The sequence below is a fragment of the Okeania sp. KiyG1 genome, assembly GCF_014132355.1.
In the GTDB taxonomy this organism is placed as follows: Bacteria; Cyanobacteriota; Cyanobacteriia; order Cyanobacteriales; family Microcoleaceae; genus Okeania.
In genome coordinates this window covers 1-57,671 of the sequence record NZ_BLZO01000066.1, presented here as the reverse complement: position 1 = coordinate 57,671, position 57,671 = coordinate 1, and the positions used below count along the sequence as shown (strand labels likewise).

Sequence of the window (57,671 nt, the reverse complement as noted above, 5' to 3'; positions counted from 1 at the left end):
CCGATCTGGAAAATGCCGATTTTGAAGGTGCAAACCTAAAAAATGCTAATTTCAAAGGTGCAAACTACGATTTAAAAAGAGATATATGTTCTTCTATAGATGTTGAAAATGCTATTGTTGGTAATACTACTATGCCTGGTGGAGAAATTTTGTAGTAAAAGTTTTGGTAAAAATTTTGCTGATGTACTACCATTTATATTACTTAATTTAGCAATAATAATGATTACAGAAAAGTTTCGTCGCCAGCTCCGTAAAGAAGCAAAACTATGGCAAACAGAAGAATTAATTAGCGATCGTTTTTATCAACAACTATCAGAGCGATACCAGTTTGATGCTTTGGAGGAAACTGCCAGTGCTCGTTTTATCACTATTTTAATTTCTCTAGGTGGTATTCTTTTAGGATTAGGTATTATCACTTTTGTTTCTGCTAACTGGCAACAGTGGTCGCGAGAAATCAAAACACTTCTATTATTAACTCTATTTATCTTAGTTAATACCTGCGGTTTTTATCTCTGGCGACAGCCAAATAATCTACCGAATACTACCAGTAAAAAACAAAGATTAGGTCACGGACTTTTAATATTTGGAGCGTTAATTTTAGGGGCAAATATAGCATTAATGGCTCAAATGTTTCATATCGGTGGTTCTCCCTACGGATTATACATTGTTTGGGGATTGGGAGTTTTGGTAATGGCTTATAGTTTACAACTAGAAAGTCTGGGAATTATTGCGATTCTATTAATCGGATTAGGCTATTTAATGGGTTTATCAACTATATTTGATTCAGTGGAATTTTCCTGGTTAGAGGCAATTATCAAATATATGGCTTTGGTGGCAGTATTATTGTTAATGCCACTAGCTTATTGGTGCAGTTCCAAGATTATTTTTTTTCTCGCCACATCGATCTTATTACTAGCTCTAGAAATTAGTTTGTGGCAAATTTTTGACTTATCAAATAATGGTTTTTGGGGAGCGATCGCTTTGACTTTACCACCAGCTTTATTATGGGGGTATGACGATACTATTTTGCCTAAAATAGATAGTCAATTTTTTAAACCATTAGCCAGAAGTTTAGCTATTTGGTACTTGAGTATTGGATTTTTATGTTTATCTTTTCGGGGAGTTTGGAATTATGTTTTAACTGAAAATTTGAGGAATAGAAATACATCATTACAATTTAGTTGGTTGACTTTAATTGAAGTTCTAATATTTATAGGTTTTTCTGTTTGGGAATGGTTTAATTTAGCACGAACTAATAGAACAAATTCTCATCGTTGGCAATTAGATTCAGTCAGTAGTGTGATTTTAGGCTTCATTGTTGTAACTACAATATTATGTTTCTGGCATCTAAGTATCAATGAAATTCCAGAAATAGCAACTTTTATAATCAATATAGAAATGTTTCTCTTAGCAGCAGGTTTAATTAGAATTGGATTGATGCGAGGAATTAGAGGAGGTTTCTGGGGTGGTTTGGTATTACTAACTTTACAAATTCTCTGTCGCACTTTTGAGTATAATACCGAATTATTACTTAAATCTTTTGTATTTATTTTATGTGGTGTAGGAGTTATCGCTGCTGGTTTATGGTTTGAACGCCACTTATTATCTAAGAATTAACTAGCTATCAGCTATCAGCTATTAGCTAGCCTCCTGCGGAGGAACTGCGTTAACAGCCTAAAAATTTGTGTATAGATAATGGTATCTGTTTGCGGAGTATTCCGGACCGAAACGCTTTTTAATGCCAATTTTATTTGAGGTTGTAAGAATTAGGTGTGAAGTATTGAGTGTTATAACAATTTGATAAATATTTGCTACAAATAACTAGGTTATTTCTTAGGAGTTAAAGGGCGAATGGCCATCCGTCCCTACTGCCCTTATTATTCGTAACATTCTTTTTCTAAATTGGTATTATAACAATAGCCAGAACCGTTAGGAGTTATGCTAATGATGAATCTTAGACTAGGCAATGTTTTTTCCACTATTCCCTGTTCTACAAATTTGAAAAAAGAATGCTATATTTAAGCGACACTTTAATTATTAAGTAATTAACACAGACTGAATATTTTTTTGATAATTATTAGCCAGTTATTGTTAATTATTCTTATTTTTACCTCTCCCTGTACGGATGCCCTTATGCAACGTCCCTACCCACTCCCCTATTTCCTCCTGGGAGGGGTTAGGGTGGGTCCCCCGCAATGCGAAAATGTAGCAAACATTGATAAAATTGGTATTCCCTGTTCCCTATTCCCTATTCCCTGTTCCCTAAAAAAAGAGAGAATTAACATGAAATTTATCAACCCTTTTAATCAAAGCAATTTATCAACTAAAGAATCTGATTATTCTGAAGAATTAAACCCACCTATTAATCAAACAAAATCTTCAAAAAATCAGATGCCAATTTGGCGATTTATTCTGCCATTAACTGTACAGTTAGCATTAATTTTGTCAATTCCAGCTCAAGCTATTTATACTACGATTACAGGTAGAACTGTAGTTTTGCAAACTGTACCTTTAGACCCCTATGATTTTTTACGGGGTTATTATCAAGTTTTAAATTATGATATATCCCGCAAAGATAATTTGAATAAACTTCCTGGTTGGAATAAATTTGAATTGGAAAGTTCAGGAAAATTTTCTACACAAAATCCAACTGATATTTATGTGATTTTAGCTGCACCTGAAACAACAGAAAATTTAGGCATTCCCAAAGTATGGAAACCTGTAGATGTAAGTGCAAAAAAGCCTCAAAATTTGCCAGATAATCAAATAGCTATTCAAGGAAAATTTAATGGTCGGACAATTAAATATGGCTTAGAAACTTATTATATGCCTGAAGATAAACGCGAAGATATTAATCAGAATATTCGAGCAGCACAAACTACTGTTAATTTAGAAGGTGAAATACCTTTTGTAGTAGAAGTAAAAGTTAGTTCTCAAGGCCAAGCAGTACCTGTTAGTTTATGGGTACGCGATCGCAACTACAAGTTTTAATTGAAGAAGGCAGAAAGCAGAAGGGAAAATTGCTTATCGTAGGCATAGTTATTAATTATTTCCCAATATAAATATTATGTCGTATGTAGGGGCGAATGGCATTCGCCCTCTTGATAAGCGTGTCCGTGCGTTAAGTCCTGCATTATGTCATTTGTTTAGTAGTGGGAGCATCTTGCTCCCGTCCATGAAGGAGATGACGAATGCTATCTTAAAATTCCGGTGCCCAAACCTCAACCACAGCTAATTCCCACCCTGGTAACAATTCTGGCACTTGTAGAACATCACCATCCTTAAGCACAACTTTCTCAGTATTGAGACGATATACTTCCATTGTGCGAGTGCGGGGGTCTACTAATACTCCTACAGTCGTGCCATAGGTGAGAAACTGTTGAATTTTCTCTTGGAGTTTGGTTACACAATCAGTTTTAGACTTAACTTCAAAAATTAGGTCTGGAACTATTTCGGAATAATTTTCTGTAGTTTGAGGTAGGCGATCGCCCCGAATAAAAGCAGCATCCGGAGCGCGAACATCTCCATCTGCATTTGGCAGACGAAAACCTGCACTGGAACCTGTCACCCTACCTAGTTTCCGAGGTCGTACCCAGTTGCGTAACTGTGCAGCTATTTCTATTGCGACTTCTTCTGACTCTAGACCTGACGGACTCATAATGATAATTTCTCCTCCTACTAATTCCATTTGATGGTCTGGGTGTTCTGTGGTTAATTTTTCTAAGTCTTTTATGGTTAGATTTGGCATAGTTATTAAAATTATTTCCCAATATAAATATTATCAGGACTTACGCAAATTAACCTTGAAAACGTCATCTGTAGGGGCGTTAGCGGAGCTTTGCGTTAGCAAATGGCATTCGCCCTCTTGATAAGCGTGTCCGTGGGTAAGTCCTGCATTATGTCATTTGTTTAGTAGCGGGAGCATCTTGCTCCCGTCCATGAAGGAGATGACGAATGCTATCTTAAAATTCCGGTGCCCAAACCTCAACCACAGCTAACTCCCACCCTGGTAACAATTCTGGTACTTGTAAAACATCCCCATCCCCAAGCACAACTTTCTCCGTATTGAGACGATATACTTCCATTGTGCGAGTGCGGGGGTCTACTAATACTCCTACAGTCGTGCCATAAGTGAGAAACTGTTGAATTTTCTCTTGGAGTTTGGCTACAGAATCAGTTTTAGATTTGACTTCAAAAATTAGGTCAGGTACTATTTCGGCATAATTTTCTGTAGTTTGAGGTAGGCGATCGCTCCGAATAAAAGCAGCATCCGGAGCGCGAACATCTCCATCTGCATTTGGCAGACGAAAACCTGCACTGGAACCTGTCACCCTACCTAGTTTCCGAGGTCGTACCCAGTTGCGTAACTGTGCAGCTATTTCTATTGCGACTTCTTCTGACTCTAGACCTGACGGACTCATAATGATAATTTCTCCTCCTACTAATTCCATTTGATGGTCTGGGTGTTCTGTGGTTAATTTTTCTAAGTCTTTTATGGTTAGATTTGGCATAGTTATTAAAATTATTTCCCAATATAAATATTATCAGGACTTACGCAAATTAACCTTGAAAACGTCATCTGTAGGGGCGTTAGCGGAGCTTTGCGTTAGCAAATGGCATTCGCCCTCTTGATAAGCGTGTCCGTGGGTAAGTCCTGCATTATGTCATTTGTTTAGTAGCGGGAGCATCTTGCTCCCGTCCATGAAGGAGATGACGAATGCTATCTTAAAATTCCGGTGCCCAAACCTCAACCACAGCTAACTCCCACCCTGGTAACAATTCTGGTACTTGTAAAACATCCCCATCCCCAAGCACAACTTTCTCCGTATTGAGACGATATACTTCCATTGTGCGAGTGCGGGGTCTACTAATACTCCTACAGTCGTGCCATAAGTGAGAAACTGTTGAATTTTCTCTTGGAGTTTGGCTACAGAATCAGTTTTAGATTTGACTTCAAAAATTAGGTCAGGTACTATTTCGGCATAATTTTCTGTAGTCTGAGGTAGGCGATCGCTCCGAATAAAAGCAGCATCCGGAGCGCGAACATCTCCATCTGCATTTGGCAGACGAAAACCTGCACTGGAACCTGTCACCCTACCTAGTTTCCGAGGTCGTACCCAGTTGCGTAACTGTGCAGCTATTTCTATTGCGACTTCTTCTGACTCTAGACCTGACGGACTGATAATTATGATTTCTCCTCCTACTAATTCCATTTGATGGTCTGGGTGTTCTGTGGTTAATTTTTCTAAGTCTTTTGTTGTTAGATTTGGCATAATTATCACTTCCGAATTGAGACTAAAATATTTATTATGACACGCAATTTACGATTATATGCAGCATTTTTCATGGCTTTTATTCTCTTTTATTTTCAACTATTATATAAATTTTAAATCCTTTTTAGCATCTATATCAAACTTTAAACCAACTTCAGTTTCACTGGTTATTTTTATACTTTATTGGGAAATATCATTAATTTTAATACTCTCAATTATAGCCAAGCGACAAGATAAAGATGTTTCGCTGACTAAAAAAAACATTTGTTCCTATAGACAAGCTACTATTATTAATTCTTGCTATTACTGCTTTTTTTTGATCGAACCATCTTGTAATTTCACCAATTTCTTTAGCTTTACCTGTAGAAGTTTGCTTTTGAATTATCTGATAAATTACTAATTCTGCTAAGGCTTGACATAAAGCTTTAATAAAATAACCTAAATCTAGTAATTATTGAGTTCCTAGAATCTGAACAACAACTCCATGAGCTGCTTCATTTCTATAGAAAATTAATTGATTAAGTTCTCCTTCAGACCTCATATTTCGGCACACTCATGGTTGAATTTACACTCAGCTACACCGAAAAAGTATTTTTGAACAGTATAAATACTTAACTCAAGTTTTCTCGCTGTTAAATACTACATTTTGTCCTGCGGAATGTGGGTTAAATACAATTATATTTTAACAGATAGTTTTTTCATAGAGCATTGACTTAATCAAAGAATAACGATACTATACAATAGCTTAAAAAGCATACTATTTAGATAGACAATGAAAGTAAAACCTTTAACCACTGGTCCGATCCTGGGTGCAGTCACGGGCGACACTGCACGCATATTTGGTCGTGGCGAATATAAACTGTCTAGAAACAAAAAAAGTGTTCTCCCTTGTGTAGGAGTCGCCCGAATTCGTGCCCTAGACTCCTCAGACTATGACCCCCCCATCTTCTTCAAGATGTCTCCTGCTTTTGATACCTCCGGAGTAGCAGTATTCGAAGAACTATCCTCAGAAACAGAGTATGAATATCAAATTGGCTATTTTTTGCAAAAAAAAGAGGAAGTAGACCAAGCAAACATAAAGCTTGATTGGTCGAAAGCACATACCAAACAATTTCAGACTGCTTCCACAGATCCGAAAAAGAGTCGCTCATTTGTTTTTGGTTCTTGTCGTTATCTGCTAAAATTATTTGGTTCTTGGTTTGACGATCGCGGCGACAAAACTTTTGAATCTATTCTCAAACAAATAAACTCTGGTACAACTACTAATTCCTTGCTCATGGTAGGAGACCAAATTTATGCCGACGACCTCAATGCTATCGGTGCAGATCGCACAATTGAGGAGTTTTTTAGTCGCTATCAAGAGACCTTTACCCAACCCCATATTCGCGAACTGATGGCACAAGTTCCTACCTACATGACCCTTGACGACCACGAAATTGAGGATAATTGGCCGTCCAAAGCATCGTCGAAGGATTGGGTGACTCTATTCCCTGTAGCAATTCATGCTTACATTACCTATCAGATGAGTCACAGTCCGTTATTTGAGATTGTAGATGACAAAGCTGATGTTATTGGTTCGCCCTCAAAACTCTGGTACAAATTTACAGACGGATGCTGTGACTTTTTTGTAACCGATACCCGCACAGAGCGTGACGAAGCAGAATCCTCCGATCCAGCATTTGAAGAGCGAGAAATAATTAATGAAGATCAGTTTGAAGCTTTAAAAAAATGGCTAGCAGATGGGTCAGAGCGAGTAAAGTTTGTTGCCTCTGCAGTTCCATTTTTCCCAGACTTTAAAAAGACTGGGCTAGATAAATGGAGTGGATATTTGCACCAACGCACCGAACTTTTGGAATTTATCCGCACCAATAAAATTAAACGGGTAGTTTTTCTATCTGGTGACGTACATTGTTCTATGTCAGCGGAGTTACTTTGCGAAGAAGACCCAGATTTTAAAATTATTTCTCTGATATCATCGGCTTTTTTCTGGCCTTACCCTCATAAAAGTGGTAGTTTCCAGTTATCAGGAAAGCTGAAAACTACCTCATTAACATCTCATAGCTATACTCTAACAAATGCCGGACCTGCCCATTTCGATGACAATTTTTCGCGGGTGACTTGCGATTTGAATTCCTTGAAGTTTCAGGTTTTTCAAAGATTAGGGAAGTTATTAGGAGAAAAAGAACATAGTTTTTGACAATAAGCAATCAGCACTCAGCAATCAGCAGTAAATGTTTAGAAGGGGTTCTTTTAATAATTAATAATTAATAATTAATAATTAATAATTAATAATTACCTCTTCTTTTCAAGGAGAGGATTGACTCAAAGGAAAAAATTTTTCTTTTTTCCCCTTAAAAGGGGAGGGTTTAAACCACAATTTCTCGGTAACATTCTTTTTTCAAATTGCTGTTATTGATAAATTGAAATTACCTTAATCTGAGTAACTTGGTGCATAGGTTTACTTGGTTTTTCTGTTGTGATTAATTCATCAGCATTTACAGAAATAGCAGCAGCAACATGAAGAGCATCTATTGCATTTATACCAAAATCAGAAGCTAATTTTTGGGCAGATTATACAATCTTTTCTAGTTCGTTTGCCCAGATAGTACAACCTGCAAAAAATGTTTCATAAAAATTAACTTCAGCTAGTTGTTTATTATAAATATCTTTGGGTAATACTTCTAATATAAAATCCGATTGAACACTCGTCATTGCGAGCGGCAGCGTTTGCGGAGCATTCCGTCAGGAAAGCAATCTCCACGCACCCCTGAGATTGCTTCCTTCCACTCCGTTCCAGTCGCAATGACTTGGCTATAGTAATTATCCGGATTCTATATAATTTTACAAACGAGCTGGTGGCATATTCTCGTTGGGGTTCATCAAGAATTTCTCTTGCTTTTATTGCGACGGATGTTATGCCTCTAAATGCTGCAATAAGTACGCCAGAATCTATATAAGTTTTGGTGAAATTCACTGCTTTTTACCCCTACTTTCTGATATCTCTTCATCTATTTCATCCCAACTTAGTAACTTAGATTTCTCAGTCAGTGCTTGACAACGAATTTCCCATAATTTTTTACCAATATCTGTTTTAGGTTGATAAATATTTGCCTGATTAATGTCCTGGTTTTGTCGATAAAGTTGTTCGACTAAATCTAATACTTCTTGCTGTTTTTCTGATGGTAAAGTACGCCATTTATTGAGTAATATTTGTTCCCTATTCATTGTTTTTTATCATCTAATTTTTTCAAGGTAGTATAATAATATAGTATCCTAAAAATACTGCTATTTTGAAAAGGAGGTTGGATTGTATGGCAGACCCAATAACTCTTGCTGCAGTTAGCAAGTTGCTTTGTGATGTTGCCCGAAGTGCTGGTGAGGGATTAGCTACAGGCTTTGTTAATAGCTTAACTAATAATTCAAGTTCTATTGTCCAACAAACTAAGGAACAAGCTGAATGGATACAAGCACAGTCTGGATATCTCAAGCGACGAGAAGAAAGAGAGAAGCTTGCCCTGGGATTTCAATATCAAGAATTGCAACTCCAGCAACAAGATTTAGAGGATCGGCGCGAACTTGCTCGCCTGCAACGGGAGTTGATGCGCGAGTTGCACGCTAAGACAATTGAGGTAAAACTGACAGAAATTCAAACGATTTGGGATTTGGAGAATTGGTTCTCGAAGTTGAGTCGCCAGGAAACGGAGGATATTTTGCGTAAGGGGCAGCAACAATATCGGTTGTTGGTGCTGGCATCGCCACCGAAAATCAGCAGAAGTTGCCCAGAGTCTTTTCACGATGAACTGGAAACCGACATCCAGAATGATGTAAAGGAGTTTCTGCATCAATATTATCCTTTGAATCCACAGACAGGAAACTTCTCTCCTTGTCCGGTGAAGTTTTACGGGGATTATTTCAAAGAACCGATTTTCGATACTCAGGTGGAACAGTTATACAAGCTTTTAGCACCAGTGCCGACGGTGGTGCTTTATTCCCAAGTTAGGGATTACAAGGTGAATTTCCATGTTGGATATTGGGAATTGTGCGATGATAAAGTGTCGCTGCTGCCGATGCAGGCATGGAATTGGAAACAAGCGTGGCAAAAACTTAAGGAGGCGGGTGTTGATAACGATGAGAGCTTGCTGATTATTAGACAGATTATTGTCATGGTTCACAAGTTGTTGGCTGCTTTTACGGCAGATTTGTATTATCTTTATATTGATGCCACCGCGAGTTACGAACCGCGTTTATTTCAGTTGAAAGGGGAGTTTGACCAAGAATGGTTTCCCCAGGAGTTAGTGAGGGATTATATTGAGATGTTGAGGGAGGTGCAGCAACAGCAGCGAGAGGTTTACGAAGCAGAGTTGGAGAGGCTGACAAGGATTGAGAGGTTACGGGAAGTGCAGCAACGGCAGCGCCAGGAGGAAGAGGAGAGGAAGCGGAAGCGCCGAGAGGAGGAAGAGAAGAGGAAGCGGAAGCGCCGAGAGGAGGAAGAGGATTGGCCTATACAGATGGACCCCCAGTGGTGGAGTGGGGAATGAGTAGGTTTCCTTGGCAGTTTCTTGGACAGACTCAGGAAGCTTATTAAATGCCTTCCAAAATTTAGAGGTAGTTTGAGAGTTCATCAGAAGTTTAAAGGTTTAGTTTTACCTTTTTTAAACTCGGCGATCGCTTCCTCAGCAAGTTGGGCGAGTTGGTGTTGAGAATTAGCAAAATTTTCTGCCCATTTTTTCTCGTCTTCTATTTCTGCTAGGATGAGATAAGCTATAGCTTCTTGTTGCTTTTCTGGTAGTTGAGATAGTTTAGTTAGTGCTTGTTCTATAACGCTAGCCATAGTTTTTTTCTGGTGATTATTTCTTATTAGTTTAGCGGATCAGTAAAAATGAGACAAGAGCAAATTTTTGAAGAAAGTAGTGGTAATGTATTTGCCGATATTGCTTTAGACGATGCAAACGAACTTTTTACACGAGGAAAAATAGGTATTCAGGTAATACGTTTGTTGAAAAAACGTCATCTTAAACAGGATAAAATTAGTGAAATTCTAAATATTTCTCCATCAGAAGTATCTCATTTGATGAATGGAGAATTTCAAAGGTTTAGTGAAGGGAAACTACTTGATTTTCTCAAACGACTTGATATAGAAATTACTTTATACCGTGTTTGAGAAGAAACCCAAAGCTGAAAAATCTGCATAGTGTTATGCGCGGAGCTAGGAGCTGTGATTTAACGGTGAGAGTGTCAAGAACATTATACTGTATTAACTCTACTTAATTAATTAGGAGAATTATAAGGATGTCCAAGACTGCTATCCAAGAAAAAAGGCTCACACTGGATGAATTTTTGTCATCCCCTTTAGCTAGTGAAAAGTATGAATATTTCGATGGAGAATTAATTCAAAAAATGTCACCCAAACGTTCTCATTCCCGTGTAACACTTGCTTTATCCTCAATTCTTGAAGATTGGAATCAAGATAAAGGGGAAGTTGGTATCGAATGGTGTGTTCGCTTAAAACGAGATGACAAAGATTGGTGTCCGATTCCAGACTTACTCTATATATCTTATGATAAGTTAGGGGAGATTGAATTAGAAGATGATGCTTGCCCCATTCCCCCTGAATTAGTCATAGAAATTATATCACCTGCTCAATCTTTTAGTAACCTTAGTGAGAAAGCGGAAGCTTATCTAAAAGCAGGGGTATCCCTTGTTTGGTTAATTGATACAGAAGTTAAGAAAATCACCGTTTTTTATCCAGATTCTCCTCCACAAACGAAGCAAGGGGAAGATAGTTTAGGGGATGATTTATTACCTGAGTTAAGTTTAACTCCTCTGCAAATTTTCCAGAAAGCAAAGTTAATTTAGCTGTGAATGTAAGGGGAAAAGACATCCGTCTCCGGTGGGGGTAGGAGTCAGGAGTCAGGAGTCAGGAGTTAGGGGAATTATAGAGGAGGTAGGAGGAAGAATTGTCCCCTGATTTTTCTGTCCTTATCTGCTCAAAATGCTAACTTTTTGAGCTTTTTAGACCTAAAAGCTGGCACTTTTTTGGTTTTAAAAAGGCTGAAACCTTTATTTTTCAAAACTTTCTGATTTAATCAGCAAGCCCTAATTAGGGTATGCATTGCACACCCTAAAACCCTAAAGTCACATCCTACTTCACAACTAATGTAGCTGTTGCCGATCGCCCAAATTCTTCGGGCCCATATTGTAACCGCGCCTCTGCTCCAGGCCAAATAAATGTTCCGGGAGTCACTGACCTAACCAAATAATGTAAGCTATACACACCGGGGTTTAAACGGTCTGCATAAGCTTCGACTCGATCGCGATATATCTGTTGATATCCTATTTGCCAACTATCTGCTTTTGCCTTCACTGCAGAAGTGGCGGTTTGGAAACTGGTGTCAACTGCTTCTAAACCTGCTGGCAGTGGATCACGAATAATTACATGGTCTACGGGGCGGTCTGTAATAACCTCGATGCCAATATCAAAGACTTGCCCTGCACTGACATCTAATGGTAACGTCACTTCAGATAGATCCATGCGTTGCAAAATTTCCTCTTCATTTGCCAAACGAATTTCCCGTGCTACTCGCAAACCGTTATACTTTCCTGGTTGGTTTCCTGGGAGACGATAACTGTATTCGACTAAATAGTGCAATTTGCCTTCTCCAGATTTTTCCAAGACTAAATCTGATTCTCCTTTTGGCAACCCATCCATTGCTACATTCAAAGAGAGATTTGGATTTTCATAACCTTGAAAACGGGCAGCATCTAATTGTTGACCGGATAATTTTGCGGTGGCGACAAAATTCGGTGGTGCTGGTTGGGTATTGCTATAAGTAACTAATGCTGTCAATGCTTGGGCGTTATCATAGGTTGTGTGCCAGGTGCCATCGCGTCGGAGGTTGAGCAGACTTTGTAATAGTCGGTCTAATATTTCTGGTTTGGCATCGCGGGTAATAAATAGTTGCAATGCTTGTGCTTGAGCAGCGGTGGTTGAATTGAGCCATCCCCAGGTTTGCGGTATATTCAATGTGGCACTACGTCCGGTTTCATAGACGCTTTCCTGAATTTCGTTATACATTTCTGCTGACTGTTTGCGCCATTTGGGGAAGGTGGATATATAGCGCGCTAGTTTTATTTGGTCTACCTGAGATAATTTCTCCCGTTGTTGATAAATATCTGATAGGAAGCTATTGCGGGTGTCGCCTAATTCTGACAATGCCATTAAAAGGTCTAAGCGCACTTGATTTTTACAGAGTTGTTCGCTGCAATATTCATCTTTGCCTGGGTCTGCCAAAATGTCGTTTAAGTAATTCCGCAGACTACTTACCATTTCCTCATTTACTAAATCTGGAAATGCTTTTTTGGCTTGGGCGATCGCTTCTGCTGCATAGGGTGTTAGATAAGGATTGGATTTTTCCCATCCTGGATAATAACCAAAACCTCCGTCTGGCAGTTGCAACTTTTCTAATTTTTCTAATGCTTGTTTTGCCTGTTGTTCTGGGTTGAAGTCTACAAATGCTTGTTCGTATTTCTCACCCAATATTTGGAGGTTGGAGGCGATCGCTAATTGACTGGCGGTAGGCTCTAAAAATGGTAATTGGTCTTTTTTCAACACTGCTTTTGCGGGGGCTGTAATTTCTGGTATTAATGTACTTGCTATGGAAATTTCTAGACCTCCGACATCTGGCATTACATTCTCTGTAATATTCAGTGGAATTTGCACTTGAGAGTCAGTTGTTCCAGACTCTACAACACTTTCACTTGCTGCTAAGGACTGCACGGGTAATGAAATTTCAAACCCATCTGTGTTGCGGTTATTCAGGTCAGTGGTAAATTGCACTTTTGCCTCACCCGCTTGTTTTGCTTCCATCGGGAAACGGTAAGCGTTGGTGCCTGAGTCTGTCCTGGTTTGAAAAATTTGGGTAGTTTGGGAATTTTCGGCAAATAAAATATTCTGACTAACTTCCCCATCTATTTTCAGATTTCCTTTTTTGCCAGTATTATTCGTAACTGTTACGCCACCCTCAAATTTATCGCCGATACGAGCAAACTGAGGCAAAACTGGATTTAACATTAATGGTTGAGTCGTGACAAAAGTTGCTTCCCCGTTGCCAAAATGCAAATTCCCATCTGTGGCAACAGTCATCACGCGCCAAGTTGTCAGATCGTCTGGCATTTTAAATGTCACCGTTGCCTTACCTTTATTATCTGTAATTACAGAACCGTTGTAATAAGCTAAAGATTGAAAGTCTGTACGAATGCGGGTGCTAGATGCAGCAGATGATATGCCGCCGCCATAACCCCAACCTTTTCTCAGAGCGGATGACATGGCCTCCATTTGTACTTCGGGACGGTTATCGTTGAAGGTGGTTGATATTGGTTGTTCAGCGTAAACGGTCTCGACTAAGTCTGGGGGACGATGACCGCTTAGTTGCAAGACTGCTTCATTTACGACCATTACCGTAAACTGACCTTTAGTAGGTTGCCCTTGATTATTTTTAACTGCCAATTCCACAGTCTGCATAGCTCCCGGTTGTGTTTCAGGATCTTGGGGTGTGACTTCTACATTTAAGTATTTGTCTGCCAAATTAATTTTGAATGGAGTAAAACCAACTTTCATCAAATTTTCCACAGTTCCCGGTTCCACTTCTGCGAGTGGTTGACCTTGCCGCACTAATACTGCTTCTACCGCAGCATTGGGCAACATATCTTCTGTCACTTGAAACTGAATTTCTGGCGCACCACCTATAACTTTGACGATTTTTTCATACAGTGGTTTGTCGCGGACGACGGCAAAATATAATTCCCCTTCTGGATAGGGCGACTGAATTAAAGCGGTTGCTGTTTCTCCTGGTTTGTAGGTGTCTTTGTCGAGTTTAATTTCCAGACGGTCTTCGTTGCGACCTCCCCAATAAACGCGGTTTGTTCCAGTTGCCCAAATTTGAATATCGGTGCCAGTAATGTCATTTTCAGCATTGGCAAAATTAGCGCGGATGCGATAACTACCTGATTCTGGGGGGGTGAGGTTGACGGTTTTGGGTTTATTGTCGCTTTTGACTTTCTGGCTCGCAACAGTTTTATATTCGACTTGATATTTTGGGTTGCGACTACCTGCCACTACTTGAGTGACGCTGCTATATTCCATTTGTTGTAATTCCAGTTGAATATTTTCCCCAGAAAGTGGTTTTCCTTGAGAGTCGGTGACAATAACTTCTACCGGAAAATTTTTATTAGCATCGGCCACAAATTTACTTTTTAGACCTATTAATTTGTTACTTGGTAGAGCAGTAAATGTTTGAGTATCTGCCACAGAAAGATTAGATATATCTGTCACTTCCACATCTACTCGATAAGTCATTGGGTATGGCAAGTCTTTTCCGACAGTAAATATTTGATTATCCCCACCTTTATTATCTAACACCACATTTTTTTCCAATACATTATTAGGAATAGTCGGTGTTTCTTCCGGCCAAAACCATTGACGACCGAAAGAAAATTCTTGCCAATTTTCAGGAGTAAATTCTGTCTTTTGGCGAGTTACATAATATTTAGCCTTTGCTCCTTGTACTGGAGAACCAAACAAATAATTACTTTCAGCTTCCGCCACTATTTGTTCATTAATCAAAGCAACTTCTCTATTCAGTTTTAGGTCTACCTGAAAATTAGGTGGTTTAAATTCAGCAACGCGAAATTCTCCGTAAAATTCTATGCCATTTTCTCCCTTAGCCTCCACATTGTAAAAACCGAGTGGTTGATTATTATCTAGAGGAATTTCTAGAGAGAAAGTACCAAATTTATTAGTAGTCTGAGTACCTAAATTTGTCTTATTTCCATCTGGATTATTTATAGTTACTTGATAATCCATATTTTCCGCTTGTTTCAAGTTACCATTTTCCAAATAATAAGCAGCTCCAGTCAACCAAACTTTTTCCCCTGGTTGATAAAGTTCTCTATCAGAAAAAATAGTACCCCGCGACTCAGCCTTGCCACTATCCCAACCAGAATAAATCCCATAACCATAAGTACCACTATATTCTTTCGTTCTAGCAAAAGCCCAATCTTCCTTTTCTTTGGCAATTACTAATAATTCCGGTGCTTGGGAAAAACGCCGACCATTCATACATTTTTGTAAGTCCGTTTTATTGAGGGCAAGTAAACCATTTTTATCAGTTTTTCCCGTGGCACAAGCAGTAGCTTTAGGTTGAGATTTAGCATTTAATTGAGATTGATAAATCTCCACATCCGCCACAACTGGCGCACCATCATCCAAATGATTTACCCGAATAATTCCCGACTCTGGAAACCACTGAGCAAATACTCCCAAATTAGTCAGTTGTACCAATCCATAAAATTTTGGTTCTTGCCATTTTTGTTCACCATTTTCTTGATAAGAACTCGTCCGTGCTTTTACTCCATAAGCCAACATTCCTGTCTGACCGCCTAGTTGTTCTCTGAGAGGAACTGCTACTTCTTTAATCTGGTTTTTTTCTCCAGAAACAGCGTAATTTTTCCACTTTTCATTTGCTGGTAATAAATTTTTTCTATCTCTTCTGGGATAAGCCGATTCTGCGTAAACCAAATCTGTTGGTTTAACAACTTGATAAGCCGCTTTGTATTCCGACTCTGGCAAATTTACTGTAGAAATATTTAATTGTAAATCCTGACTAGAAGGAAATATATGTAATCCCGCAGGTACCGAAAGATTTCCGACTAAATCCCCTGTTTGATAATTTAAAACAACAGGCTTTTCTAATACTTGCCCGAATTTATCTTTGAGATTAGCGCCGATAGTAATTGTATAGTTTGTATCTGGTTCTAACGCCCAAGGATTGAAACTAACAATGTTATAGTCATCATAAGCTTGAATCAGATTTTTTGTCTCTTTTGGTTCCGGTTCAATCGTAATATTTTCTAATGCTGATTCAGGTACAACACCATGATTAAATTCCAACATAGGATTACCTTTAACAAATCTGCCGCCACCCTGGGAAAATTTCAGTTCAGAAAATTCAAAAGCAGAATAAGTTTCTACTTCACTGACAAAAGGTGTTTGACTAGGTAAATTACCTTTTACAGGTTCAATTCCTGAGTCAAATTCCAGACGATATTTAGTACCCTTTTCTAGAGTAGCTTGAGGAGTAATTAAATAATTCCACTGACGGAATGAAGAGTCAAATTCTTCTGTAAAAACTTCTTCTTCCTCTTCATTAGTTTCCAATGTTTCTAAACTAACCGTCAAAGGTAAAGTTTCTGTTTCTCCTGCTGGTAAAAATTTTAAATTTTCCTCAATTGAACTTACATCCAACTCCACATTTGAAGTAAAATTTAACGTCGGATTTATATCAATTGGTTGTGGTCTTCTATTTTGCTGCTTAGTAGTTGGTAAATTCGTTAATTTAACTGGTTCAGTATTGAAAGTCCAAGCCAAATCTTCATCTAATTGATTATTTTTCAGGTCGGATAAACCAGCCTTCAAAGTAACCTTTACTCGCGTAGACTTTGGCAAAGCCTCCGCAGGTTGAAAACCAACCATTTTCGGAGTCAAAAATCGAAATTCACCCGGTAATTCTGGGAAAATTTCAAACTTTTTAAGTTTCTCCTGTTGTTCTAGAGAATCTAAAGTTTCCAAAGGAATTAAAGCTTCTTTAAACCGAATCCGAATTTGACTTAAAAGTTCTGCTTCTCCCGTCGGACTAATTTGTTCTATCCACTCCGGTAGTGGAGGAGTAATTATTAGGTCTACCATAGGTAATTTTGCCTGTTTTGAACTTGTGTTAAAAAAACCACAAGCTGCAATGGCAAAAGCTAGGAATAATCCTAGTAAAAAATGTTTCCAATATTTAAGAATCATGTTTGTCTGATTTGAAGATAATTTTTACCTACAATTATTATACATCTCCGAAAAAGATATAGACTTTTTGTAACAGTAGGGAACAAGGAACAGGGAACAGGGAAGATGTTTTTAGGAAAAAAACACGGAAAATGATTTTGTGAGAACTTTTACAGCCCTAGTTTGATTTAATCAGCAAGCCATAGTTATGTTGAGTTTAGATAAAGTCACAGTCAAGCGATCGCTGATTTTCAGGAGATGGATGTTTGATTTAACTATTGTCCAATAGTTATTTTTATTTATATACAGTCACAGGAAAGCGAACGCTGAGTTTCGGCAGATTGATGTTTGATTTAACTATTGTCCAATAGTTATGTTGAATTTAGATATCAGAGGAAAGCGATCGCTGAGTTTCAGGAGATGGATGTTTGATTTAACTATTGTCCAATAGTTATTTTTATTTATATATAGTCAACAGAAGCGATAGAACATCCGTTCCGCGAGAGCGATCGCTGAGTTTCAGGAGATGGATGTTTGATTTAACTATTGTCCAATAGTTATTTTTATTTATATATAGTCAACAGAAGCGATAGAACATCCGTTCCGCGAGAGCGATCGCTCAGTCTCAGCAGATGGATATTTGATTTAACTATTGTCCAATAGTTATTTTTATTTATATACAGTCACACTCAAGTGATAGAACATCCGTTCCGCGAGAGCGATCGCTCAGTCTCAGCAGATGGATATTTGATTTAACTATTGTCCAATAGTTATTTTTATTTATATACAGTCACACTCAAGTGATAGAACATCCGTTCCGCGAGAGCGATCGCTGAGTTTCAGCAGATTAATGTTTGATTTAACTATTGTCCAATAGTTATTTTTATTTATATATAGTCAACAGAAGCGATAGAACATCCGTTCCGCGAGAGCGATCGCTGAGTTTCAGCAGATTAATGTTTGATTTAACTATTGTCCAATAGTTATTTTTATTTATATATAGTCAACAGAAGCGATAGAACATCCGTTCCGCGAGAGCGATCGCTGAGTTTCAGCAGATTAATGTTTGATTTAACTATTGTCCAATAGTTATTTTTATTTATATATAGTCAACAGAAGCGATAGAACATCCGTTCCGCGAGAGCGATCGCTGAGTTTCAGCAGATTAATGTTTGATTTAACTATTGTCCAATAGTTATTTTTATTTATATATAGTCAACAGAAGCGATAGAACATCCGTTCCGCGAGAGCGATCGCTGAGTTTCAGCAGATTAATGTTTGATTTAACTATTGTCCAATAGTTATTTTTATTTATATATAGTCAACAGAAGCGATAGAACATCCGTTCCGCGAGAGCGATCGCTGAGTTTCAGCAGATTAATGTTTGATTTAACTATTGTCCAATAGTTATTTTTATTTATATATAGTCAACAGAAGCGATAGAACATCCGTTCCGCGAGAGCGATCGCTGAGTTTCAGCAGATTAATGTTTGATTTAACTATTGTCCAATAGTTATTTTTATTTATATATAGTCAACAGAAGCGATAGAACATCCGTTCCGCGAGAGCGATCGCTGAGTTTCAGCAGATTAATGTTTGATTTAACTATTGTCCAATAGTTATTTTTATTTATATACAGTCAACAGAAGCGATAGAACATCCGTTCCGCGAGAGCGATCGCTGAGTTTCAGCAGATTAATGTTTGATTTAACTATTGTCCAATAGTTATTTTTATTTATATATAGTCAACAGAAGCGATAGAACATCCGTTCCGCGAGAGCGATCGCTGAGTTTCAGGAGATTAATATTTGATTTAACTATTGTCCAATAGTTATTTTTATTTATATACAGTCACACTCAAGTGATAGAACATCCGTTCCGCGAGAGCGATCGCTGAGTTTCAGGAGATTAATATTTGATTTAACTATTGTCCAATAGTTATTTTTATTTATATACAGTCACACTCAAGCGATAGAACATCCGTTCCGCGAGAGCGATCGCTCAGTCTCAGCAGATGGATATTTGATTTAACTATTGTCTAATAGTTATTTTTATTTATATACAGTCACACTCAAGTGATAGAACATCCGTTCCGCGAGAGCGATCGCTCAGTCTCAGCAGATGGATATTTGATTTAACTATTGTCCAATAGTTATTTTTATTTATATACAGTCACACTCAAGCGATAGAACATCCGTTCCGCGAGAGCGATCGCTCAGTCTCAGCAGATGGATATTTGATTTAACTATTGTCTAATAGTTATTTTTATTTATATACAGTCACACTCAAGTGATAGAACATCCGTTCCGCGAGAGCGATCGCTGAGTTTCAGGAGATTAATATTTAATTTATCTATTGTCCAATAGTTATTTTTATTTATATACACAGGACTTACGCAAATTGACATTTAAAACACCATCTGTAGGGGCGAATGGTATTCGCCCTCACTATATGTAGAGTGTCTGCGTAAGTCCTGTATTAATTATTGAATCCCTCTTTTGGAGGAGATGTCTAATCTTCTTTTTCCTCATTGCTTGGAGGTAACAAAAGTGGAGTTGCAGCATATTCAGCAGTACGATCGCTAGGCAACCTACGAAGTAAGTCTCGTTGAATTAATTTGTCTAAGATTGGCAAAATTTCACTAAATGTATTAACTTTTATTTTTTGTAAATCATCAATAGTGACATTTGCATCTGATAAAATGCCTTTTTCTAATACTACCTCTAATACAATGAAATCTTGAGGAGTTAATCCCGACTGTCCTCCCACTTTTTGCTCTGCATCAGCTAACCCCTGCTGTAAAATTTCTGGTGTAATGATCTTTGCACCTAATTCGGCAGCTTTCTGTAATATATATCTACCCAAGCGGTTTAACCACCGGGGAACACCACCAGATCGTTCGCACAAAAGTCTAGCAGTTTCGGGAGTGAATGGGGCAACTGCTTCAGGATCATCTAAAGCAAGCTGAGATTCTTTTGGTCGCGCACTATTCAGATATTTGACTAGCATTTCATAAGTAGTATCCATCTCCATTTCTTCAAGTTTGAGAGCAAGATCGAATAATCCACGCTCCGCAATTAAAATGTCTCGTGTTATGCCAAAAGGATGACCTGTAAGAATAAACCACGCTCCTGATTTTAAAATTCCTTGAGCATCTAGTAATAACTGTCTAACCTTTGCAGGGTCTTGTTTGTCTAGATCGTCGATAGCAATAACTACGCGATCGCTCTTTTCTAAAGCTCGTTGCAGTAAGTCTTCAAAACTGAGACTGGGAAACTGAGGTTTTTGAATGGCGGTAACTTCTTCTTCTACTTCTACACTAGCAACAGGAAGACCTCCTTTGCCCTTAATTTTCCTTTTGCGCAGAGCTTTTTGAGGACGTAATCCCATTTGATTTAATTGTTGTTGGGCCCATTCATCATCTTCCATTTCACGAGCTAAAGCAATTAAAGCTGCGGTAGCTAAATCTATTCCTTGAGGTAAACTAATATAAGCAGTAATAGTATTTTTAGTCTTACGTTCTAAAATACCTAAAATTTCTAGAATAAATGCTGTTTTACCAATCCCGATCCACCCATAAACTAGCAAGCGTTTTCTCTCGCTACCCCGGAATAGGTGGAGAACTTCTCTGAGTTCTTTTGTCCGACCTGTAAAAACTTCTTGGATTTTGGCTTGACCAATAGTTGAAGCACTTTCCGAAAAGGGAATTTCCTTTATACCCCATCGGTCGTAGATACTATCTAATTCATCCCAAATTTTATCCCCATCACTCATTTTAGTTGTTTCTCCTTCATTTTTTCAATCAAATCTATCATTTTTTCTACTTCATTAATCCATAATTTATCATCAACTTGCCCGTAAATTTCTCTAGCTTTTTCTAACTCCAGTAAAGCATCTTCAAGAAAACCTATTTGTACCATTAACCAACCTAGTCCAGTTTTACATATAGCAATACCTTCCTGGTTTTTTTATGTGTTCATAAATGCGTAGAGCATCTCGATAATAAATGCGAGATTTATCGAAGTTACTCATTAAGTGGTGAGTGCGAGCTATCTGATAGGTAGTTTTAGCAAGAAGTGGATAGTCGTTTTCTTTGCTGTAAGTTTGGAAACTTTTTTTCTAAATAATCTAGACCTTTATACCAGGAACCTTGTTCAACACAGATCGTGCCAACTAATAGACAACTTTTGGCTGCTTCCCATGAATCTCCTAATTCTTCAAATGTCTGAATTGCTTTTTCGTAGTAAGCGATCGCCTCCTCGAATTTTTGTTGTGCTTGTGTGATGACTCCCAGGTTATGGCAAATTTTGGCTAAGTTGTTCAAATCTTTCACCTCTTCAAAAACCTGTAGAGATTTTTGGAAATAGGCGATCATACGCTTGAGTTGTCCTTGCTTTCCTGCCACTGTACCTAGTTTGTGATAGGTAGCAGCAACATTGTGGAAGTTCCCCGTATCTTCATAGATTTCTAGATAGACATTGAGAGCTTTTTGGAAATAGCTAGTAGCTTCATCAAACCGCCTTTGCTCCTCCGCTACTTCACCTAGATGGTGATAGTCAGCAGCAACTTCGTAGAAATTTCTCTTATTTTCTCTAATCTGGAGAGATTTTTGGAAATAGGCAATTGCCTTCTCAAACTGCCTCTGTTCCTGTGCTACTGTACCCAGGTTGTGATAGACACTAGCAACTTGGTAGAAGTCTTTTGGATTTTCATAGATATCTAGAGCTTTTTGGAAATAACTGTTAGCTTCCTCAAACTGTTGCTGTCCCCTTGCTACTATACCAAGGTTGTTGTAGACACTAGCAACTCTGTGGAAATGACCCTCATTTTCATAAATCTCCAAAGCTTTGTGAAAATAAACGTTTGCCTCCTCAAAATACTCTTGATTCTCTGCTAATGAACCTAGATTATGATAGATATCAGCAACCTTGGAAAAATCCTCAGCATCTTGATAAATCTCCAGAGCTTTGTGAAAATAAACGGTTGCCTCTTGAAAATTCTTTCCCTCTGCTGCTAATGCACCTAGATTATGATAGACACCCGCAACCCTATGAAAGTCCCCCATATTCTCAAGAATTTCCAGAGCTTTATGAAAATAGCTAGTAGCTTCATCAAACCGCCGTTTTTCCCCTGTGACTAATCCCAAGTTTTGGTAGACACCAGCGATTCCCTGAAAATCCTCCAAATCCTCAAAAATTTGCAGAGCTTTTTGGAAATAGCTGGTAGCTTCATCATATTGTCGTTGATCCGCAAGCAATACACCTAGACTAAGATAGCCATTGGCAACCTTATGGCAATCCTCCAAATCCTCAAAAATTTGCAGAGCTTTTTGGAAATAGCTGGTAGCTTCCTCAAACTGCCTTTGCTCCCGTGCTACTAAACCTAGGTTGTGATAGATATTAGCAACATTGGGGCAATCTTTCACATTTTCATAAATCTCCAAAGCTTGTTGGAAATAAGCGATCGCCTCCTCAAATTGCCTTTGCTCGTTTGCCACTGCACCTAAGTTGTGATAAACGCTAGCAACCCCATGAAAGTCCTTTACACCTTCATAAATCTCTATAGCTTGTTGGAAATAAGCGATCGCCTTGTCAAACTCCTTTTGCAAATATGCTGTGTTACCCAATAGGAAATACTGCTTAGTCTCAATTCCTGATAATTTTGTTGCTTGATTTTTTTTTATTTCCACCATATTACTATTGAGTGAATAAGATAGATAAGTTTATCTATTTATGGTAAAACATTATATCTCTAATAATTAAAACTTACAATTTTCAAGAGTTTTTTATGAATATTAAGCTGACTCCTGAACAGGAAAAGTTTATTGAGATACAGGTTAATAGTGGTAATTTTGCCACTTTTGAAGAGGTAATTGATAAAGCTTTTAAGTTGCTAGAGTACCAACAATGGATGGAAGAAACACCGGAAAAAATTGATTCTGGTGTGGCAGAGTTAGATAGAAGAGAAGGGTTAGATGGAGAAGCTGTAGTAATGGATATTTTGAATAGTAGAGTAGGTTGGGTTGAGGAACGTTAGCGCTAGCTTATCCGCAGGATAAACCCAACATAAAGATATATAGCAAACAAATAATTAGACAGTAATATAATAAGTGATTGTTGGGTTGCGATATCGCTTAACCCAACCTACAAAGATTCATCTCTAAAATTAACAATAAAATGACAGAAATAACAGCTAATTATGATGAGCCGTGGAAAGCAGCAATTTCTGAATATTTTGAATCTTTCCTCAGCTTCTTTTATCCAGAAATTCATGTCTCTATTAACTGGCAAAAAAAACCAGTTTCTCTAGATAAAGAATTAGAACAAATTACAGCCTCGGCAAAAACAGAAAAACGTTATGCCGATAAATTATTTCAAGCTTGGTTATTGGACGATCAAGAAATCTGGATTTTGATTCATATTGAAGTGCAAAGTCAGTATGACCGAGAATTTAGCCAACGAATGTTTATCTATAACTATCGAGCTTTTGACCTTTACAATAAACCAGTAATTAGTTTAGCTATACTGGGAGATGAAAACCCATCTTGGCGACCAAATTTCTGTGAATATGGTTTAGGAAACAGTCAAATGAGATTAGATTTTGCCATAGTCAAACTTTTAGATTATCAATGGGAGGAATTAGAATCGAATAATAATCCATTTGCTATGATAGTAATGGCACACCTGAAAACTAAAAGTACCACAAGTAATCTTACAGAAAGAGAGCAATGGAAATGGCAATTAGTTAGAAGTTTATACGATAGGGGGTTAACCAAGTTCGATATTATCAATTTGTTTAAATTCATTGATAAAATGATGACATTACCCCCATAATTAGAATCAAACTTTCAAACCAAAATTAATCAATATGAGGAGGAACAGAGAATGGAATTTTTAAGCACTATAGAAGAATTAGCTATAGAAAGAGGTCAAAAAATAGGTCAGGAAATAGGTCAGGAAATAGGAGCAAAAGCAAATTGCAGACAAAATATTCTTGATTTGTTGGAAAAACGCTTTAATAGTTTGCCAGAAACTCTGATAAAAGCTATTAATGAAATTAATGACTTAGCTTTGCTAAAACGGTTACTTTTAGAAACAATTACTGTTAATTCAGTTGCAGAGTTTGAGGAATTAATTAAAGATGACTCATTTCGGGAAAATTAGCATAATTCCTAACCACCAGAATTAGAATCAAACTTTCAAACAAAAATCAATCAATATGAGGAGGAACAAAGAATGGAATTTTTAAGCACTATAGAAGAATTAGCTATAGAAAGAGGTCAGGAAATAGGTCAGGAAATAGGAGCAAAAGCAACTTGCAGACAAAATATTCTTGACTTACTGGAAAAACGCTTTAATAGTTTGCCAGAAACTCTGATAAAAGCTATTAATGAAATTAATGACTTAGCTTTGCTAAAACGGTTACTTCTAGAAACAATTACTGTTAATTCAGTTGCAGAGTTTGAGGAATTAATTAAAGATGACTCATTTCGGGAAAATTAGCATAATTCCTAACCACCAGAATTAGAATCAAACTTTCAAACAAAAATTAATCAATATGAGGAGGAACAGAGAATGGAATTTTTAAGCACTATAGAAGAATTGGCGATGGAAAGAGGTCAGCAAAGAGGTCAACAAATAGGAGCAAAAGAAAATTGCAGACAAAATATTCTCGACTTATTGGAAAAACGCTTTAATAGTTTGCCAGAAACTCTGATAAAAGCTATTAATGAAATTAATGACTTAGCTTTGCTAAAACGGTTACTTCTAGAAACAATTACTGTTAATTCAGTTGCAGAGTTTGAGGAATTAATTAAAGATGACTCATTTCGGGAAAATTAGCATAATTCCTATTTCTCATTATCGAAATAGATAACAATTAAAAGTAGAGTAGGTTGAGTTGAGGAACGTTAGCGCCAGCTTATCCGTAGGACAAACTCAACATCAAGATATCAGGACTTACGCAAATTGACTTTTAAACCACCATTTGTAGGGGTAAATAGTATTCGCCCTCGCTATATGTAGAGTCTGTGCGTAAGTCCTGATATATAGCAAACAATAATTAGATAATAGTATCATCAGTTATTGTTGGGTTGCGAAGCGCGCTTAACCCAACCTACAAAACTAAACCGAAACAGATAACAATTAAAAGTAGAGTAGGTTGAGTTGAGGAACGTTAGCGCCAGCTTATCCGTAAGATAAACCGAACATTAAGATATATCGCAAACAAATAATTAGACCATAATATCATCAGTTATTGTTTGGTTGCGAAGCGCGCTTAACCCAACCTACAAAACTAAATCGAAACAGATAACAATTAAAAGTAGAGTAGGTTGAGTTGAGGAACGTTAGCGCCAGCTTATCCGTAGGAGCAACCCAACATTAAGATATATAGCAAACAATAATTAGATAATAGTATCATCAGTTATTGTTGGGTTGCGAAGCGCGCTTAACCCAACCTACAAAAACTAAATCGAAACAGATAACAATTAAAAGTAGAGTAGGTTGAGTTGAGGAACGTTAGCGCTAGCTTATCCCTAGGATCAACCCAACATCAAGATATATCCCAAACAAATAATTAGATAATAGTATCATCAGTTATTGTTGGGTTGCGCTATCACTTAACCCAACCTACAAAGACTAACTAAATAGAAATATTATCTAATTACGAAATCCTCTGCTGATATAGTTGGAGTACCAGTCAAAGTTGCAAACCGACCGCCATCTCCAAAACCACCATCGCTGCCATTAGCATTGTAGAATAAACCACCATTAGTAGAATTGTAGACGATAATAGCTTCACTACTAGCAGCATCACCGTTGCTTCCTACTATTGCAAATTCATCCCCAATATCCTCACCCGCAGTAGTAGTAATTTCTGTGAAAGTCCTTAAGTCAAGTAGAATTAAATCTAAGTCTGGGTTAAAATCTGTAATTTCATCTATCCCTAAACTCGCCTGACTAAACTCATCATTGGCAGCAAAAATAAAGCGGTCTACACTTCCACCACCAGTGAGAATATCATCATCCGCGCCACCATGGAGGCGATCGCGACCAATACCACCACTAAGAGTATCTTCTCCAGGACCTCCTAGCATCCGGTCATTACCCAGACGACCAATTAAATTATCATCTCCATTGTTGCCAAAGATAATATCGCTTCCCAAACCACCATTAACGCGGTCATCACCATTTCCACCGCTAACGCGGTCATTACCACCGTTGCCATTAATATCATCGTTGCCAGCAGAACCACTAATAGTATCGCTGCCACCAAAACCACTGAGAATATCATTACCAGCGAGACCATCAATATTGTCGTCACCCGTACCACCTTCGAGGTTATTATTACCTGGAGTTCCCTGAATATTCTGGTTTGGGCTAAACTCATAAACAGTAGTAGTACCACTAATTTCATTAGCAACTACTAATAACGCCTCCCCATTCGGACTATCTTCTGGAGAAATAAACTTAAATCCTTCTGGTCCTAAGTCCCCCGCTGCCGATAGTTGTTCTGGGGTAGGATCTGGGTCTCCATCAGCATCCGTATCAAATTCAACGGTGAAGTCGCGGTTAGGAATGTATTGCACAAAATCTGGACTGGTGGGGTCGCTGACATCATAAACCATAATTCCCCCTGTACGTTCCAGACCGACAAAAGTATAGGTTTTATCGCCTAAAACTCCTGTGGTTATAGCTTCGGGTTCAGGACCACTATTGTCGCTACGATCGTCAAAAGTATTTTCGTCTCGGTTTGAGTTAAAGTTATCTGGGATTAGATCGGCAGTAATGCGTTCAATACTATCCCCACTGTTGAATATTCGGTTGCCCGCAGCATCCCAAATACTGAAAGACCGACCGCCATTAGCAAAAATTTGGTCGTAGTCGCCATCATCATCAATATCCCCATCTTCGGTTGTCACTGTGAGACGACCAATAGCAGCATCATCTTCTAGTGCAGCAACATTAAAAACTTCAGGGTCCAGTACATATTCATCATCTCCTACCCGTGCTTCTTCATCCAGAGCGTCATAACCTCTGGCATCTCCCTCATCTGCTGTGACATAATAGGTCTCACCTTCTATCACAAAGGAAGCAATACTATCTGGTTGCAATAACCCAAAAACAGGCCAATTACCTAAATTGATACCATCATCGCGATCGCTTGGGTCAATTTGATTACTTTCTGAAAAATCAATTAGACCCAAAACTACTGGCACTGGTTCTGGGTTGAGAGGAACAGTACCATCTCCAGGAATTTCCTCATCTAGGAGACCGAAGTCATTGTCGTTTAGTACCGCCAGTCGTCCATCTGGTAAAAGTGATAAACCTTCTGGTTTGTCTCCTGCTAAGTAACCAAGGGAGGGTAGGTTAGTTATCTTGGTTTTGTTAACTGGTTGGATGTCTAAATCAAAAATTTCATCTACATCTAGCTGTTCTAGAGTTGTATTTTCTGGTAAACTTGGTGCGTCGTCAGCGAGTAAATTAGTTGCTCCTTTGAGGTCAATTTCAAATATAAATTTTTTGCCTGTGGCAGTGGTAGAAGAGTCTCGCTCTAGGATATAAAATGTGTCAGCATCAGCATCATAAACAGCATCACCAATTTTATCAACTAATAGACTACCATTATCTGGGTTTATAGTTGGTTTTTCTAGGAGGTAGACATATTCTGCTACGGGTTCTCCAGTCTCTGGGTCGATACCTAACATCCGAATAACGCTGGAGTCGTCAGATGCAGTGCGATCGGGATTTGCTAGAGGTGTTTGAATAAAGCTGTAGAGAATATCTTCATCTGTATCTAGCGCAATAGCTTCAAAACCACGGTTGCGACGACGGTTAGAATATTCTGCGGGTAGGGTTTCAGTACCAAAAGTTCCTTCTGTTTCTCCTGCTAGTGCTGCTGTTCCTTCCGGTACAAAGCGGTCTATGAGTGACCCATCAACATCAAAGTGGTAGATGGCGGGGCGATATTCATCTACAGTCCAGTATGTACCATCATCATTGATAACAATACCTTCCATGTCTGCACCAAAGGGGTCGTATTCGAGGGGGTTTCCAAATAGGTCTACTGGTTCTTCGTCTACTCCTGGAATGTTAGGTAAACCTGTGATGGGAGTTGTACCGTCTTGCCTATTTAGGAGAATTTCTTCAGTTATGTCAATATCGCCACTGTCTTCATCTAGTGTAAAGCGAACAATTCTAGCTTGATAGTCTGGCAGAGCAAATGGTCTTTCGTTATCGCCGTCATCATCTACGTCTGTAGGTGCGCCATTTGGTCCGCGGTCTGGTACGGTGACAAATTGTAAGTTGCCGTCTTCGTCTTCACCTTCATACCATAGTCCAGATAGACCACCCAAGCGAATTTCCTGACCCCCTTCGGTTGTATCCAAAACTCGCAGGTCAGAATCATCAAATTCAAATGGTGTCAGAGAGGGAAGACCGCGACTGTAGTCTTTTGCTCCCAATGGCAGAACATCTACAATGTTGGCATTTTCAATATCTACCACTGCTATAGCATTATTTTCTTGTAGAGTGACAAATGCTGTGGTGTCGTTACCATCTACAGCAATAAATTCTGGTTCGAGGTCTTGAGCTGCATTTGACCCAGGACCGTAGATCCGAACGCCTTTGTTACGCAATTCTTCTTCCCGACCAATGAAATCAGAAAAATCAGCGGTAGAGACATCTGCCTGAGTTAAATTGCCTACCCCACCAGAAATGTCGATAATGCTAACGGAACCTTCTGGGTCGTTGCTGTAGTCATCGTTGGGTTCTCCTTCATTTGCCACTAGCACCTTTGTGCCATCAGACGTAAAGGTGAGCATATCTGGTAATGCACCCACAGTTACTTCGTTGAGAGTATCGCCATCTGCATTAAAGAAGGCAACTGTCCCTGGGTCTTGTTTGACATCAGCTTCGACCGCCACTGCTACGATGCCATTTTGATTAACTGCAACACTGTTGGCAATTGCGCCAAAGGAGGAAACATCAATTTGATCTATTAAATTGGGGTTGGTGGGATCGCTAATATCTAGTACATCAATAGCTGCTTCATTTGCCTTGACAACAAACACTCTTTGTGTATTGGGGTCGTAAGCCGGAATTTCGGCAGCACTTTCATCAAAAATGCCTGTTTCATAAGTACCTAATGGTCGGAGTTGTGGGTCTGTCATTCTATCTTCCTAGTTGTATATATGTTTAATGGACCGAGTGTATATTAACAGCTTCACTTTAAGATAAGTTTAAATAGTCCAGAACTTACGCAAATCCACCTTGAAAACACCATATGTAGGGGCGTTAACGTAGTTGTGCGTAGCAAATGGCATTCGCCCTCACTGAGTTTAGTGTCCGTCCGTAAGTCCTGTAGTCATAATTAATTATAAAGACATCTCAAAAAAAGAGGGAGTAGGGAGTAGCGGTGCGACCCCGCGTCGGCTGCAGACGCATCTGGTAGCGCACCAAGAGAGGGAGTAGAGAGTAGGAAAAAATAATTGATGATTTATTGGCAATATATGTACAATAATTGATTTGATTTTTATTATTAGAGATATCTAAAAGTCAAACTTTGCTTCTATACACATAGTCAAGGAATTGTCAACCATGATGGCGATCGCCTAGTTCGGGTTTGCGCTCAAAAGTCTTTTAACCCACCCTCGCCCCTCCCCTCCCAACCCACCCCTAACCCCTCCGGTGGAGGGGAGGGGAAGGTAGGAGGCAACCCACCCCTAACCCCGGAGGGGAAAAAAGGAGGAACGAGGGATGAGCGAGGAGGTAGGAGTAAGAATTGTAAGAATGATTTTTCTACCATAGTCAGCCCAAAATACTAGCTTTTTGCAGCTCTAGGCACCGAAAAGCTGGCACTTTTTTGAAGCCCAAAAAGGCTAATACCTTATATTTATCAATACGCGCGAGAATTAATCAGCAAGCCCTAGTTATATCATGTCCGCTTGAATACTTACACTGAGACAGCGCTTTTGTCGATCTCTGAAACATCGTCATAACCAAAACTCTGTAGTGGAGTGGCACACCTAAAACTGTGCAATATTGTTTATAGGTATCTTTATCTCCCCATCTCCCCACATTCCCCTCCACCGGAGGGGTTAGGGGTGGGTCCCCATCTCCTCATCTCTCAACTACTAGGCGATCGCGTAACCTGTATGGTGTCGTAGATCAGACGGATGAAACCCTAAAACAATGTCTGATATAGTAAGTATAAATTCTGGCTCAATTGGTAAAGCTTTTATCTCAAACTAAAAGCAATAGCTGATGGCTGATAGCTGACGGCTGTTTGCGCAGCATTCCGGAGGAAATGCTTACATTTAATCAAAGCCTATTTTACACAAATCAAGAGTAAATTACTCAATTACTACACAGTCATTATTATAATAGATTTGATATGATTAATCTACTTAACAAGTCCTAATTTTTAGGATTATTTTTTGAATTTGGTATAACTCGAAATGATTCCTTCAAAACGTTTATATTTACTATTATTATTAGGAATGGTCGTTGCGCCAGTCATAGCTATTTTGTTCGATCAACAAATAAGTTTGATGGCACTAGCACTGTTTGATGTGATTATCTGTAGTTTAGCTGTTTGGGATGGAGCTACGGTGAAACTTAATCGAGTCAAACTAGCGCGCTACCCTTTACAGAAACTTTCTATTGGGCGAGATAATCATATTACTATATCGGTTGAGTCTGGCAAACACAGGGCAAATATTATCTTGCATGATGATTATCCCCCAGAATTTGCCACTTCCTCTACTACTCTCTCAGCAATAGTTGAACCTAACAGCACTCAAGAATTAACTTATCATGTCAACCCCGATAAACGAGGTGAGTTTCAGTGGGGAAATATTCGGGCGCGACAATTGGGGAAGTGGGGTTTAGCGTGGCAGCAATGGCAAGTTCCGGCAAGTCAACAGGTGGCAGTTTATCCAGATTTGCTGGGGTTACGATCGCTCTCTATCCGTCTCTCTCTACAAAATACTGGCACGATGCGTCAAAAGCGACGTCTGGGAATGGGAACAGAATTTTCGGAACTCCGGGAATATGGTATTGGTGATGATATACGCTTCATTGACTGGAAAGCTACCGCTCGTCGTAGTCGCCCTTTAGTGCGGGTATTGGAACCAGAAACGGAGCAAACTTTGATTATTTTACTTGATGGGGGGAGGTTGATGACTGCCCAGGTGCAGGGTTTAAAACGGTTTGATTGGGGTTTGAATGCTACTTTGTCATTAGCAATGGCAGGGTTGAGTAGGGGCGATCGTGTGGGAGTGGGAGTATTTGAGCGTCAACTCAGCACTTGGATACCACCAGAGAGGGGAAAAAATCAATTATCAAAATTAATTGAAAGTCTGACACCTATTCAACCAGTTTTGCGGGAACCAGATTATGTTGAGGCAGTTACTAGAGTGGTTAAGCAACAAACCCGTCGTGCTTTGGTAGTGGTAATTACAGATATTGTGGATGCCACTGCTTCTGCGGAACTGTTGGCAGCATTGGCAAGGTTAACGCCTCGTTATTTACCGTTTTGTGTGGCTTTGTGCGACCCATTGGTGAATAAATTAGCTCATACTCCCACTGTTTCTGGAGAAAATCAGCAGATACATGAAAAAAGTCATGCTGCTTATACTCGTGCTGTGGCAATAGATTTATTATCTCAAAGACAGGTTGCTTTTACTCAGTTGAAACAGAAAGGTGTTTTGGTTTTAGATGCGCCGGCAAATCAAATTAGTACAGAATTGGTAGATAGATATTTGCAGCTCAAGTCTAGGAATTTACTTTAGTATTTAATAGGTTGCAGGCATTTGTTCTTATAACCGGATTTTGTATCCGGACTTACGCTTTCTTCCGAAAAAAAAACACTATATATGCCATAGTACTATAGTTTTATATACTATGTATAGTGTCTTTGCAAGTCCTGTGTATAAGACCTAACACCTAATTATGTGCAGCCTCAAATAAAATTGCTATAATAGCCTCGGGTATAATTTTCTTCTGACAAAAGATTGAAATGATTTTATTTGGCTTTTTTCCTAAAGTCTAGATCATTGCCAAGTATATACAAACTTACCACAAATTTAGTATGTCGTCCTACAAAAAAACTAAGGCCCAAAGTTGGGTCAACGGCTATGCTGTAACTGGTGCCGGCATTGTAATAGCAGCAGTTATTCCAGGTTCTACGTCTGTTGCTTTGATGAGTTTAGAGGCAACCATGTGTTTTCATATTGGCAAAATTTACAGAGGAAGTGATTACGAATGGAAAGAAGCAGTTGCAGTTGCAGGAGCAGTTGGTTTAGCCGCAGTTGCAGGTAAACTAATAGCATTAGAAGCTTTAACTTTACTTCCCTTTGCTGGCTGGGCAGCAAAAGCTCCCATTGCAGGCGGCATTATTAAAGCATTGGGGGAAGCTATAATTTCCTACTATGAGAAGATGGAGCCTTACTCTAGTGTAGTGACTTTTAAATCTCCAACAATTGTAGAACTGCTGACAGCTTCACCTCAAGCAATTTTAGCCAAGCGTCCTCAAAAAGTAATTACCTTTGTGGGAAAAACAGGCGAGGGTAAATCTAGTACAATTAACGCATTAGTTGATTATCAAGCGTTTAATGTGGGAGCAGAACACGGAACAACTACAACAGTTGATAGCGTAGATTATACTAATGGTTATTCGCTACAAGATACTCCTGGCTTGCTGGATGATGACGCTGAGTATTTACAGTTAATTGCTGACGCTCTTAAAGAAAGCGAATTAGTCATTTATACCACCAGAGGACAACTTTATGAACCTGAGCTAGAGGTAGTTCGACAAATTTGCAATTTTCAGCAGCAATGGAATCAAGATTCTGGAACACCAGGTTTGAGAAAGTTGCTGCTTTACGTCAATATGCAAGATATTAAAGAGCAAACAATGCCTAGTTCAATGCGAGCAGAAGAAGCTACTTTAATTAAGTCGCAAGTGGCTGAATGGATTCCTGAAAGCAAAGTTGCTTTTGGTGCAGCAGCACCAGTTTTAAAAAATCAAATACAACCAGCAAGAATTGAGAAATTGCAAGAACTAATTTTGCAAAACATTAATTCTTAATAACTTATTCATTTTACATTTATGGAGGTAAGCTAGTGGATAACCAACAAGAGTTTCGTCAAGAAATTCAACAGATTCGTGAGGAACTAAAAGTAGCTCTTAAGGAAATAAAATCTAAAATTGGTAACAATCTTAGTTCCCAAGAAATGGGCGAAGTAGAAAATGAATTTCAACAGCTTGATGAGCTTTTAGAGCGTTTAGAAACTGGTTTAGTCTGGCTCTGCTTTTTTGGTAAAACCTCTGTTGGTAAATCGGCAATTGCTAATTCGCTGATTGGAGAAGACTTAGCAAAGGTTGGGATTCAACATGATTTAACAACTGAACCAGCATATTATGAAAAACGGCCTTGGATGTTAGTTGACGTACCGGGTATTTTAGGGAAAGAAGTTAATAAAGACGTTGCCATTGAAGAAGCAGAAAAAGCTCATGGACATATTTTTGTGCTTGACGGAGAACCACTAGAGTTAGAGTTAGAGTTATTTAACTTAGTTCATAATAAAATGCCTACAACCCCAAAAATTGTCTTTGTTAATCAATGGGATAAAATGCAAAGTCGTCCTAAAAAGGATAGAGAGACTGTCCGCGAGCGCATCGAACAAAAAATGGGTAAGTTTATTAAGTCTCCAGATGATATCGTCTATGGTAGCGCCCAAATATACGATCCAGACAAAGATGATATGGTAAGACAAGAAATACCAAAACTTCTTGATAAACTATATGAAGATGCAGGAGCGCTAGGCGAAGTGGTCAATATTCTCGATCCAGCTAGTCGTGCTGATGATATAACTCAAGGCATTCGCGATCGTATTCTGACGATCAGAAAGAAAATTGCCAGAAGAGTAATCAATGTTTTTGGTATAGCTTCAGCAGCGGTGGGATTAGTTCCTTTCGATCAATTGGTAGTTACACCAGGAGTTTTAACAAGTATGGTACTTGTAATTACATTAATTATGGGTCGAAACGCTAATTTTATGAATATTGAGGGGCAAAGTTCAAACAACGTAACTAAGGCTGGCAAGATGGCAATAGAGTTACTAAAAGCCTGCGGTGAAGTTTTATTCTGGGAATTTGTAGCTGTTTTTGCAGGTGGTTTAGCTTTAGATGTTGTTGGCACTATATTTGGTCCTTTAGGAATGGGATTGACAGCACTAGCGGACTTAGCGGCGTTGGGTTGGTATAGGTATAATCGCACTGCAATTTTAGGAGAAGTAACCATAGAATATGTATCTAATGGTTTTTCCTGGGGAGCTGATGGCGCAGAAGCAGTTATTAAGCGGTGTAAAGAACGTGCCCAAGAGCATTATGTTCGACTCCAATCGAAAAAGTAGATCATTTATTTAGTGATCGCTCTCTTATCCCCCAGAAGGCTGCCATTTTCTTGCTTTCAACTTCAAGCAACTTCTTGCTCTTATTATTTCTTGCATTGTGTGCTTTTTTGTGTTATTGTTGATTATATCAGGAGTAGCGGTAGTACGCACCTGAAAAGAACCATGAAAACAACATAGAGTATGGGGTTCAATTCAGAAGTTCTAGTCAACCCGTGAAAAGGTAAAACTCTTGAGGGAACTAGATGAGTACAGAATTGTTGAGTACAAAAAGGCGGTGGGTCTCATCGTCTCTGTCTGGTGAGGGTTAAGTGGTTGCACTCCCTGTGAAACAGAAAGCCCGCGTCCGTGAGGTGGGGAAGCCTACATCATAATCTTTGATTTGATGTAGGAGAACGTCACGAAGCAAGATTAAATTCATTGACATATTCAGGAATCATACCTCTATTTTCTTCCGTATAATAAGGTGCTTGATACATCAGAGCGTTTTCATCAGTTGTGCTAGCAGCAGGAATTAATGATAGTTTACCAGTTGTTTCATATTTCGCCTCTGCTTGACGACTGGTTTCAATTAACTTTTGTACCGACTCCTCACCACCGTATACTTGATTCACAATTTCTTGATTATGTAACCAAGGAGCAACTAGAGCGATCGCCTGAATCTCATCACTCTGAACTGCGGCATCTACCATATATCCGGCACTGGCGCAAATACCTAAACCAGCAATGCGACTAGCGTCTACTTCAGGTAGTGTAGTTAAATAATTGGCAGCAGCGATAATATCCTCAGTTTTATTAGTGGGATTTTCTAACTGACGCTCATTTCCCTCAGACTTTCCCCAGTTACGGAAATCAAAAGTCAAAACAGCATAACCGCGATCGGCCATTTCTTCAGCATAGGTTGCAGGCATTTGTTCTTTGACAGTTGTCCAAGCACCTGTTACTATTACGCCTGGTAATTTTGTTCCTTGTTGATAATCATCGGGGAGATAAAGATTTCCTGCTAAGGTTTGATTATTGCTCTCGAAAGTGACATTTTTCATGTGTGCAGCTTCAGATATAGATACTAAAGATAACTGTAGAAAAGTAGCAGCAGTTAAAAGTAATTTTTCATAATTTTTGCTCCTTTTTTTCTTGAATTTGAATCTTATATGTTCAATATAAAGCCGCAGAAAATTTATCTCTTGAAAGCTTTTGCTTCATTTTTTGAAGATTCTTGCTATTGATCTGGAATTAGCCTCAACTATTTTGAATTAACTTTCGCTCTAAGAATTAAAGACTATATTCTTTCTTCTGTTTTGAAATTGAGAAACCCTAAAAATATAACTATCGTAATCTAATTTAATCCGATGATATTATTCAATTATTTTTTCTTTTTCCTCCCAGTCAGTCTACCTGTTTTTTTCATATATGCAGCATTTATTTTGCTAGCTTCACTCTTTATTAACCATGCACAGTTGCTTGGGAAAAATCCCTTACTTTTATCAAGTCTAGTAAAAGCCATATCCTGCTCAGGTGGATTTCCAACATCTCGAAAAAAATTATTGAAGTCACGCCAGCTCTCATCAATGGTAATATCAGGTATGTATTCTTTTGAGTTGGGATTTAATGCTCCATGAATTATTCTACTCCACGCCTTATAAGCCTTTGTTTTTATTAAGCTATGTCCTTGCTTTGCTGGTTTTTTTATATCTACTCTACCTGTATGAATTCTTTTTTCCGCTGCTGCGATAGAAATATTTATTGATTTTGCCAAGTATTCAGCAGCTTTTTTAACACTTTCAAAAGTGATATTATCTATCGTAGTAGGTTTCTTATGAGAACCACCACTAACGCCTCCTTTAGATATATTATATCCATGTGGTACTAAAGTATTTAATTCCTCGATCCATTTACGTTCTTTAAGTTCTAAATCTTTTTTTGTTGTGCCTTTATCAATAGCTTCAATATCAAAAGCATCTTCTCCATATTCTCTAATAGCAGCGTGCAAAGACTCATCACTTTTTATGTAATTAGCTCTTGCTTGCTGAACATGATATTCCCAACGACGCTCTAATTTTTGAACTGTTAACCCAACATATTTTTTATCAGTTATCTTATTAGTTATCAAATATATTAATCCTTGAGCATATCCAGGATTAGGTATTCTTTCAAAAGCTTCTTCTGGTGTTATTCCCTCTTTTATCCATCTTTTGATAGTTCTACTACTAGCTGGAGGTTGCAAAATCCTGATAGCTTCCTTCAAATTAGGATAAGTTTCACCAAAAACAGTTATTTGATTAACTTCACGAGTATTTCTAACAAAACCTTCTGCGAATATTTTTTCTTCAGATAATCCTGCTTCTCGTCTTTTTAAAGCTCTGTAATAATTTACATTTTTTTCATTACATAACTTTTTGAAAGTGTTTTCTTTCTGTTTTTCTATAGAACATTTTGGACATTTTCTACCTCTCAGATGGTTGCTAGGAGTTTGAAAAAAATCACCATGTATTGAACATATAATTTTTCCCTTAGTGCTTGAATTTATGTATTCAAATTTACTGTAATCATAAGTATCTCCATGAATTTCTTGAGCGCGTTTAATAAAACTTTGAGTTAGTTATTCTTTACTTTTTATTGTTCCTCTATCTTCAATAAAACCTGATAATTTCAGAGATTTACATATAGAACATCCTGTATGACCTCTCATGTGATTTCTAGGTTATTGTAAAAATTTTTCACCATGTTCAATACATAAAATTTCTACCATTTCACCAGCAGGAGGAAGCATCTTAAAAAGAGAATAATCATAGCGATTGCCAAAGTACTTTTGCGACCTTCTAACAAATTCCTCTTTTGTTATTTTTTGAGACTCAAAATAGCATTTACGACATCCAACACCATTTTTATGATGACCTGGTGTAATCTCAAATAATCCATGCTTAGGACATATCACTTTGATTTTAGTTGATGTGTTTACATACTCCACTTTGGAGTAGTCATAATAATCACCATGAACCTTAATAAATTCAGATAATATTTGTTCCTTTGTTTTCTTTGTGCCCATAAATTTTCTATCAATTATTCTAATTTAGGATTTAGGATGATATGCAAATATTCACTTATTTTTGTAGAGCTTTCTAATTGTCTGTTTTATTTAACTCATCAACATTACTTCTGTCGATACTGTTTCGGAGTTAAACCTTCTATCTTTTTAAACACGCGTGAGAAATGAGCTTGGTCGGAAAAGCCACAGGCAAAAGCAATATCAGCCATCAATTTATTAGGATTATCGAGCATTTTTTTTGCTTGTTCGATACGGTAAGCCATTAAAAATTGATAGGGACTTTGACCAATAGTTTGTTTAAATAAACGGGAGAAATGGGAAGGACTAAGACTTGCTTTTGCTGCCATATCTTCTAGTAAAATATTATTGCCATAATTAAGCGCAATGTAATCTAATACTTGTTTGTATTGTTTGGCAGTGAAGCTTTTAGAAAATTCATATTCTTCTGCTTGTAAGCCGTATTTTAGAATTAGTTTAGTCAGAAATACACGAGCAAAAGATTCAAACATTATTTGGGAGCCGAGTTCACATTTTAAAGCTTCTAAAAGTTGGATTCCCGACTGAGTAATATCTTCATCTAAAAATTGTGGTAAATCTTTTAATTGCCGCTCGGAAAGTAAAATTCCTAATTCTGTTTGAGCAAATTTTTCAAATTTAATAGGTTCGAGAGTAATAATAATACACTTACTTTGAATGTGCCATCGCCAGCCACTTTCTACACCAGCAGGAGTAACAATAATTTCATTTTTGTGATAAATAAAATCTCGATGTTCTCCATTACGCCAATTTTCTACCCTATGAGGTTTGTCTTTTAAATTAATAATAATATGATGTTGTTCGTACTTATTTATAGGCATCGAAGCAGGTTCGGCTTCAAAATATTCTAGAGTAAGTAAATCTGCTGCCAATGGACGTACTAAATCGAGGCTTTGTATCAGTGGTTCGGATGGATATATATCTTGATATTTAGGCATTTTAAATGTTGGTTGAAGAAATAAATTTAGTAAGCATTTCCTGCGGACTGCTGCGCAAACAGCCATCAGCTATCAGCTAGCCTCCTATGGTCGGAACTGCGTTAACAGCTATTAATTTTAGGGAAGGTAATTTCAGTTATCAGTTATCAGTACCTCTGCAATAAGGAGGATTGAAATAAGGAATATGCTCTTTTTTTTATCCTCTTGAAAGGGGAGGCTTTAGACCAAAATTTTTAGGTAAAAATAATTGATACAGCCTATTCCATTTCAATAATGGATAATTGATAATTGATAATTACCTCTCCCTAAAAGGAAGAGGATTGAATCAAAGGAAAATTTTTTCTTGTTTCTCCTTAAAAGGAGAGGCTTTAAACCTTAATTATTCGGTAACTATAGTAGGTTTGATTAATAAGAATGAAAACTTTATTGCATACTTAAAAACTATTTAAAAATTTAGTTCCACTGTACCTCATAAACCTGGAATCCGCTGTAAATTGAGACAGAATAAAAGTTACTTTTAAAGTCCCCGGACTAAACCTTAGAAGTAATTATTCATTACTAATTGCTGATAGCTTCTGCTAATAGCTGTTTGCGCAGCATTCCGCAGGAAATGCTTACTTTAATATTTTGGTTTTTGAGAGAGTAAATATTGTCAGGCAAACAGCCGTTTGCTCCTACTGACGGTAAGAGTTATATTATTCATAAGCCAACAGATTCGATCTAACAATTTATTAGCCAATATATTAGCGATCGCTAAACTACTTCATCATAAATTATCCTAAAGTTTTTCCCATCATAAACTGAATTAAACCAGGGAATAACCGATAAGTTTCTGTTGCCAAAACAGCAGGACCTACTACTACTTCAGACTGATTATTTTTCACCGCATTCCAGATAGCTTCAGCAATATCTTTTGGCTGACTAACAAAATTAGATTCTAAAGCAAAATTCATTTGTTGGCGACTAGCTTCTACTCCCGAATTATCTCCACCACGAAACTGCGCTCTTTCCATAAAATCGCTATTAATAACCCCTGGTTGTACAGAACTAACATTAATTCCTTTTGACTGTAATTCTAAACGTAAAGTATCATTTAATCCGGTAACTGCATATTTACTAGCACAATAAGCGGTCATTTTTGGCAAAGGCATTTTCCCACCAAAAGAACCAACATTAACAATTGTGCCAGATTTTTTTGACAAAAAATGAGGTAATAAAGCTTTTATTGTATTCACATAACCGAAAAAATTGACATTCATTAATTGTTGAAAATCTTCTAATGTTGTATGCTCCATTGCACCAGTCAAACAAATACCAGCATTATTAACTAATACATCGATTTTGCCATAAAAATCTATTGCTTTTTGCACCAAATATTCTACTTGTTTAGCATCAGTAACATCAGTAGGAATAGCCAAAGCAGAACTACCGTTTGCCCTAACTTCATTAGCTGTTTCTGCTAATTTCTCTAATGTTCTAGCAGCTAAGATAATGTTATATCCTTTTCTAGCAAATAAAAGTGCTGTTGCTTTACCACAACCTTGAGAAGCACCAGTAATTAAAACTGTTGGTAGCATTGTTTTTTTTTATGGATAATTAAAGTTTTATATGTATAGCAGAAGGAAGAAGGAAGAAGCTTGCATGTAAGCATTCAGCTATTAGCAGTCAGCTATCAGCAAAAGAAAGAGGTTTTAATTAATATAGACTGTTGAGCGCCAGCTTTTATAGTTAGTAGTCGTGTAAAAATAACTTGAACAGTTTTTTTAATGGAAGCTATATTTCACAATTTATCCCAGATAAAATTTGTACAACTTATTCTTACATGGCTCCTTAAGTATAAATTCTGCCTAAATTAGTAAAGCTTTTATCTAAAACTAAAAGCAATAGCTGATGGCTAATAGCTGACAGCTGAATGCTTACGCTTGCATTGTCTGAATTTTAAATTTTTGATATGTCCTAACCTTTCCATCGACTGCTATATAGAAAATAGTGTAACGCAACTGTTAGAAAAAAAGGAAAGTTTACTAAAAAAGAGTTTACAACAATTATAGCAACCACCATGTTGGTGTTTGACAATTAGTGCGAGCATCTTGCTCGCGCCATGAATTATACCAATTAGACATCTCCAATAATAAAAAATCAAATCAATTATCGCACAGCAATTATCAATTCTTTCTCCCTACTCCCTACTCCCTACTCCCTTTTTTCTGGAGATGTCTATTTGAAAAAAGAATGTTACGAATAGTAAGAGCGATAAAAAGGATTTACAGAAAATGTCCCTTTGACAAAAAAGATAATTTACGCCCTAAAAATTGTATTAAAGGAATTCCCATACGACTCCTGAATCCTGACTCCTAAGAAATATCCTAGCTATTTGTAGCAAATATTTATCAATTTGGTATTATCATAATTATCCGACTTCCTAACTATAGTGGCGACTGCTATATCTTTACATTGAGAATTATCTTGACATTAAGGAAGTAAAAAAGAGAATCTCCTTAAAGACATAATATTTGAGAGTTCAAAACGAAAAATTAAGCTTTTAAAACACATTTTACTTAAACAAATAAGCTTGTTAAAAATAGTGGGATAATTTCCCCTTAATTAACCTACCACCTACCACCTAAAACTTTCTTCATCAAATGAGGGCGTTTTGCTCCGCAACATATAAAGCGGATCTTTGCGTTAGTAAATGCCATTCGTCCCTACATATCGGGTTTTAAAGGTTAATTTGTGTAAGTCCTGTACTTAAAACCTACCACCTAAAACCTACCACCTACTACCTAACTACCTATCACCTAAAACCTTCTTCAAACTAATCTTTTAACTTTCTTTTTCCTCTCATCCTTGCCACAATTTGTAGGTCAACACTTTGATCGGTTTCATCCACAATTTCACCAGTTAATTCTTCCAACACATCTTCCAGAGTCACCACCCCCGACATTCCTCCATATTCATCTAAAACTACCATCAAATGTTGACGATTTTTCTGAAATTCTTTGAGCAATAGATCGACTCTCAATGTATCGGGAATAAATCTAACATCTCGCATAAAATCAGAAATTTTATTACTATCTTTTCCTTCTATAATTCCTTTAAGTAACTCATTTTTCAACGCTACACCAAGTACATCATCTATAGAATCTCCAATTACAATAATGCGGCTATGTTGAGAAGCAATAATATCTGACTTTACCTCATCCAGAGTTGCATTAGCATAGAGATAAGTCGTCGCTATTCGAGGCGTCATAATATCAAAAGAATTTTTGTCATTGAGCCGAAATACTCTTCTAATCATTTCAGCTTCATCACCTTCAATAACTCCTTCCTTATATCCTACTCTGGTCAAAAACATAATTTCTGCTTCATTAGTGGTGGGTAATTTCTGCCCTTTAGTAAAAGGAGAAGTAATTTTTTCCATCAACCAAACTATAGGAGTAAATATAAAAGTTAACCCCTGGACAGGTAAAGCCACAGTTAAGGCAAATTGCATCGCATAACGCTCACCTAAAGTTTTAGGAATAATTTCCCCAAAAACTATTACCAAAAAAGTTAATATTGCAGAAAAAACTCCTAACCAAGCATTTCCCAAAACCGAAGCTGCAATATTACCAATTAAAATACTACCAACTATATTAAAAATGTTATTAATAATCACAACAGTAGCAATTGGGCGATTAATTTTTTTCCTAATTCCCCACAGTGCTAATGCTGCTGGTTTTTTAGACTGTGCTAACTGTTGTACTTTAATGGGAGAAACCGAAAGTAAAGCTGTTTCAGTAGCAGAACAAAGAGCAGAACCTATGAGAATAATTAAAACTATAATAGTTAGCTTTAGCATATTTAACTAATAATTGGTTAAACTCAATTATAGCATTTTTTATTTTCTTATGAAACCTTCTAACTGGCTAATTGTATTAGTTTTAACTATCGGTATTTTAGCAATATCTACAGGTGCAGTATTAATCAGGTTGACAAGTCTCTCTGCTGACATGAATGGGGTAGGGTTTAGTTTGGTAATAGCTGCCTCGCGGGTGACGATCGCTGCTTTATTATTAGTACCCGCATGGTCGAAAATTCAGTGGCAGAGTCTCCAGTCGGGAGCAATACCCTATGCAGTAGCAGCAGGAGTTTGCCTTGCAGTCCATTTTGCTTTTTGGATTACCTCTTTATCCTACACTTCGATCGCGGCCTCTACCAGTCTAGTAAATACTAATCCCATCTGGGTCGCTTTGTTGTCGCGGTGGTGGTTGAAGGAAAGACTCTCTCGTCAGACGGTTATTGGCATAGTAATAGCTATGGTTGGGGGGTTAACCATTGGTTTAGCAGATATTGGTGGGGAACCTACAGGTGCTAACCCTCTCCTGGGAAACTTTTTGGCTCTGATGGGAGCTTTGGCAGTGAGTTTATATATACTTCTAGGACGGGAAGCTCAAACTAAAGGGTTTAGTGTTGGTGGCTATCTTGTGGTAGTTTTTTCTGTAGCTGGAATTGTATTATTGCCTCTTCCCTTAATTTTAGGTATTGGTTATTCTGGTTATCCTGGTTTAGTTTACTTTTACTTATTATTAATGGCATTATTTCCTCAATTAGTAGGGAATACAAGTTTGATGTGGGCAGTACGTTGGTTGTCTCCTACTTTAGTTAGTTTGGCAATTTTATTTGAACCTGTTGGAGCTAGTTTTTTAGGTTATTTATTGTTCGATGAAATGCCTTCTGTAATGGTTTTTTTTGGTGCAATTTTATTATTAATTGGAGTGGCGATCGCTTCAATAAGTCAGAATTCAAAAGTCAAAAATTTCTAATTCAAAAGTCAAAAGTCAAAAATTTCTAATTCAAAAGTCAAAAGTCAAAAGTCAAAAATTTCTAATTCACAATTCAAAAGTCAAAAGTCAAAAATTAAGAATTCACAATTCAAAAGTCAAAAGTCAAAAATTAAGAATTCACAATTCAAAAGTCAAAAGTCAAAAGTTAAGAAGGAAGAATTCAAAAGTTCAGAAGTTAAGAATTCACAATTCAAAAGTCAGAAGTTAAGAACTAAGAAGTTTGATTATTAATATTTCGTTTTGGAAAAAGAATGTTATGAATAATCAGCAAAATTTGTAGTGGAGTGGCACACCTAAAATGGTGCAATAGTAGGGGCGGGTTCCGCAGTAGGGGCGGGTTCCGCGTTAAGTTAATGGTTTTACCCAGGACCTGGTGAACCCGCCCCCTGATGTTGACTACTTCTGCCTTCAGCATAACTGCCTTTAAACCAAAATCTCTGTACTCTATGAATCATGAAAACTACGATAAGTATGCCATTATCAAACTCTGAAATCGAAAAACTTTTTGAAGCTTTATTAGATGCTTATAGAGACTATAACAAACTTCAAAGAATGGTTAAATTTAAGTTGGGAGAAAATTTAGAGAGATTTGCCGGGAGAGGTGATTTAGAAACAGTTGTTTTTAATTTGATTGACTCAGCAGAAGCTAGGGGAAAATTAGAGCGTTTAATACTGGGAGCTTATGAACAAAATCCTGATAACCCAGAGTTGAAAAAGTTCTATGAAACTGTCTTTAAAAATTTTAAGCAAAGGAAAATTGTAGATTCTGATGTTACTCCCAAAGATTTTGGTCCGAATATTGATTGGCGAAGCAAAACGGACGAAATTGAGTTACAAAGGTTCTTTAAAAAACAACCAGATTGGTATGATGTAGGATTTTTGCAGAGAATTATTGAACAGGCTAAATCAGTGTGTAGAGTTGATTTACCAAGTTTAAATATTACGGCGACAGGAGTATTAATTGCTTCTAAATATGTTTTGACTAATTATCATGTTCTGAAACTGAATGACAAGGATAATCCAGAGTTAAATACCAAGAATGTTCGTCTTAATTTTGGTTGTTTCAGTTTAAATGATGGTAGAGAAACACAATCAAAATCGTTTTTATTGGACTCTGAAAATCCGATTATTGCCTCTAGTCCTGTAGCAGAATTAGACTATATTTTACTACAACTTGAAGAGGCTTTTATTCAAACTTTAAATTCCGATGATACAACGATTAAACCTGCTCAGTGGGAGACAAATATTTCCCTCTCTGAAACTGATAGTATTAATATCCTACAACACCCTAATGGAGAATCAATGAAACTTTCTATTACTTGTGATGGGATTACTGGAATTTATCCTAATAGTGGATTAGTTCAGTATATTAATAAAACAACAGGAGGCTCTAGTGGTTCACCCTGTTTTAATGAAAATGGTGAATTAGTGGCTTTACATCATGCCCAACGTTCTAAATCTTTTGGCACTATTCGTGAAGGCATTTTGTTTAGTTCTATTTATTATGATTTAGCTCAAAAATCAATTAAATTTAAGTAAGCATTTAGCATTCAGCAGTTAGCTATCAGCTCTGATTTTTGGTGTTTTATAAAAGCTTTTAAACACTGCCCTTAAGGGGAGAGTATTATACCAATTCCTAAAAGTAACGTTATACTTGGGTAATACTTCAGTGATTAATTAATCAAAATAGATAAAATCACCTTTTTGCTAAAAATAGCCCAATTAATATTAATTAGGGTTTGCTGAAAAAGTCTTTTCGCTGGGGTAGGGGTAGGGAGTAGGGAGTAGTTAGGAGGTAGAAGAAATGGGAATCACAGAGTCAGTGGCAAAAAAAATAGTAAGAGTGATTTTTCGGCTTTTGCTTCCCTAAAATCCTCACTTTTTTAACAATAGCTTGCTGAAAAGCTCATACTTTTAATAGACATAAATTGCCTAAAACCAATATTAGTCAATGCTTTGATATTTAATCAGCAAACCCTAATTATTCTTACTTTTTACTTCTCTCTGTACGGATGTTGCATGCAACGTCCCTACCCACTCCCCTATTTCCCCTCCTGGGAGGGGTTAGGGGTGGGTCCCCTGCTCAACAAAATGTAGAAAAAATTTTGAGAAATGGTATTCTTGCTGAGAGCTGAAAGCTAATAGCTGAATGTTTACAAACTTAACTAAATTTTATTTATTAAATTCCTGAAAAATATGAGTCGTCGTATTATTGAAACTGAATTACAAGCATCAGGGCAAAAATCTGGTGTAGATAGTTATTTAGACAAGGTAATGAAATATATTCCCTCAGAAATAGTGGGGGTATGGATTACTATTAAAACGATGGTAGAAGGAAATAATAATATTCCTCAAGACGGTATTTTATGGGGAATATTTATCATTTGTTTATTGTTAACTTTTGCTTATATTCGTTTATTACCAGCAGAGTCAAAAAAGAAACCTACAGTAAAACAAGCGATAATTTCAGTAGGTGCATTTATTGTTTGGGCGATCGCTATTGGTGGAAGGCCGTTTATTTCTATTAGTTGGTATGAGCCTATTTATGGTTCAATTTTGATGGTGCTTTATACAGTGGTTATTCCTCTGATTCCTTTAGAATAACGTAAATTGAGTTAATTGAATCAGCACAATAATGAAGTTATCTCAACCTGAAATAAACGATCTGTTTGAAGCTTTACTAGATGGCTATCGAAACTATGATAGCCTCAAAATTATGGTGAGATTCAAGCTAGGAATAAATCTTGCAGAAATTGTTCAAGAAACCAATCTTGAAACTGTGATTTTTGAATTAATTGAATGGGCTGAAAGTAGAAATAGACTATTAGATTTAGTTTGGGGAGCTTATGATAAAAATCCTGGTAATTCCCTAATTAAGGACATAACTTATCGACTTTTTTCCATTAGCAAAGCACAATGGGAAGAATTATGTCAATTACTATCTGGGATTTCTCCAGGTTCTTTAGAAATTGCTTGTCAGCAAAGCTTCAAATCAGAAATTGTCGAAATTGATTCGAGATTAATAGAACTCAAAAAATCAAATAATTTTGATAAAATTCCACCTATTCTCAAAGAGAATTTAATCAAAAAACGAGAACAAAGTTCAAGGGAAATTCCTGCTATTTTAGAGTTTGTTGATTCTTTGAGTAGAATGAAGGATATAAATGATGCTGTTTGTAATGATTTAAAACAATTGGCTCTTGATATAGCCAATCAACTGAACATTAAACTAGAATCTCAACAAGAGAATCTAACTCCATCAGAATTTGTGGAAACAAAAATAGTTCAGCCTTATTTGTTAGTCAGTTTGGAAAATAATGGCTCTGATTTACTATTACAAGGAGAATTAGTTATTCAAGAAAATGATAGTGAGACTATTCTGAAACAAGAATCTATTTATATTGATGAGCAAAAACAAGGCGTTAAGTGTGCCAAGAGCTTAAAAAAAATAGGATATTATGTTAAACAATTTATTAATAGTAGTTATATAACGCTGAAACATTATCGAAATCGAAATCCAACTCAAAATCTCAAGATACAACCAATTATTATTGAATTATTTTTGCCCACGAAATTTCTTCTATATAAGATGGAAACTATACCTTTTGATGCTGGTGGAAAAGTCGTCAAGCTTGGCTGTCAATATAAATTAATTTTCAGAACTTTAGAGAGACTGGAAATTCATCGAGATTTTCAAGAGTCTTCAAATAGATTAGAAAATAATTGGATTGAACTTAAGAAAAATTTTCAAGCTGAATATCTTTTCACGTCAGAATTAGTAAAAACCAATTTGAACATTACTCTTACTGTAATGAAGAATGTCAAGAGTTAGAGCAACGTTTAAGAAATAACAGAAAAATTGGAATTAATCTAATTTTTCCTTTAGATAAGAATAAAAATGACCTAAAAATTATCACTGATATAATATGGGCAATAAATATGGCGGGTATTCCCCTCGCATTGTGGAGAATAAACAAAAATAATCATACTAAGAATTTAAAAGAAGATTTTATTCAACTTTTAACATCAAAAGATATTAAAAATTTTAATCATCTCTTATCTTACATCGCAAAACTACGAGGAGAAGCTTATAATCCTGCTCCTGAAAATTCTAATTCTTTAGGACATGGTTTAGGATTTTTATGCGATAATCCTTACCGAGTTTTATCTAGATTTAAAGAGGAAGAAGATGATGCTTTTACTTTTGGATAAAATTAAAGAAGCACTCAGCATTCAGCAATCAGTAATCAGCAGATTTTTTAAGAACCGGGGATTTTTATTCAGAATTATAAAAGCTGATATATAGCGTTTCTCAAATTGGTGAGATACAGTTTTAGACCCCCCCTAACCCCCCTTAATAAGCTATCCCTTATAAGGAACTCCTGAAACCCTGTAAATGAGGGGATGGGGAGATGGGGAGATGGGGGGATGGGGAGGAAAAATCCTGTCTGCAGTTCTCAAAAAAATGTATTTTTCAATACACTTTTCTCCCAAAAAAGCCTTTGAGATGCTTATACATAACTTGTTTATTTTGTCAAGTTTTATGTTAAGAAAGATGTTTATTAAGCTATGCTTTATAAGGGGGGAACTGCTTAAAGAGAGGTTTCAAAGTCCCCCTTTTTAAGGGGGATTTAGGGGGATCGTAAATGTACCTCATCTTTATGAGAAATGCTATAGCTAAGAAAGAATTGCTTAGGACAATTACTAATGATAAATTTCAGACTAGGAAATATTTTTCCAACTATTCCCTATTCCCTGTTCCCTGCTATAGCTAGTTAAAAAAAGGAGTATAATTAATGAGTCATTGGCACTTATTTCAAGGAAATGGAAAAAGAGAGAAAGGAGTTGAACAAAAGCTCTTAAATATAGAGCCTCCTCCTTGGCGTAAATTTGGGGATAAAGCAGAGATTAAAGTCAATGAAAAAGGAATCGATTTAAGATGGTTAGAATTAAGAAAATTAGCACAATTACAAACAAAAGGATTAGAAAGAGGTAGAAATTTTCGACTTCCTCAACAACAAAAAGAAGCACAAAATGTGATTAATAGTGTTAACGCAGCAATTTATTTAAGAAGACCTTTATTAGTAACTGGAAAACCAGGTTCTGGGAAAACATCTCTTGCTTATGCGATCGCTTATGAGTTAGGTTTAGGAACGGTATTATCTTGGTCCATTACGGCACGGTCTACTCTACAGGATGGATTATATCGTTATGATGCTATTGCTAGATTGCAGGATGCTCAACTGAAAAGAGAACAATATATTGGAGAATATATTACATTGGGTGCTTTAGGAACGGCATTTTTACCATCTTATTTTCCCAGAGTGTTATTAATAGATGAAATTGATAAAAGTGATATTAATTTGCCTAATGATTTACTGAATATTTTTGAAGAAGGAGAGTTTATTATTCCTGAGTTAATGCGGAGAAGTAATCCGGAAAGACCAGAGGAATATCTACAACAATTTACAGTTTGGACGCAAGATGAAGATAAAGTAATTCTCAAAACAGGAAAGGTAAAATGTTATGCCTTTCCTATTATTGTAATGACCAGTAATGGAGAAAGAGATTTTCCTCCTGCATTTAAACGACGTTGTTTAAGAGTAACAATGCCAGAACCAAAAGAAGAAGCATTAAAAAGTATTATCAAAGCTCATTTTGGTGAGAATTTGTATAATGAAAAGCAGGATAAAATCGTCAATTTAATTCAAGATTTTTTGCCTAATGAAAAAGAAGGAGAAGCATTTGATAGAGCAACAGACCAGTTACTTAATACAATTCATATATTGACTCATTCAGATAGTCCTAAAGATGAAAATACCATTGAATCTATTAAAGAAATTTTATTGAAAAGTTTAAGTGAATAAATTCTAGTAGGTTGGGTTGAACGGAGTGAAACCCAACAAAACTTTGCTACTACATCTATTGCACCATTTTAGCTGTGTCAGTCCAGTAGGTTGGATTGAACAGCAGTGTTAGCGGAGCTTATCCGTTAGGATAAACCCTACAAAACTTTGCTAATGTTGGGTTTCGTTCCTCAACCCAACCTACATCTATTGCACTGCATTTAAACGGCGTTGTTTAAGAGTAACAATGCCAGACCCAAAAGAAGAGGCATTAAAAAGTATTGTTAAGGCTCATTTTGGTGAGAATTTGTATAATGAAAAGCAGGATAAAATCGTCAATTTAATTCAAGAATTTTTGCCTAATGAAAAAGAAGGTGAAGCATTTGATAGAGCAACAGACCAATTACTTAATACAATTCATATATTGACTCATTCAGATAGTCCTAAAGATGAAAAGACTATTGAATCTATTAAAGAAATTTTATTGAAAAGTTTAAGCGAATAGTTCCTTAAAAGTAGGTTAGCTTGAGGAACGTTAGTGGAGCTTATCCGTTAGGATAAATCCAGCATTTTTATACTAATTTGTTAATTTGTTTATGTTATAACTTTATTAAAATGCTATACAGCCTTTCTCTGTTGAATAAGGTATACCTACGATCCCCCTAAATCCCCCTTGAAAAGGGGGACTTTGAAGTTCCCTCCCTTTTTAAGGGGGGTTAGGGGGGATCGAATATCTGTACCTCACAGATTAAAGAATTGCTATAACATTCAGCACTAATAACTGATAACTAATTATGCAATCTCCTAATAATTATCAACAGCAAAAAATCGAAAAACTCATCAAAGCTTTAGGAATTGACCTTAAATTTATAGGAAAGGAAATTGCTGAAATTTTGAATAGTTTTATCCCTCCAAACTCCCGGAAAAAATCAAATTTATTCCTCTAACTCCCCCCTTTCCAAGGGGGGCAGGCGGGGATTAAAAATAGGGTATTAAAAATTCAGACTTATGCCATAATTTTATGAAAAAAGTTTCAGCTAATAACACTTAAAAAGTAGGTTGAATTGAGGAATAAGACCCAACATTTTTATACCAATTTGTTAAATCCCCCCAAACCCCCGAAAAAATCAAATTTCTTCCTCTAGCTCCCCCCTTTCCAAGGGGGCAGGGAGGTTCAAAAGGGGACTTAAAAATTCAGACTTATGCCATAATTTTATGAAAAAAGTTTCAGCTAATAACACTTAAAAAGTAGGTTGAATTGAGGAATAAGACCCAACATTTTTATACCAATTTGTTAAATCCCCCAAACCCCCGAAAAATCAAATTTCTTCCTCTAGCTCCCCCTTTCCAAGGGGGCAGGGAGGTTCAAAAGGGGGACTTAAAAATTCAGACTTATGCCATAATTTTATGAAAAAAGTTTCAGCTAATAACACTTAAAAAGTAGGTTGAATTGAGGAATAAGACCCAACATTTTTATACCAATTTGTTAAATCCCTCCAAACTCCCCGAAAAAATCAAATTTATTCCTCTAACTCCCCCCTTTCCAAGGGGGGCAGGCGGGGATTAAAAATAGGGTATTAAAAATTCAGACTTATGCCATAATTTTATGAAAAAAGTTTCAGCTAATAACACTTAAAAAGTAGGTTGAATTGAGGAATAAGACCCAACATTTTTATACCAATTTGTTAAATCCCCCAAACCCCGAAAAATCAAATTTCTTCCTCTAGCTCCCCCTTTCCAAGGGGGCAGGAGGGTTCAAAAGAGGACTTAAAAATTCAGACTTATGCCATAATTTTATGAAAAAAGTTTCAGCTAATAACACTTAAAAAGTAGGTTGAATTGAGGAATAAGACCCAACATTTTTATACCAATTTGTTAAATCCCCCAAACCCCGAAAAAATCAAATTTCTTCCTCTAGCTCCCCCTTTCCAAGGGGGCAGGGAGGATAAAGATGGCTTGAAAATTCAGACTTATGCCATAATTTTATGAAAAAAGTTTCAGCTAATAACACTTAAAAAGTAGGTTGAATTGAGGAATAAGACCCAACATTTTTATACCAATTTGTTAAATCCCCCAAACCCCGAAAAATCAAATTTCTTCCTCTAGCTCCCCCTTTCCAAGGGGGCAGGGGGATAAAGATGGCTTGAAAATTCAGACTTATGCCATAATTTTATGAAAAAGTTTCAGTGAATAAAACTTAAAAAGTAAGTTGAATTGAGGAGTAAAATCCAACATTTTTATACCAATTTGTTAAATCCCCCCAAACCCCCCTTTCCAAGGGGGGCTTAAGAATTAAGAATTGAGGCTTATGCTATAACCTTATGAAAAGGGTATAACATTCAGCACTAATAACTGATAACTGATTATGCAATTTCCTGATAATTATCAACAGCAAAAAATAGAAAAACTCATCAAAGCTTTAGGAATTGACCTCGAATTTACAGGAAAAGAAATTGCTGAAATTTTGTGGTTATCTTTAAAGCGTCAGGAGTTAATACAAATTAAAAATCAGCCAACGACTGAAACTAATATTGATGATAAAAATTGACTATAGATGATAGTTTATCTTTTCAAACAAATGAACAAATAACACCTATCTTATCCAATGAAATCCCAACTCTAACAACCCCTATTTATCCTGATATTACAACAGATAACACCAAACAAAAAAGATATAGCGAACATAATTTACCCTTAAGAATACCTGATGCTCCCTCAATTCCTAAACCACTAGAATTTGCTAAAGCTTTACGCCCTCTAATGCAAAAGGTAAGTTCAGGCAGAAATACTATTTTAGATGAAATAGAAACCGTTGAACAAACAGCAATAAATAACGGTATTTGTATTCCTATTTTAAAATCAGAACCCGAACCTTGGTTAGATTTAGTTTTAGTAGTTGATGAATATAAATCTATGACTTTATGGCAACATACTATTAGAGAATTAAAACAACTACTCAAACATTATGGTATTTTTCGAGAAGTCAAAATATGCGGACTTACTTATCAGTTAGCAATTAGTGAGGAACAGAATAATTTCCTCAAACGTGAAGAAAATCAAGAGAAAATTTTGCTCAGTTTAGGAGTAGGAAAACAACAATATTTTGCCAATCCTCAAGAACTAATAGATACTACAGGTCGCCGTTTAATTTTAATAGTAAGTGATTGTATTGCACCCTTTTGGCATGATGGCTCAATTTTATCAATCTTAAGAGAATGGGTAAAATATCAACCCCTAGCAATTGTGCAAATGTTACCAGATTGGATGTGGCGACGCACAGGTTTAAGAATAGGTTCATCAGTGCAATTTAAGAATTTAGTCCCTGGAAATAGCAATCAAAATTTGATTATTAAAGAATTATTATTATGGAAAAATATGCCATTAGAACAGGGAATTAAAATACCTGTATTAACCCTAGAACCAAAATTAGCAGAAGCTTGGAGTCAAATGGTTGTGAGTAAACCAGATGCACTAGCTTCTGGTTTTGTTTTACCTAATCAATTTCAGGCTAAATCAGAAAATTTACCCCAAAATAAAGTTGAACAATTAAATGCAGAAAAAAGAGTCAATCGTTTTCGGAAGAATGCTTCTCCTGTTGCTAGGAAATTAGCAAGTTTATTATCTGCTGCACCAACGATCTGTCTCCCTGTGGTGCGCATAATTCAAGCAGGTTTTTTACCACAAGGACAACCTATTCATATAGCGGAAGTATTTTTAGGTGGTTTATTAAAGCCAATGATTGAGATTACTCCTGATACTAATTCAGAGCAGGTTGAATATCAGTTTGTAGATGAAGAAATAAGGCAAATTTTATTGAAAGATGCTCCTGTCAGTGATTCTCAACAGGTTTTTGATGCAGTTTCTCAATATGTAGAAAAGCATTTTGGTAAGTCTATTAAAGATTTCGTGGCGTTGTTAAAATCACCAGGAAACGATGGCGAAGATGTGCCACCTTTTGCTGAAATTGCATTTGATATTTTAAAGCAATTAGGGGGAGACTATACTGCTTTTGTTGAAGAAGTTGAAAATTCAGGAAGCAGGGGTACACAGTTGCCCACTCCTAATTATGAATTTGAAGCCAATATCGCTACTATTGTTTTTGAAGATGAAGAGGAAAAATTACAACAGTGGGAATTTCAAACCCCTACTGTTAACCGACGTGGAGAAATTATCAAAAGAACTACTCACACCGCCTTTTACTTTACCGAAACTCTTGGAGATAAAGTTGGTTTAGAAATGGTAGCTATTCCTGGTGGTACTTTTACTATGGGTTCTTCTGAAAGTGAAAAAGGTAGTCGAGATAATGAACGCCCTCAACATGATGTAACTGTTCCTCCCTTCTTTATGGGGAAATATCCTGTTACTCAAGGACAGTGGAGAGCGATCGCTTCTCGAAAAGACTTGAAAGTAAATTTAGATTTAAACCCAGACCCATCTAAATTTAAAGAACCATGCAAAGGTATAAATAGATGGCAAAGACCAGTAGAGCAGGTAAATTGGTATGAAGCTGTAGAATTCTGTGAAAGACTCTCAAAACTAACTGGGAGGAATTATAGGTTGCCGAGTGAAGCAGAATGGGAATATGCTTGTCGTGCTGGAACCACAACTCCCTTTTACTTTGGAGAAACTATCACAGGAGAGTTTGCTAATTATCGTGCCTCCGAAACTTATGGTGATGAACAAAAAGGGGAATATAAACAAGAAACTATCCCTGTAGACCAATTTCCTCCTAATGTCTTTGGATTATATGATATGCACGGTAATGTCTGGGAATGGTGTGCGGATGACTGGCATGATAATTATGAAAATGCTCCAACTGATGGGAATACCTGGGTTGATAGTAATGATAAAAAAGAACTATATTCTGTGCTGCGAGGCGGTTCCTGGTTCAACCTTCCTAATATCTGCCGTTCTGCGTATCGCCTTATCTTTTTGAGGCGCGACCTCCACTACGACCTTATTGGTTTTCGTATTGTATGTTCTGACGGGAGTGAATGAAGTCAGAAGTTTGTTTGCGCAGCATTCCGCAGGAAAGTCAAAAGTTTGAAGTTAGAAAAGAACTGCTATACTAGACACTAATTAATCTAAAATACAGCCAAAAGCCTTATGAAAAACGTTAACTTAGACGACTTAGAAAAACAAATTTTATTAGCTCAAAAAGAACTTATTTCTATAGAACATGAAGGGAAAACTATTGGTTATTATTATCCAATAGGCGATCGCGAAGCAGCCAAAAAAGCCAAAGAAGAACTTGACAGAATTATAGATAAAACATTACATCCCACGGGATTAACAGAAGAAAGAATAGCAGAGTTGCGTAGTAAACTCGATTACGAAGCAGCCAATAAAGCAGCAGAAAAACTTAAGGCAATTAACGCGCAAATATTAGCTCAAACAGGATTAACAGAAGAAGAATATGTATCAATGTTTATGAACGCAGTCGAGGATGAGGAATCATGCGTCTAGTTGTTGATACAAATATCTTAGTTGCTGAACTGTTGAGAAAAAGGGGAGTAGATTTAATTAATTTACCAAACTTTGAATTATTCTTAGCTGAAAAGATGAAAAATGAAGCTGAATACGAATTACAAAAGCGCGTTTCCATAAGAATTAATAAAGGTAACTTAACTCCAGAACAGGGACAATTTCAATTAGAACTAGCTCTAGGACTAATTAATAATAGAATTACCACTGTCCCTTTATCTGATTATCAATTATTTGAAACAGAAGCAAGAAAACGTATTCCAAGAGACCCTAATGATTGGGAAACAGTTGCTCTAGCGTTGGCTTTACCTGCAGCAATTTGGACAGAAGATTATGACTTTTTTGATTGTGGATGTCCGACTTGGACAACTCAAACTTTATTGCTACAAATTAATCAATAATTAACTTACGCGGGGACTCTACAGATAGCTAGGGCGAATGCCATTCGCCCCTACATATTTGGTTGTGGATGTCCGACTTGGACAACTCAAACTTTATTGCTACAAATTAATCAATAATTAACTTACGCGGGGACTCTACAGATAGCTAGGGCGAATGCCATTCGCCCCTACATATTTGGTTGTGGATGTCCGACTTGGACAACTCAAACTTTATTGCTGCAAATTAATCAATAATTAACTTACGCGGGGACTCTACAGATAGCTAGGGCGAATGCCATTCGCCCCTACATATTTGGTTGTGGATGTCCGACTTGGACAACTCAAACTTTATTGCTACAAATTAACCAATAATTAACTTACGCGGGGACTCTACAGATAGCTAGGACGCCATTCGGAGCTTTGCGGAACGCAAATGCCATTCGCCCCTACATATGGTGCTTTCAAGGTAAATTTGCGTAAGTACTGTAATGAAGATAAAAAAGATGTACACCCCGAAGCGGGTATTCCGGCCCGCACTACAAGATTTTCAACATTTACCTTGTACATAATTTACTCAAAATATTATGAAAAACATTAAATTCAACGACTTAGAAAAACAAACTTTATTAGCTCAAAAAGAACTGATTTCTATAGAGCATGAAGGGAAAACTATTGGTTATTATTATCCAATAGGCGATCGCGAAGCAGCCCATGTTTCAGTTATCAGCTTTTTCAGTTATTAGCGCTTAAACTTATGGATATAAATAACAGTATTAGCTTTATCAGAAAGCTTACCAATTTGCTATTAGAATTGTCAAAGCTTATAAATATTTGACTGAGGAAAAAAAGAATATGTATTATCTAAGCAACTACTGAGAAGCGGAACATCTATTGGAGCTAATATAGCATAAGCAAATGGAGGTATATCTCAAGCTGACTTTCGGTCAAAAATGTCCATAGCTTACAAAGAAACTCAAGAAACAAAGTATTGGCTATCTCTCCTAAAAGATACTGACTATATTGAAGAAAAAGCCTTTGAGAGTATTCATTGCTGATGCAGATGAGATTAGCAAGATTTTATTTGCCATAATAAAAAAGACTGAAAAACTGATAACTGATAACTGATAACTGATAACTGATAACTAGAACAGCGTATTCCAAGAGACCCTAATGATTGGGAAACAGTTGCTCTAGCGTTAGCGTTACCTGCAGCAATTTGGACTGAAGATTATGACTTTTTTGGTTGTGGATGTCCGAGTTGGACTACTCAAACTTTATTGCTGCAAATTAACCAATAACTAACACAGGACTTACGCAGGGAATCTACAGATAGCTAGGGTGCCATTCGGAGCTTTGCGGAACGCAAATGCCATTCGCTCCTACATATACCGCTGGTGTATAACTAGATATTTTTCGTAAGTCCTGTTTGTATTTTCAGAATATAAATTATGGTGAAAAACCTGTAATCAAACGTCAAAGCAAAAGGTTCCGAGGTTACAGGGAATATATTGATAAAGTTCCCCTAGAAATGGTATTAATTCCCAATGGAACCTTTACAATGGGGGCGCCAAAGTCTGAAGAGGGGAGTAGCGAGATGAAAGACCCCAACATAATGTAACTATCTCGGCGTTTCTAATGGGGCGTTACCCTGTTACTCAAAACCAATGGAGAGCGATCGCTTCTCGAACAGACTTGAAGGTAAATTTAGATTTAAACTCAGACACTTCTTATTTTAAAGAACCATACGAAGGTATTGATAGATGGCAAAGACCAGTAGAGAATGTGAATTGGTATGAAGCAGTAGAATTCTGTGAAAGACTCTCAAAACTAACCGGAAAGAATTATAGACTGCCTAGTGAAGCAGAATGGGAATATGCTTGTCGTGCTGGAACCACAACTCCCTTTCACTATGGAGAAACTATTACAACACAGTTAGCGAATTATCGAGGGACGGAAGATGAAGAAATGAAATTGTCAGGTTCTTATGGGGAAGGACCGAAAGGAGAATATCGAGAACAAACCACACCTGTAGGGTATTTTGATTTCGTCAACTCTTTTGGACTCAGCGATATGCACGGAAATGTTTTGGAATGGTGTGCAGATGAATGGCATGATAATTATGAAAATGCTCCTAGTGATGGCAAACTTTGGCTAAATGGTGATGATAGTCGTTCACCGCTGCGGGGTGGTTGCTGGGACGACGATCCTAATTACTGCCGTTCTGCGTATCGCAGCAGTTTCTTTAAGCGCAACAACCACAACGACAATATTGGTTTTCGTATTGTGTGCGATCGCGGGATAAATGAATGAAGTCAGAAGTCTTTATGAAGTCAGAAGTTTGTTTGCGCAGCATTCCGCAGGAAAGTCAGAAGTCAGAAGTTTTTATGAATAGGACTTACTCAGTAGAAGGTATTTCCGTCATTGCGACCGATAGGTTTGCGGAGCAGTCCGGGACTAAACGCTACTTGATTGAAGCCATTCATTCTTACCTGACTTCCCTCCTCACCCCCCTCCACGGTCGGGGTTAGGGTGGGTTGGGAGGGGGAGGGGCGAGGGGTGGGTTGACTTCTAAGAAATACCCTAGCTATTTGTAGCAAT

The 57,671-nt window shown here is 37.1% G+C and carries 47 protein-coding genes and 1 pseudogene (1 of these 48 running past the window's edge); 30 read left to right on the top strand and 18 right to left on the bottom strand.

Translation table 11 applies throughout. The features are described from left to right. From SAGCYANO_RS13805 to SAGCYANO_RS13795, 3 genes are all read left to right on the top strand, one after another. Positions 1-155 carry the final stretch of a pentapeptide repeat-containing protein gene (locus SAGCYANO_RS13805; RefSeq protein ID WP_202220600.1) on the top strand. The gene continues 478 nt to the left of window position 1, outside the view, so 155 of the gene's 633 nt are visible here — the last part of the coding sequence; the start codon falls outside the window, past its left edge; its stop codon occupies positions 153-155. Next, complete coding sequence (locus tag SAGCYANO_RS13800; RefSeq protein ID WP_307785884.1) at positions 118-1,617, top strand: DUF2157 domain-containing protein; 1,500 nt, start codon at positions 118-120, stop codon at positions 1,615-1,617. Before SAGCYANO_RS13805 ends, SAGCYANO_RS13800 begins: the two co-directional genes overlap by 38 nt. Positions 1,618-2,283: 666 nt before the next feature. Further along, positions 2,284-2,991: a GDYXXLXY domain-containing protein gene (locus tag SAGCYANO_RS13795; protein WP_202220598.1), complete on the top strand. Its 708-nt coding sequence runs from the start codon at positions 2,284-2,286 to the stop codon at positions 2,989-2,991. A gap of 208 nt (positions 2,992-3,199) precedes the next feature. Here the strand turns inward: SAGCYANO_RS13795 and SAGCYANO_RS13790 are convergent, their stop codons facing one another. The 3 genes from SAGCYANO_RS13790 to SAGCYANO_RS13780 form a co-directional block, all read right to left on the bottom strand. Next, entirely contained in the window at positions 3,200-3,748 is a 549-nt protein-coding gene (locus tag SAGCYANO_RS13790) for a Uma2 family endonuclease (RefSeq protein ID WP_202220597.1), read from the bottom strand. Between the two features lie 214 nt (positions 3,749-3,962). After that, entirely contained in the window at positions 3,963-4,511 is a 549-nt protein-coding gene (locus tag SAGCYANO_RS13785) for a Uma2 family endonuclease (RefSeq protein WP_202220596.1), read from the bottom strand. 246 nt (positions 4,512-4,757) lie between these two features. Beyond that, positions 4,758-5,273: a Uma2 family endonuclease gene (locus tag SAGCYANO_RS13780; protein ID WP_307785883.1), complete on the bottom strand. Its 516-nt coding sequence runs from the start codon at positions 5,271-5,273 to the stop codon at positions 4,758-4,760. 772 nt (positions 5,274-6,045) lie between these two features. Between SAGCYANO_RS13780 and SAGCYANO_RS13775 the strand changes: the two genes are divergently transcribed. Next, on the top strand, positions 6,046-7,470 hold the full coding sequence (locus SAGCYANO_RS13775) for an alkaline phosphatase (RefSeq protein ID WP_202220595.1): 1,425 nt from the start codon (positions 6,046-6,048) through the stop codon (positions 7,468-7,470). Between the two features lie 374 nt (positions 7,471-7,844). On the opposite strand, the gene SAGCYANO_RS13770 is transcribed toward SAGCYANO_RS13775, so the two are convergent. Next, positions 7,845-7,985: a hypothetical protein gene (locus tag SAGCYANO_RS13770; RefSeq protein ID WP_202220594.1), complete on the bottom strand. Its 141-nt coding sequence runs from the start codon at positions 7,983-7,985 to the stop codon at positions 7,845-7,847. A 258-nt stretch (positions 7,986-8,243) separates the two neighbouring features. Continuing rightward, the gene (locus SAGCYANO_RS13765; RefSeq protein ID WP_202220593.1) at positions 8,244-8,498 is read right to left on the bottom strand and encodes a hypothetical protein; all 255 of its coding nucleotides are present in this window, start codon (positions 8,496-8,498) and stop codon (positions 8,244-8,246) included. Positions 8,499-8,584: 86 nt separating this feature from the next. Here SAGCYANO_RS13765 and SAGCYANO_RS13760 point away from each other — a divergent pair, with 86 nt between their 5' ends. After that, on the top strand, positions 8,585-9,811 hold the full coding sequence (locus SAGCYANO_RS13760; RefSeq protein ID WP_202220592.1) for a hypothetical protein: 1,227 nt from the start codon (positions 8,585-8,587) through the stop codon (positions 9,809-9,811). Between the two features lie 83 nt (positions 9,812-9,894). Here the strand turns inward: SAGCYANO_RS13760 and SAGCYANO_RS13755 are convergent, their stop codons facing one another. Then, positions 9,895-10,104 carry a hypothetical protein gene (locus SAGCYANO_RS13755; RefSeq protein WP_202220591.1) on the bottom strand — a complete coding sequence of 70 codons (210 nt, stop codon included), beginning with the start codon at positions 10,102-10,104 and terminating at the stop codon, positions 9,895-9,897. A gap of 48 nt (positions 10,105-10,152) precedes the next feature. Between SAGCYANO_RS13755 and SAGCYANO_RS13750 the strand changes: the two genes are divergently transcribed. Both SAGCYANO_RS13750 and SAGCYANO_RS13745 read left to right on the top strand, forming a co-directional pair. Beyond that, positions 10,153-10,434 (top strand): helix-turn-helix domain-containing protein, encoded by a 282-nt coding sequence (locus SAGCYANO_RS13750; RefSeq protein WP_202220590.1) that lies wholly within the window; start codon positions 10,153-10,155, stop codon positions 10,432-10,434. A 128-nt stretch (positions 10,435-10,562) separates the two neighbouring features. Continuing rightward, positions 10,563-11,129, top strand: coding sequence for a Uma2 family endonuclease (locus SAGCYANO_RS13745; RefSeq protein ID WP_202220589.1), 567 nt, complete (start codon positions 10,563-10,565; stop codon positions 11,127-11,129). 286 nt (positions 11,130-11,415) lie between these two features. Here the strand turns inward: SAGCYANO_RS13745 and SAGCYANO_RS13740 are convergent, their stop codons facing one another. The 4 genes from SAGCYANO_RS13740 to SAGCYANO_RS13725 all read right to left on the bottom strand — a co-directional run bounded on the left by SAGCYANO_RS13740 (position 11,416) and on the right by SAGCYANO_RS13725 (position 22,792). Next, positions 11,416-17,121: an MG2 domain-containing protein gene (locus SAGCYANO_RS13740; RefSeq protein WP_237396142.1), complete on the bottom strand. Its 5,706-nt coding sequence runs from the start codon at positions 17,119-17,121 to the stop codon at positions 11,416-11,418. A 2,490-nt stretch (positions 17,122-19,611) separates the two neighbouring features. Then, a complete protein-coding gene (locus SAGCYANO_RS13735; protein WP_202220588.1) occupies positions 19,612-20,874 on the bottom strand; it encodes an ATP-binding protein in 1,263 nt (420 codons plus the stop codon). After that, entirely contained in the window at positions 20,871-21,020 is a 150-nt protein-coding gene (locus SAGCYANO_RS13730) for a hypothetical protein (protein ID WP_202220587.1), read from the bottom strand. Before SAGCYANO_RS13730 ends, SAGCYANO_RS13735 begins: the two co-directional genes overlap by 4 nt. Positions 21,021-21,166: 146 nt before the next feature. After that, positions 21,167-22,792 carry a tetratricopeptide repeat protein gene (locus tag SAGCYANO_RS13725; protein WP_202220586.1) on the bottom strand — a complete coding sequence of 542 codons (1,626 nt, stop codon included), beginning with the start codon at positions 22,790-22,792 and terminating at the stop codon, positions 21,167-21,169. Between the two features lie 95 nt (positions 22,793-22,887). Between SAGCYANO_RS13725 and SAGCYANO_RS13720 the strand changes: the two genes are divergently transcribed. The 5 genes from SAGCYANO_RS13720 (at position 22,888) to SAGCYANO_RS13705 (ending at position 24,941) form a co-directional block, all read left to right on the top strand. Next, positions 22,888-23,136: a type II toxin-antitoxin system ParD family antitoxin gene (locus tag SAGCYANO_RS13720; protein ID WP_202220585.1), complete on the top strand. Its 249-nt coding sequence runs from the start codon at positions 22,888-22,890 to the stop codon at positions 23,134-23,136. A gap of 140 nt (positions 23,137-23,276) precedes the next feature. After that, positions 23,277-23,933, top strand: coding sequence for a hypothetical protein (locus SAGCYANO_RS13715; RefSeq protein WP_237396141.1), 657 nt, complete (start codon positions 23,277-23,279; stop codon positions 23,931-23,933). Positions 23,934-23,984: 51 nt separating this feature from the next. After that, complete coding sequence (locus SAGCYANO_RS44700) at positions 23,985-24,263, top strand: hypothetical protein (RefSeq protein WP_237396140.1); 279 nt, start codon at positions 23,985-23,987, stop codon at positions 24,261-24,263. A 72-nt stretch (positions 24,264-24,335) separates the two neighbouring features. Continuing rightward, complete coding sequence (locus tag SAGCYANO_RS13710) at positions 24,336-24,602, top strand: hypothetical protein (protein ID WP_202220584.1); 267 nt, start codon at positions 24,336-24,338, stop codon at positions 24,600-24,602. A gap of 72 nt (positions 24,603-24,674) precedes the next feature. Next, entirely contained in the window at positions 24,675-24,941 is a 267-nt protein-coding gene (locus SAGCYANO_RS13705; RefSeq protein ID WP_202220583.1) for a hypothetical protein, read from the top strand. A gap of 815 nt (positions 24,942-25,756) precedes the next feature. Here the strand turns inward: SAGCYANO_RS13705 and SAGCYANO_RS13700 are convergent. Next, entirely contained in the window at positions 25,757-29,272 is a 3,516-nt protein-coding gene (locus tag SAGCYANO_RS13700) for an esterase-like activity of phytase family protein (protein WP_202220582.1), read from the bottom strand. 1,287 nt (positions 29,273-30,559) lie between these two features. Here SAGCYANO_RS13700 and SAGCYANO_RS13695 point away from each other — a divergent pair. The 3 genes from SAGCYANO_RS13695 (at position 30,560) to SAGCYANO_RS13685 (ending at position 34,520) form a co-directional block, all read left to right on the top strand. Then, positions 30,560-31,894, top strand: coding sequence for a DUF58 domain-containing protein (locus SAGCYANO_RS13695; RefSeq protein WP_202220581.1), 1,335 nt, complete (start codon positions 30,560-30,562; stop codon positions 31,892-31,894). A 299-nt stretch (positions 31,895-32,193) separates the two neighbouring features. Then, positions 32,194-33,192: a GTPase gene (locus SAGCYANO_RS13690; protein ID WP_202220580.1), complete on the top strand. Its 999-nt coding sequence runs from the start codon at positions 32,194-32,196 to the stop codon at positions 33,190-33,192. A gap of 35 nt (positions 33,193-33,227) precedes the next feature. Beyond that, a complete protein-coding gene (locus SAGCYANO_RS13685; protein ID WP_202220579.1) occupies positions 33,228-34,520 on the top strand; it encodes a GTPase in 1,293 nt (430 codons plus the stop codon). 395 nt (positions 34,521-34,915) lie between these two features. Here the strand turns inward: SAGCYANO_RS13685 and SAGCYANO_RS13680 are convergent, their stop codons facing one another. The 6 genes from SAGCYANO_RS13680 to SAGCYANO_RS13655 all read right to left on the bottom strand — a co-directional run bounded on the left by SAGCYANO_RS13680 (position 34,916) and on the right by SAGCYANO_RS13655 (position 42,378). Then, positions 34,916-35,560 (bottom strand): alpha/beta hydrolase, encoded by a 645-nt coding sequence (locus SAGCYANO_RS13680; RefSeq protein WP_202220578.1) that lies wholly within the window; start codon positions 35,558-35,560, stop codon positions 34,916-34,918. Positions 35,561-35,880: 320 nt separating this feature from the next. After that, a complete protein-coding gene (locus SAGCYANO_RS13675; protein WP_202220577.1) occupies positions 35,881-36,762 on the bottom strand; it encodes a GIY-YIG nuclease family protein in 882 nt (293 codons plus the stop codon). Between the two features lie 456 nt (positions 36,763-37,218). Next, a complete protein-coding gene (locus tag SAGCYANO_RS13670; protein ID WP_202220576.1) occupies positions 37,219-37,563 on the bottom strand; it encodes a hypothetical protein in 345 nt (114 codons plus the stop codon). A 104-nt stretch (positions 37,564-37,667) separates the two neighbouring features. After that, positions 37,668-38,603, bottom strand: a complete 936-nt coding sequence (locus tag SAGCYANO_RS13665; RefSeq protein ID WP_237396139.1) for a helix-turn-helix transcriptional regulator — start codon at positions 38,601-38,603, stop codon at positions 37,668-37,670. A gap of 707 nt (positions 38,604-39,310) precedes the next feature. After that, positions 39,311-40,114 carry an SDR family oxidoreductase gene (locus SAGCYANO_RS13660; protein WP_202220574.1) on the bottom strand — a complete coding sequence of 268 codons (804 nt, stop codon included), beginning with the start codon at positions 40,112-40,114 and terminating at the stop codon, positions 39,311-39,313. 1,238 nt (positions 40,115-41,352) lie between these two features. After that, positions 41,353-42,378 (bottom strand): hemolysin family protein, encoded by a 1,026-nt coding sequence (locus SAGCYANO_RS13655; RefSeq protein WP_202220573.1) that lies wholly within the window; start codon positions 42,376-42,378, stop codon positions 41,353-41,355. A gap of 49 nt (positions 42,379-42,427) precedes the next feature. Between SAGCYANO_RS13655 and SAGCYANO_RS13650 the strand changes: the two genes are divergently transcribed. From SAGCYANO_RS13650 to SAGCYANO_RS13575, 15 genes and pseudogenes are all read left to right on the top strand, one after another. Beyond that, positions 42,428-43,342 carry a DMT family transporter gene (locus SAGCYANO_RS13650; RefSeq protein ID WP_202220572.1) on the top strand — a complete coding sequence of 305 codons (915 nt, stop codon included), beginning with the start codon at positions 42,428-42,430 and terminating at the stop codon, positions 43,340-43,342. 492 nt (positions 43,343-43,834) lie between these two features. Then, positions 43,835-44,902, top strand: coding sequence for an effector-associated domain EAD1-containing protein (locus SAGCYANO_RS13645; protein WP_202220571.1), 1,068 nt, complete (start codon positions 43,835-43,837; stop codon positions 44,900-44,902). A gap of 657 nt (positions 44,903-45,559) precedes the next feature. Continuing rightward, complete coding sequence (locus SAGCYANO_RS13640; RefSeq protein WP_202220570.1) at positions 45,560-45,967, top strand: hypothetical protein; 408 nt, start codon at positions 45,560-45,562, stop codon at positions 45,965-45,967. A gap of 31 nt (positions 45,968-45,998) precedes the next feature. Further along, a complete protein-coding gene (locus SAGCYANO_RS13635) occupies positions 45,999-47,195 on the top strand; it encodes an effector-associated domain EAD1-containing protein (protein WP_202220569.1) in 1,197 nt (398 codons plus the stop codon). Continuing rightward, entirely contained in the window at positions 47,120-47,575 is a 456-nt protein-coding gene (locus tag SAGCYANO_RS50270; RefSeq protein WP_375339925.1) for a hypothetical protein, read from the top strand. Before SAGCYANO_RS13635 ends, SAGCYANO_RS50270 begins: the two co-directional genes overlap by 76 nt. A 584-nt stretch (positions 47,576-48,159) precedes the next feature. Then, complete coding sequence (locus SAGCYANO_RS13625) at positions 48,160-49,230, top strand: MoxR family ATPase (protein WP_202220567.1); 1,071 nt, start codon at positions 48,160-48,162, stop codon at positions 49,228-49,230. A 226-nt stretch (positions 49,231-49,456) separates the two neighbouring features. Further along, positions 49,457-49,714, top strand: a complete 258-nt coding sequence (locus tag SAGCYANO_RS13620) for a hypothetical protein (protein WP_202220566.1) — start codon at positions 49,457-49,459, stop codon at positions 49,712-49,714. Positions 49,715-51,574: 1,860 nt separating this feature from the next. Continuing rightward, on the top strand, positions 51,575-51,757 hold the full coding sequence (locus tag SAGCYANO_RS13610) for a hypothetical protein (protein WP_202220564.1): 183 nt from the start codon (positions 51,575-51,577) through the stop codon (positions 51,755-51,757). Then, positions 51,754-54,207 carry a formylglycine-generating enzyme family protein gene (locus SAGCYANO_RS44695; protein WP_237396138.1) on the top strand — a complete coding sequence of 818 codons (2,454 nt, stop codon included), beginning with the start codon at positions 51,754-51,756 and terminating at the stop codon, positions 54,205-54,207. Before SAGCYANO_RS13610 ends, SAGCYANO_RS44695 begins: the two co-directional genes overlap by 4 nt. A gap of 108 nt (positions 54,208-54,315) precedes the next feature. Then, complete coding sequence (locus tag SAGCYANO_RS13600; protein ID WP_202220563.1) at positions 54,316-54,675, top strand: hypothetical protein; 360 nt, start codon at positions 54,316-54,318, stop codon at positions 54,673-54,675. Then, positions 54,666-55,094 carry a PIN domain-containing protein gene (locus tag SAGCYANO_RS13595; protein WP_202220562.1) on the top strand — a complete coding sequence of 143 codons (429 nt, stop codon included), beginning with the start codon at positions 54,666-54,668 and terminating at the stop codon, positions 55,092-55,094. Before SAGCYANO_RS13600 ends, SAGCYANO_RS13595 begins: the two co-directional genes overlap by 10 nt. Positions 55,095-55,657: 563 nt before the next feature. Continuing rightward, on the top strand, positions 55,658-55,816 hold the full coding sequence (locus SAGCYANO_RS13590) for a hypothetical protein (protein ID WP_202220561.1): 159 nt from the start codon (positions 55,658-55,660) through the stop codon (positions 55,814-55,816). A 129-nt stretch (positions 55,817-55,945) separates the two neighbouring features. Further along, a pseudogene (locus SAGCYANO_RS44690) lies at positions 55,946-56,128 on the top strand (four helix bundle protein). A 99-nt stretch (positions 56,129-56,227) separates the two neighbouring features. Then, a complete protein-coding gene (locus SAGCYANO_RS50265) occupies positions 56,228-56,371 on the top strand; it encodes a PIN domain-containing protein (RefSeq protein WP_202220611.1) in 144 nt (47 codons plus the stop codon). A gap of 337 nt (positions 56,372-56,708) precedes the next feature. Next, positions 56,709-57,383, top strand: a complete 675-nt coding sequence (locus SAGCYANO_RS13575) for a formylglycine-generating enzyme family protein (protein WP_307785882.1) — start codon at positions 56,709-56,711, stop codon at positions 57,381-57,383. An 89-nt stretch (positions 57,384-57,472) separates the two neighbouring features. Here SAGCYANO_RS13575 and SAGCYANO_RS44685 read toward each other — a convergent pair. Then, on the bottom strand, positions 57,473-57,671 hold a 199-nt coding region (locus tag SAGCYANO_RS44685), incomplete at its 5' end, for a hypothetical protein (protein WP_237396137.1).

Bases quoted from the DNA above. Each gene is read 5' to 3' on its own strand.
- SAGCYANO_RS13735 (WP_202220588.1), bottom strand. From the start codon at position 20,874: ATGAGTGATGGGGATAAAATTTGGGATGAATTAGATAGTATCTACGAC.
- SAGCYANO_RS13655 (WP_202220573.1), bottom strand. From the start codon at position 42,378: ATGCTAAAGCTAACTATTATAGTTTTAATTATTCTCATAGGTTCTGCT.
- SAGCYANO_RS13640 (WP_202220570.1), top strand. From the start codon at position 45,560: ATGAGTCGTCGTATTATTGAAACTGAATTACAAGCATCAGGGCAAAAA.
- SAGCYANO_RS13785 (WP_202220596.1), bottom strand. From the start codon at position 4,511: ATGCCAAATCTAACCATAAAAGACTTAGAAAAATTAACCACAGAACAC.
- SAGCYANO_RS13635 (WP_202220569.1), top strand. From the start codon at position 45,999: ATGAAGTTATCTCAACCTGAAATAAACGATCTGTTTGAAGCTTTACTA.
- SAGCYANO_RS13760 (WP_202220592.1), top strand. From the start codon at position 8,585: ATGGCAGACCCAATAACTCTTGCTGCAGTTAGCAAGTTGCTTTGTGAT.
- SAGCYANO_RS13620 (WP_202220566.1), top strand. From the start codon at position 49,457: ATGCCAGACCCAAAAGAAGAGGCATTAAAAAGTATTGTTAAGGCTCAT.
- SAGCYANO_RS13590 (WP_202220561.1), top strand. From the start codon at position 55,658: ATGAAAAACATTAAATTCAACGACTTAGAAAAACAAACTTTATTAGCT.
- SAGCYANO_RS13665 (WP_237396139.1), bottom strand. From the start codon at position 38,603: ATGGCTGTTTGCGCAGCAGTCCGCAGGAAATGCTTACTAAATTTATTT.
- SAGCYANO_RS13710 (WP_202220584.1), top strand. From the start codon at position 24,336: ATGGAATTTTTAAGCACTATAGAAGAATTAGCTATAGAAAGAGGTCAG.
- SAGCYANO_RS13650 (WP_202220572.1), top strand. From the start codon at position 42,428: ATGAAACCTTCTAACTGGCTAATTGTATTAGTTTTAACTATCGGTATT.
- SAGCYANO_RS13610 (WP_202220564.1), top strand. From the start codon at position 51,575: ATGCAATTTCCTGATAATTATCAACAGCAAAAAATAGAAAAACTCATC.
- SAGCYANO_RS13765 (WP_202220593.1), bottom strand. From the start codon at position 8,498: ATGAATAGGGAACAAATATTACTCAATAAATGGCGTACTTTACCATCA.
- SAGCYANO_RS13575 (WP_307785882.1), top strand. From the start codon at position 56,709: ATGGGGCGTTACCCTGTTACTCAAAACCAATGGAGAGCGATCGCTTCT.
- SAGCYANO_RS13745 (WP_202220589.1), top strand. From the start codon at position 10,563: ATGTCCAAGACTGCTATCCAAGAAAAAAGGCTCACACTGGATGAATTT.
- SAGCYANO_RS13715 (WP_237396141.1), top strand. From the start codon at position 23,277: ATGACAGAAATAACAGCTAATTATGATGAGCCGTGGAAAGCAGCAATT.
- SAGCYANO_RS13660 (WP_202220574.1), bottom strand. From the start codon at position 40,114: ATGCTACCAACAGTTTTAATTACTGGTGCTTCTCAAGGTTGTGGTAAA.
- SAGCYANO_RS13725 (WP_202220586.1), bottom strand. From the start codon at position 22,792: ATGGTGGAAATAAAAAAAAATCAAGCAACAAAATTATCAGGAATTGAG.
- SAGCYANO_RS13700 (WP_202220582.1), bottom strand. From the start codon at position 29,272: ATGACAGACCCACAACTCCGACCATTAGGTACTTATGAAACAGGCATT.
- SAGCYANO_RS13790 (WP_202220597.1), bottom strand. From the start codon at position 3,748: ATGCCAAATCTAACCATAAAAGACTTAGAAAAATTAACCACAGAACAC.
- SAGCYANO_RS13740 (WP_237396142.1), bottom strand. From the start codon at position 17,121: ATGATTCTTAAATATTGGAAACATTTTTTACTAGGATTATTCCTAGCT.
- SAGCYANO_RS13625 (WP_202220567.1), top strand. From the start codon at position 48,160: ATGAGTCATTGGCACTTATTTCAAGGAAATGGAAAAAGAGAGAAAGGA.
- SAGCYANO_RS13720 (WP_202220585.1), top strand. From the start codon at position 22,888: ATGAATATTAAGCTGACTCCTGAACAGGAAAAGTTTATTGAGATACAG.
- SAGCYANO_RS13595 (WP_202220562.1), top strand. From the start codon at position 54,666: ATGCGTCTAGTTGTTGATACAAATATCTTAGTTGCTGAACTGTTGAGA.
- SAGCYANO_RS13750 (WP_202220590.1), top strand. From the start codon at position 10,153: ATGAGACAAGAGCAAATTTTTGAAGAAAGTAGTGGTAATGTATTTGCC.
- SAGCYANO_RS13770 (WP_202220594.1), bottom strand. From the start codon at position 7,985: ATGACGAGTGTTCAATCGGATTTTATATTAGAAGTATTACCCAAAGAT.
- SAGCYANO_RS13695 (WP_202220581.1), top strand. From the start codon at position 30,560: ATGATTCCTTCAAAACGTTTATATTTACTATTATTATTAGGAATGGTC.
- SAGCYANO_RS44700 (WP_237396140.1), top strand. From the start codon at position 23,985: ATGGAATTTTTAAGCACTATAGAAGAATTAGCTATAGAAAGAGGTCAA.
- SAGCYANO_RS13670 (WP_202220576.1), bottom strand. From the start codon at position 37,563: ATGGGCACAAAGAAAACAAAGGAACAAATATTATCTGAATTTATTAAG.
- SAGCYANO_RS13680 (WP_202220578.1), bottom strand. From the start codon at position 35,560: ATGAAAAATGTCACTTTCGAGAGCAATAATCAAACCTTAGCAGGAAAT.
- SAGCYANO_RS13690 (WP_202220580.1), top strand. From the start codon at position 32,194: ATGTCGTCCTACAAAAAAACTAAGGCCCAAAGTTGGGTCAACGGCTAT.
- SAGCYANO_RS13600 (WP_202220563.1), top strand. From the start codon at position 54,316: ATGAAAAACGTTAACTTAGACGACTTAGAAAAACAAATTTTATTAGCT.
- SAGCYANO_RS13755 (WP_202220591.1), bottom strand. From the start codon at position 10,104: ATGGCTAGCGTTATAGAACAAGCACTAACTAAACTATCTCAACTACCA.
- SAGCYANO_RS13645 (WP_202220571.1), top strand. From the start codon at position 43,835: ATGCCATTATCAAACTCTGAAATCGAAAAACTTTTTGAAGCTTTATTA.
- SAGCYANO_RS13780 (WP_307785883.1), bottom strand. From the start codon at position 5,273: ATGCCAAATCTAACAACAAAAGACTTAGAAAAATTAACCACAGAACAC.
- SAGCYANO_RS13730 (WP_202220587.1), bottom strand. From the start codon at position 21,020: ATGGTACAAATAGGTTTTCTTGAAGATGCTTTACTGGAGTTAGAAAAA.
- SAGCYANO_RS13705 (WP_202220583.1), top strand. From the start codon at position 24,675: ATGGAATTTTTAAGCACTATAGAAGAATTGGCGATGGAAAGAGGTCAG.
- SAGCYANO_RS13795 (WP_202220598.1), top strand. From the start codon at position 2,284: ATGAAATTTATCAACCCTTTTAATCAAAGCAATTTATCAACTAAAGAA.
- SAGCYANO_RS13775 (WP_202220595.1), top strand. From the start codon at position 6,046: ATGAAAGTAAAACCTTTAACCACTGGTCCGATCCTGGGTGCAGTCACG.